General features: G+C 32.3%; 45 protein-coding genes (1 of these 45 running past the window's edge). 26 read left to right on the top strand and 19 right to left on the bottom strand.

Annotation, left to right across the window (positions count from 1 at the left end):
* Nucleotides 1-1,082 carry the start of a multiheme c-type cytochrome gene (locus Q4Q35_RS11565; RefSeq protein WP_303278131.1) on the bottom strand. Its footprint begins 1,153 nt before the window's first position, so only the first 1,082 of its 2,235 coding nucleotides appear in the window; the start codon lies at nt 1,080-1,082; the stop codon falls past the left edge of the window.
* 104 nt (nt 1,083-1,186) lie between these two features.
* Nucleotides 1,187-1,423: a hypothetical protein gene (locus tag Q4Q35_RS11560; RefSeq protein WP_303278313.1), complete on the bottom strand. Its 237-nt coding sequence runs from the start codon at nt 1,421-1,423 to the stop codon at nt 1,187-1,189.
* Between the two features lie 147 nt (nt 1,424-1,570).
* Here Q4Q35_RS11560 and Q4Q35_RS11555 point away from each other — a divergent pair, with 147 nt between their 5' ends.
* The 6 genes from Q4Q35_RS11555 to Q4Q35_RS11530 all read left to right on the top strand — a co-directional run bounded on the left by Q4Q35_RS11555 (nt 1,571) and on the right by Q4Q35_RS11530 (nt 10,905).
* Nucleotides 1,571-3,523, top strand: a complete 1,953-nt coding sequence (locus tag Q4Q35_RS11555; protein ID WP_303278130.1) for a peptidylprolyl isomerase — start codon at nt 1,571-1,573, stop codon at nt 3,521-3,523.
* A 4-nt stretch (nt 3,524-3,527) separates the two neighbouring features.
* Nucleotides 3,528-4,379: a peptidyl-prolyl cis-trans isomerase gene (locus tag Q4Q35_RS11550; RefSeq protein ID WP_303278129.1), complete on the top strand. Its 852-nt coding sequence runs from the start codon at nt 3,528-3,530 to the stop codon at nt 4,377-4,379.
* A gap of 1 nt (nt 4,380) precedes the next feature.
* Nucleotides 4,381-5,796, top strand: a complete 1,416-nt coding sequence (locus tag Q4Q35_RS11545; RefSeq protein WP_367892742.1) for a peptidylprolyl isomerase — start codon at nt 4,381-4,383, stop codon at nt 5,794-5,796.
* 4 nt (nt 5,797-5,800) lie between these two features.
* Nucleotides 5,801-6,754 (top strand): AAA family ATPase, encoded by a 954-nt coding sequence (locus Q4Q35_RS11540; protein WP_303278127.1) that lies wholly within the window; start codon nt 5,801-5,803, stop codon nt 6,752-6,754.
* 11 nt (nt 6,755-6,765) lie between these two features.
* Nucleotides 6,766-7,929: an acyltransferase family protein gene (locus Q4Q35_RS11535; RefSeq protein ID WP_303278126.1), complete on the top strand. Its 1,164-nt coding sequence runs from the start codon at nt 6,766-6,768 to the stop codon at nt 7,927-7,929.
* A gap of 201 nt (nt 7,930-8,130) precedes the next feature.
* A complete protein-coding gene (locus Q4Q35_RS11530; protein WP_303278125.1) occupies nt 8,131-10,905 on the top strand; it encodes a bifunctional aconitate hydratase 2/2-methylisocitrate dehydratase in 2,775 nt (924 codons plus the stop codon).
* A gap of 115 nt (nt 10,906-11,020) precedes the next feature.
* On the opposite strand, the gene Q4Q35_RS11525 is transcribed toward Q4Q35_RS11530, so the two are convergent.
* Entirely contained in the window at nt 11,021-11,233 is a 213-nt protein-coding gene (locus Q4Q35_RS11525) for a hypothetical protein (RefSeq protein WP_303278124.1), read from the bottom strand.
* Nucleotides 11,223-12,062, bottom strand: coding sequence for a class I SAM-dependent methyltransferase (locus tag Q4Q35_RS11520; protein WP_303278123.1), 840 nt, complete (start codon nt 12,060-12,062; stop codon nt 11,223-11,225). Before Q4Q35_RS11520 ends, Q4Q35_RS11525 begins: the two co-directional genes overlap by 11 nt.
* A 342-nt stretch (nt 12,063-12,404) precedes the next feature.
* Between Q4Q35_RS11520 and Q4Q35_RS11515 the strand changes: the two genes are divergently transcribed.
* The 4 genes from Q4Q35_RS11515 (at nt 12,405) to Q4Q35_RS11500 (ending at nt 18,787) form a co-directional block, all read left to right on the top strand.
* Nucleotides 12,405-14,672, top strand: coding sequence for an aconitate hydratase (locus Q4Q35_RS11515; RefSeq protein ID WP_303278122.1), 2,268 nt, complete (start codon nt 12,405-12,407; stop codon nt 14,670-14,672).
* Nucleotides 14,673-14,934: 262 nt separating this feature from the next.
* A complete protein-coding gene (mazG, locus tag Q4Q35_RS11510) occupies nt 14,935-15,708 on the top strand; it encodes a nucleoside triphosphate pyrophosphohydrolase (RefSeq protein WP_303278121.1) in 774 nt (257 codons plus the stop codon).
* Nucleotides 15,709-15,756: 48 nt separating this feature from the next.
* Nucleotides 15,757-17,322, top strand: a complete 1,566-nt coding sequence (locus tag Q4Q35_RS11505) for an NAD(P)/FAD-dependent oxidoreductase (protein ID WP_303278120.1) — start codon at nt 15,757-15,759, stop codon at nt 17,320-17,322.
* Entirely contained in the window at nt 17,291-18,787 is a 1,497-nt protein-coding gene (locus tag Q4Q35_RS11500) for an ArnT family glycosyltransferase (protein WP_367892741.1), read from the top strand. The genes Q4Q35_RS11505 and Q4Q35_RS11500 overlap by 32 nt, the downstream gene beginning before the upstream one ends.
* 101 nt (nt 18,788-18,888) lie before the next feature.
* Here the strand turns inward: Q4Q35_RS11500 and Q4Q35_RS11495 are convergent, their stop codons facing one another.
* The 11 genes from Q4Q35_RS11495 to Q4Q35_RS11445 all read right to left on the bottom strand — a co-directional run bounded on the left by Q4Q35_RS11495 (nt 18,889) and on the right by Q4Q35_RS11445 (nt 33,497).
* Nucleotides 18,889-21,240 (bottom strand): DUF349 domain-containing protein, encoded by a 2,352-nt coding sequence (locus tag Q4Q35_RS11495; RefSeq protein ID WP_303278118.1) that lies wholly within the window; start codon nt 21,238-21,240, stop codon nt 18,889-18,891.
* Nucleotides 21,241-21,349: 109 nt separating this feature from the next.
* Complete coding sequence (locus Q4Q35_RS11490) at nt 21,350-22,087, bottom strand: shikimate dehydrogenase family protein (protein ID WP_303278117.1); 738 nt, start codon at nt 22,085-22,087, stop codon at nt 21,350-21,352.
* A complete protein-coding gene (locus Q4Q35_RS11485; RefSeq protein WP_303278116.1) occupies nt 22,080-23,099 on the bottom strand; it encodes a DUF368 domain-containing protein in 1,020 nt (339 codons plus the stop codon). Before Q4Q35_RS11485 ends, Q4Q35_RS11490 begins: the two co-directional genes overlap by 8 nt.
* Nucleotides 23,099-24,019 (bottom strand): polyprenyl-phosphate transporter, encoded by a 921-nt coding sequence (locus Q4Q35_RS11480; RefSeq protein WP_303278115.1) that lies wholly within the window; start codon nt 24,017-24,019, stop codon nt 23,099-23,101. Before Q4Q35_RS11480 ends, Q4Q35_RS11485 begins: the two co-directional genes overlap by 1 nt.
* 144 nt (nt 24,020-24,163) lie before the next feature.
* Nucleotides 24,164-25,552, bottom strand: coding sequence for a tetratricopeptide repeat protein (locus Q4Q35_RS11475; RefSeq protein WP_303278114.1), 1,389 nt, complete (start codon nt 25,550-25,552; stop codon nt 24,164-24,166).
* Nucleotides 25,553-25,711: 159 nt separating this feature from the next.
* The gene (locus tag Q4Q35_RS11470; protein WP_303278113.1) at nt 25,712-26,893 is read right to left on the bottom strand and encodes an aspartate aminotransferase family protein; all 1,182 of its coding nucleotides are present in this window, start codon (nt 26,891-26,893) and stop codon (nt 25,712-25,714) included.
* Between the two features lie 44 nt (nt 26,894-26,937).
* On the bottom strand, nt 26,938-28,713 hold the full coding sequence (locus tag Q4Q35_RS11465) for an OstA-like protein (protein WP_303278112.1): 1,776 nt from the start codon (nt 28,711-28,713) through the stop codon (nt 26,938-26,940).
* A 143-nt stretch (nt 28,714-28,856) separates the two neighbouring features.
* The gene (locus tag Q4Q35_RS11460) at nt 28,857-30,143 is read right to left on the bottom strand and encodes an adenylosuccinate synthase (RefSeq protein WP_303278111.1); all 1,287 of its coding nucleotides are present in this window, start codon (nt 30,141-30,143) and stop codon (nt 28,857-28,859) included.
* Between the two features lie 11 nt (nt 30,144-30,154).
* Nucleotides 30,155-30,607 (bottom strand): Fur family transcriptional regulator, encoded by a 453-nt coding sequence (locus tag Q4Q35_RS11455; RefSeq protein WP_303278110.1) that lies wholly within the window; start codon nt 30,605-30,607, stop codon nt 30,155-30,157.
* 26 nt (nt 30,608-30,633) lie between these two features.
* On the bottom strand, nt 30,634-32,853 hold the full coding sequence (locus tag Q4Q35_RS11450; RefSeq protein WP_303278109.1) for a RelA/SpoT family protein: 2,220 nt from the start codon (nt 32,851-32,853) through the stop codon (nt 30,634-30,636).
* A 71-nt stretch (nt 32,854-32,924) separates the two neighbouring features.
* Entirely contained in the window at nt 32,925-33,497 is a 573-nt protein-coding gene (locus Q4Q35_RS11445; protein ID WP_303278108.1) for a non-canonical purine NTP diphosphatase, read from the bottom strand.
* Nucleotides 33,498-33,691: 194 nt separating this feature from the next.
* Here Q4Q35_RS11445 and hpf point away from each other — a divergent pair, with 194 nt between their 5' ends.
* The 8 genes from hpf (at nt 33,692) to Q4Q35_RS11405 (ending at nt 43,503) form a co-directional block, all read left to right on the top strand.
* On the top strand, nt 33,692-33,991 hold the full coding sequence (gene hpf, locus Q4Q35_RS11440) for a ribosome hibernation-promoting factor, HPF/YfiA family (protein ID WP_303278107.1): 300 nt from the start codon (nt 33,692-33,694) through the stop codon (nt 33,989-33,991).
* Between the two features lie 28 nt (nt 33,992-34,019).
* Complete coding sequence (locus Q4Q35_RS11435) at nt 34,020-34,379, top strand: MmcQ/YjbR family DNA-binding protein (protein WP_303278106.1); 360 nt, start codon at nt 34,020-34,022, stop codon at nt 34,377-34,379.
* A 216-nt stretch (nt 34,380-34,595) separates the two neighbouring features.
* The gene (locus Q4Q35_RS11430) at nt 34,596-35,111 is read left to right on the top strand and encodes an RNA polymerase sigma-70 factor (protein WP_303278105.1); all 516 of its coding nucleotides are present in this window, start codon (nt 34,596-34,598) and stop codon (nt 35,109-35,111) included.
* Between the two features lie 689 nt (nt 35,112-35,800).
* Nucleotides 35,801-36,361, top strand: coding sequence for a sigma-70 family RNA polymerase sigma factor (locus Q4Q35_RS11425; RefSeq protein WP_303278104.1), 561 nt, complete (start codon nt 35,801-35,803; stop codon nt 36,359-36,361).
* A gap of 80 nt (nt 36,362-36,441) precedes the next feature.
* Nucleotides 36,442-37,632 (top strand): FecR family protein, encoded by a 1,191-nt coding sequence (locus Q4Q35_RS11420; RefSeq protein WP_303278103.1) that lies wholly within the window; start codon nt 36,442-36,444, stop codon nt 37,630-37,632.
* Nucleotides 37,633-37,750: 118 nt separating this feature from the next.
* Nucleotides 37,751-38,212 carry a hypothetical protein gene (locus Q4Q35_RS11415; protein WP_303278102.1) on the top strand — a complete coding sequence of 154 codons (462 nt, stop codon included), beginning with the start codon at nt 37,751-37,753 and terminating at the stop codon, nt 38,210-38,212.
* Between the two features lie 654 nt (nt 38,213-38,866).
* On the top strand, nt 38,867-42,055 hold the full coding sequence (locus tag Q4Q35_RS11410) for a SusC/RagA family TonB-linked outer membrane protein (RefSeq protein ID WP_303278101.1): 3,189 nt from the start codon (nt 38,867-38,869) through the stop codon (nt 42,053-42,055).
* A gap of 20 nt (nt 42,056-42,075) precedes the next feature.
* A complete protein-coding gene (locus tag Q4Q35_RS11405; RefSeq protein ID WP_303278100.1) occupies nt 42,076-43,503 on the top strand; it encodes a RagB/SusD family nutrient uptake outer membrane protein in 1,428 nt (475 codons plus the stop codon).
* Between the two features lie 200 nt (nt 43,504-43,703).
* On the opposite strand, the gene Q4Q35_RS11400 is transcribed toward Q4Q35_RS11405, so the two are convergent.
* The 3 genes from Q4Q35_RS11400 to rlmH form a co-directional block, all read right to left on the bottom strand.
* Entirely contained in the window at nt 43,704-45,293 is a 1,590-nt protein-coding gene (locus Q4Q35_RS11400; RefSeq protein ID WP_367892740.1) for a MauE/DoxX family redox-associated membrane protein, read from the bottom strand.
* Nucleotides 45,294-45,689: 396 nt separating this feature from the next.
* Nucleotides 45,690-45,974, bottom strand: a complete 285-nt coding sequence (locus tag Q4Q35_RS11395; RefSeq protein ID WP_303278098.1) for a DUF6520 family protein — start codon at nt 45,972-45,974, stop codon at nt 45,690-45,692.
* A 480-nt stretch (nt 45,975-46,454) separates the two neighbouring features.
* Nucleotides 46,455-46,928, bottom strand: a complete 474-nt coding sequence (gene rlmH, locus Q4Q35_RS11390; protein WP_303278097.1) for a 23S rRNA (pseudouridine(1915)-N(3))-methyltransferase RlmH — start codon at nt 46,926-46,928, stop codon at nt 46,455-46,457.
* Between the two features lie 129 nt (nt 46,929-47,057).
* On the opposite strand from rlmH, the gene nadC reads away from it, so the two are divergent.
* From nadC to priA, 3 genes are all read left to right on the top strand, one after another.
* A complete protein-coding gene (nadC, locus tag Q4Q35_RS11385) occupies nt 47,058-47,921 on the top strand; it encodes a carboxylating nicotinate-nucleotide diphosphorylase (protein WP_303278096.1) in 864 nt (287 codons plus the stop codon).
* Between the two features lie 70 nt (nt 47,922-47,991).
* A complete protein-coding gene (locus tag Q4Q35_RS11380; RefSeq protein WP_303278095.1) occupies nt 47,992-48,933 on the top strand; it encodes a YihY/virulence factor BrkB family protein in 942 nt (313 codons plus the stop codon).
* Nucleotides 48,934-48,936: 3 nt separating this feature from the next.
* Nucleotides 48,937-51,390 (top strand): replication restart helicase PriA, encoded by a 2,454-nt coding sequence (priA, locus tag Q4Q35_RS11375; protein WP_303278094.1) that lies wholly within the window; start codon nt 48,937-48,939, stop codon nt 51,388-51,390.
* Between the two features lie 40 nt (nt 51,391-51,430).
* Here the strand turns inward: priA and Q4Q35_RS11370 are convergent, their stop codons facing one another.
* Entirely contained in the window at nt 51,431-52,126 is a 696-nt protein-coding gene (locus tag Q4Q35_RS11370; RefSeq protein WP_102754690.1) for a LytR/AlgR family response regulator transcription factor, read from the bottom strand.
* A 211-nt stretch (nt 52,127-52,337) separates the two neighbouring features.
* On the opposite strand from Q4Q35_RS11370, the gene rpsF reads away from it, so the two are divergent.
* The 5 genes from rpsF (at nt 52,338) to Q4Q35_RS11345 (ending at nt 57,342) form a co-directional block, all read left to right on the top strand.
* Nucleotides 52,338-52,676, top strand: coding sequence for a 30S ribosomal protein S6 (gene rpsF, locus Q4Q35_RS11365; protein ID WP_303278093.1), 339 nt, complete (start codon nt 52,338-52,340; stop codon nt 52,674-52,676).
* A gap of 2 nt (nt 52,677-52,678) precedes the next feature.
* Nucleotides 52,679-52,975 carry a 30S ribosomal protein S18 gene (gene rpsR / locus Q4Q35_RS11360; RefSeq protein ID WP_019388303.1) on the top strand — a complete coding sequence of 99 codons (297 nt, stop codon included), beginning with the start codon at nt 52,679-52,681 and terminating at the stop codon, nt 52,973-52,975.
* 13 nt (nt 52,976-52,988) lie between these two features.
* Nucleotides 52,989-53,435 carry a 50S ribosomal protein L9 gene (gene rplI / locus Q4Q35_RS11355; RefSeq protein ID WP_303278092.1) on the top strand — a complete coding sequence of 149 codons (447 nt, stop codon included), beginning with the start codon at nt 52,989-52,991 and terminating at the stop codon, nt 53,433-53,435.
* A gap of 132 nt (nt 53,436-53,567) precedes the next feature.
* The gene (locus Q4Q35_RS11350; RefSeq protein ID WP_303278091.1) at nt 53,568-56,681 is read left to right on the top strand and encodes a TonB-dependent receptor; all 3,114 of its coding nucleotides are present in this window, start codon (nt 53,568-53,570) and stop codon (nt 56,679-56,681) included.
* Nucleotides 56,682-56,874: 193 nt separating this feature from the next.
* The gene (locus Q4Q35_RS11345) at nt 56,875-57,342 is read left to right on the top strand and encodes a DUF6495 family protein (RefSeq protein WP_303278090.1); all 468 of its coding nucleotides are present in this window, start codon (nt 56,875-56,877) and stop codon (nt 57,340-57,342) included.
* Nucleotides 57,343-57,671: the final 329 nt, after the last annotated feature.

Here is a 57,671-nt window from a genome sequence, read left to right as displayed (position 1 = left end):
GCTTGGTGATAATGATGCGACTTACTGTCATATTTAGGTTCATGGCATGATAAACAAAGGTTGTTCCCAGTTTTTTTAAGTTTTAATGAATGGGCATCATGGCAATCGGTACAAGTAACATTGTTTTGATACATTTTACTTTGCATGAAAGACCCATACACGTAATCCTCATCTTTTATTTGACCATCAAGTTCATAAATAGGGTCAATAAGTAGACTAGGATTGTAATGGTCTAAAAAATGCCCTTCGTAATCGAATTTTTTCGTGATTTGCCCTCTTCTGGAATGACACCTTGCACATTTTTCGACGAGGCTTTTTTGAGGTAGTGATTTGCTCATATGCAATTTTGGAGGCACAGCATCTTTATTGTCGTAATTTTTATAAAATGAGACATGATTACTGGCTGGCCCATGGCAGGCTTCACAACTTACATTAATCTCGCTAAAAGTAGTGTTGAAAGTATTCGTTTTTGAATCAAAATTTTTCTCAAGATTTGTGGAATGGCAGTCTGCACAAGCCGTATTCCATCTCATGGCACCTCCCGTCCAGTTTATCCACTCATCATGAGCCAATTCTAAATTAGGTTGTAAATGAAACCACTTATTCTTTTCAGTATCCCATGCAGTTACTAAACATTGGTAAGCACCATCGGGAAATTTAACAATATATTGTTGTAAAGGAGTTACTCCAAAAGTGTATACTATTTTATAATCGCGATAGTCGCCATTTTTATCAGCAGTATTTACATAAAAACTGTTTTCCCGTTTAAAAAAAGTATTTTTAACGCCTTTGTGCTCAAAGGTTTTGTTGTTAAAATCACCTAAAATAGTTGTAGAGTCGGCAATTTTCATAGCCTGTTCATGATGAGAGCCATTCCAGCTGTCATACTCTAATTTATGGCATTCTATACAAGCCTCTTTACCAACAAATTTAGCATGCTCTGTTTTTTGAAGAATATCACTTTTAGGCTGATATTCATTCTTTTTACAAGCATAAACTAAAAAGAATATTATAAGAATGTAATATACTTTTTTTAAATAAAGGTTGTTTTTTTTACAATCGAAGGTTTTTAAAAAACTCATTATGTGTAATTAGAAACGATATATTAAAATTATATTTTTCAATAATACTAAAAGTAAATTTTAATCATAGGGTTTTATTAGATAATATAAGCGAATGTTGTTAATTAGCTGTCGTAAACCTGCCCGCGATGAGGTTTTAAAGCATCTCTAATAGGTTTCATTTTATCTTCATTAACGATTAAAAAAGCTATAGAATGTACATCATTTAAATCTTCGACACCAGTAATAGAAATATTTAGGTTTTCTAATTGAATATATTCTTTTAAATGAATTTCATGATGTTGTGCTATTTTAGAAGCATTGGGCCCATGAAAATCCCAAATAAGTTTTAGCTTACGCATATGCAAGGAGAGTAGTAAATTGTTATTCAAATATAATTTAAAAAACGTAATAATGGGATTTTTTAATCGTTTATAAAACAACTTGTAATATAGGTTTATATTACTATTTTTGTAAACCATTGAATAATTTTCAAATTTTCACTTTTCATGCAATTAAGATATAAATTTACTTTAATATTAATTACATTAATATTAAGTGTTAAAGCACAATCTGTAGAAAAAGATGTTCTTTTTTTCGTTGATAATGATCCTGTTTATATATCAGAGTTTTTAAGAGTTTATAACAAAAACCTCGATTTGGTTCAAGATGAATCTCAGAAAGATGTTGATGAGTATTTAACACTTTTTACCAATTACAAATTAAAATTAAAAGAAGCCAGAGCTTTAGGACTTCATAATAAGTCTACTTACAAAAGAGAGTTGCTTAATTATAGAAAGCAATTAGCAAAAAGTTTTATGACTGATACTAAGGTTACGGAAGCTATGGTTGAAGAAGCTTACGAACGAATTTCTTATGAAGTCAAGGCAAATCATATTTTAGTTAAAGTTGAAGAAAATGCAAGTCCAGAAGATACACTTGTAGCTTATAATAGTATTTTGAAATTTCGAAATAGAGCCTTAAATGAAGGTTTTGAAACAGTTAGGAAAGAAGTACATAACGGGAAATCTGTTTTTGGTGAAGAATTAGGTTATTTTTCTGGTTTTAGAATGGTATATAAATTTGAAAATGCTGCTTTTAATACAGGTGTTGATGAGATATCGAAACCTTTCAGAACGCGTTTTGGGTATCATATAGTACATGTTTTAGATAAACGTAAATCCAGAGGAGAACGTACTGTAGCCCATATTATGATAGTTGAAAAAAAAGGCGATTCTTTAGCAGAAAAACCAAAAGTTAGAATTCAAGACATTTACAAAAAAATAAATCAAGGAGAAGATTTTGAAGCTTTGGCGAAGCAGTTTTCCGACGATCAAAGTTCGGCTTCCAAAGGAGGATTATTAAAATCTTTTTCGGGCGGACAATTGGGCTCGCAGGAATTTGAAGATGTCGCTTTTGGTTTAAATAATATAGATGACGTATCTGAGCCTTTTCAAACTAAATATGGGTGGCACATTGTAAAGCTAATAGGAAAAAAGCCGATACCGACCTATGAAGCTATTAGACCAGAATTAGAAGAGAAAGTAAAACGAGATGATCGATCTAAATTAATTGATGAAGCTTTATATAAATCATTAAAGACTAAATATGGCATTGATGATAAACAACCAGCATTAGATTATTTTGAGTCTATACTTAGTGAAGATTATTTTAAAAGGACATGGCGGTTACCTAATGGATTTACAGAAGATAAACCATTGGTCAAAATTGGTGAAAAACAGTTTTTATATAAAGATTTTGGAAACTATTTATTTGAAGCACAACGTAGAAGAGGGCAAAAAGGATCATTTAAATCTATTGTTTTAAAAAAATATGAAGAGTTTTTACATAGCAATTTAGTTACATACCAAGAAGACAATTTAGAAAATGATAACGAAGAATTTGCTCATATCGTTAATGAGTACAGAGATGGTTTGCTATTATTTGATTTGATGGAAACGACCATTTGGAATGTAGCTAAAACAGATTCTGTAGGTATTCAAGATTTTTACAAAACGCATAAAAATAAATATGTACTACCCCAACGAATAGATGCAGTAGTGGCCTCTTCGTCAAAACAGAAAGTGTTAAAAAAGGTGGCTAAGTTATTAGAAAAAAACATGGCATTAGACCAAATAAAAACACTTGTAAATAGTAATGACAAAGTTGAAGTGATTTTTACTTCGGGTATTATGGACGCCAATCATCAAGCACTTCCTAAATCTTTTCAATTTAAAAAAGGTATTTCAAAAGTTTATAAGCATAATGAAGCTTTTGTAATTGTTCAAACCAAAGAAGTATTGCCGAAAACACCACAAACCCTTGAAGAAGCTAAAGGAATTGTTATAAACGATTACCAGGCTTTTAAAGAAGAAAGTTGGTTAAAAGATTTGGGCAATAAGTATAAAATACAAATCAATCAAGACGCTTTAAATAGTATAAAAACTCAAATTAAAAAGTAAATAGGTGCGCGTTAAAATTATCATATATTTTTTGTTGTTAACGGCTCTCTCTTGCAACTTTTTTAAAAAAACAGATGAGCAAACACCTATTGCCAGAGTAAACGACTCCTATTTGTATTATGATGATATTAAAGATTTGGTGTCTGATGATACATCAAAAGAAGATAGTACGCTTGTTGTACAAAATTTTATAAATCGTTGGGCAACGCAACAGCTATTTGTAGATGGAGCTATGCTTAATTTAAATGAAGAAAAGCAAGAAGCATTTGATAAATTAGTGATTCAGTATAAAAACGATTTATACACAAAAGCATATATAGAAGCTTTAGTTAAGAAGAATATAGATACAATAATTAACACGAAAGAAGCCCAAGATTATTACAATGGTAATAGAGAAGTTTTTAAACTAAACGAAGAGCTTCTTAAATTCCGTTATATACATGTAGATGAGAATATTATCGATTTTGATAATATTAAAGAAAAATTTAAACGTTTTAATAATGAAGATAAAAGGGAGTTAGACTCTATATCTATACAGTTTAAATCCTATTCATTAAACGATTCAATTTGGATAAAATTAAGTCAAATGATTGATAAAATTCCAGTGGTAACTGCCGAAAATAAAAATCAACTGTTAAAAAAATCTAATTTTGTACAACTCAAAGACTCATTAGGAGTATATTTGATGCAAATTAATGATGTTTTATTGAGAAATGATACAGCTCCTCTAGAGTATGTTAAACCTACCATAGATCAAATAGTTATTAATAAAAGAAAACTTGAGCTTATTAGAGAATTAGAAAAAGACATAACAAAAGATGCCATTAAAAATAAACAATTTGAAATTTACAATTAATTTGAAACATATATCAATTTTATACATAGCCTTACTAGTTGTAAATGTTATGTCTGCGCAGGAAATTATTGAGGAAGACGTTAAAAAAGAGGACGTTAAAAAAGTAGATTCAACACTTACTAAAAATGCTAAAAAAGTTGATGGGGTAGCTGCTGTTGTAGGCGATTTCATTATTTTAGATTCAGATATGCCAACACAAAGAGAGCAAATAATAGCATCTGGAGGTTCGCTAGAAGGCGTTACAGACTGTCAATTATTAGGTAAGTTACTGGAGGATAAATTGTATACGCACCATGCCATTCAAGATAGTGTTCAAATATCTAATGCAGAAATTCGGCAACAAGTAGATTACCAAATTCAGCAATTTTTGCAATCAACCAACGGTTCTATGGAAAAGCTTTTGGAAATATATAAAAAAGAAGATGAAGAGAGTTTTAGAGAAGAAATGTTTGAAATAAATAAGAACAATCAATTAGCGGGAAAAATGCAAGCTAAAATTGTTGAAGAAATTGAAGTAACTCCAGAAGAAGTTCGCATATTTTTTGATAAAATACCGGAAGATAAACGACCTATTTTTGGTACCGAACTTAAAGTAGCACAAATTGTTGCAAAGCCAAAAGTATCTGAAGAAGAGAAACAAAAAGTTATTGACCGCTTAAAACAATTCAAGGCAGATGTGGTTGAAAATGGTGCTAGCTTTCGTTCAAAAGTTGTGCTTTACGGACAAGATCCAGGCATGAAAGAGGCCAATTATATATATACACTGAACAGAAAAAAGCCTATGATGGCAAAGGAATTTAGAGAAACTGCCTTTACGCTTCAAGAAGGTGAGGTTTCAGATCCTTTTGAAACAGAATTTGGTTATCACATTATATATTGTCAAAAAATTAGAGGTCAGGAATACGATGTAAGCCACGTTTTGCTATTTCCAAAAGTGTCGAGTGAAGCTATAAAAGAAGCAAAAAGTCGTTTAGAAAAAGTGAGACAAAGTATCGTTAGTGGTGATATTACGTTTGCAGATGCAGCAAGAGAATCAAGTGACGAAAAAGAAACCCGTGGAGACGGTGGGCAACTTATTAATCCACGAACTCAAGATTATAATTTTGATTTGACAAAAATGGGACCAGAACAATATGCCCAAATTCAGAATTTAAAAGATAACGAGGTTAGTCAGGTTTTTACCGAACAAGATCGTAAAGGAAATGTTTCATTCAAGATTATAAAGGTTACAGACAGAATAGATGAGCATAAAGCCAGTTATGCAAGAGACTTTTTGAAAATTAAAGAATTAGCACTTCAAGAAAAACAAATAAAAGCTATTGAAAAATGGCAGGAAGAAAAAATGTTAGATACTTATATAAAAATTAATGGAGATTTTAGAGACTGTGAATTTTCAGGTAATTGGTTAAAAAAATAAATATATGTCTGATGTAGCTGCCATCGAACAATTTGTAAAACAATATAAGGATTTAAAAACTGAAATAGCCAAAGTTATTATTGGGCAAGATACAGTTGTAAATCAAATTTTAATTTCTATTTTTTCAGGAGGTCACTCGTTATTAATAGGTGTTCCAGGCTTAGCAAAAACCCTAATGGTTAACACCATTGCACAAGCATTGGGGTTAGATTTTAAGCGTATTCAATTTACTCCAGATTTAATGCCAAGTGATATATTAGGCAGTGAGATTTTAGACGAAGACCGTCATTTCAAATTTATAAAAGGGCCTATTTTTTCAAATATCATTTTAGCCGACGAAATTAATAGAACACCCCCTAAAACACAAGCAGCTCTTTTAGAAGCTATGCAGGAAAGAGCAGTTACCGTAGCTGGGCATCATTATAAATTAAGTTTACCATATTTTGTTTTAGCAACGCAAAACCCTATTGAGCAAGAAGGAACGTATCCATTACCTGAAGCTCAATTAGACCGATTTATGTTTGCAGTTAATTTAGATTACCCTACTTTTAAGGAAGAAGTAGAAGTTGTTAAAACAACCACAACCGATACACAGGCTAAAGTGAATGCTTTATTTTCGGCACAGCAAATAATCGATTTTCAACATCTCATTCGTCGTATTCCCGTAGCAGACAATGTTATTGAATATGCAGTAACTATGGTAGGTAAAACAAGGCCAAATAGTGATGCAGCCTCAGACTTGGTTAAGACATATATTGATTGGGGAGCTGGACCCAGGGCCTCACAGAATTTAATTTTAGCAGCTAAAACACATGCTGCAATTAATGGCAAATTCTCTCCAGATATTGAAAATGTTCAGGCCGTAGCGAATAGTATTTTAAGACATAGAATTATTAAAAACTATAAAGCAGAGGCAGAAGGTATTTCAGAAGAAGATATTATTAAAAGCCTGTTTTAAATTTTTGTACATTGAATTCATCGATGTATGTAAATAGCAAGCATAGAATTTTTGGATTAGATATTATTAGAGCATTAGCAATTCTATTGGTTTTGTGCTCACATTCTACACTATTACTTTTCCCTAATAAACATAATATATACCTAACGATCGTCCAGTTTTTTGGAACAGTAGGAGTAGATCTTTTCTTTGTTTTAAGTGGTTATTTAATTGGAGGGATTTTGTTAAAACAAATTAATGAAGGGAACGTAAAAATCAATGATTTTTTATATTTCTGGGTACGAAGATGGTTTAGAACCTTGCCAAATTATTTTTTAATTCTCATTTTAAACATACTTCTCTTTTATTTTCTGCACGAAAAAATTATTGAGAACGTCGGTTACTTTTTTGTTTTTTTACAGAATTTTTCAAGTCCACATCCAGATTTTTTTACAGAATCATGGAGTTTGTCTATTGAAGAATATGCTTATATAGTTGGGCCTTTAATATTATTTGTTTTATTATCACTCTTTAAAAATGGCGCTAAAAAACAGTTGTACTTAGCGATGTCTTTGGTCGTAATAATTGTAATAACTTTTTTGCGTATAGATTATCATACCAGCCATGATATCATTTCGCATCATGATTGGAGTCAGCATATAAGAAAGGTCGTTGTTTATAGAATGGATAGTATATATTATGGATTTTTGGCTGCTTATATAGCACAATCGTATAATTTAATCTGGAACCGATATAAAAAATGGTTTCTAATAATGGGAGTATTGTTATTTTTGGTATTACATTGCTGTATTTTCTTATTTAACATGCAACCAGAAAACCATCAGTTATTTTTTAATATTTTTTACTTACCCCTATTATCGATAAGTTTATTGTTGTTTTTTCCTTTTTTTAGTAATTGGAAAAAAGGAGGACTTTTTAAGCATACCATCACTAAGATAAGTGTCTTGTCCTATGCTTTATACCTTATTAATTATTCATTAGTGCTACTTACAATTCAGAATTTTATTAACGTAGAAGATGCATCATTGACGGTTAACTTTTTAATTCTTTTACTGTATTGGTTTTCATCATTTGGATTATCTCATTTACTATTTAAATATTTTGAAATACCAATGACTAACTTAAGAGATTCAAATTTTATCAAAAAAGATTTATTTAAGAAGAATACTTATTAAATTGTCATTTTTTTCCAAAAAATAATGATAAAAAGCAAATCATATTAATTAATAATGCCACAATAATAAATTACTATTGTAAGTGCATGTATTACATGGTTTATTTTTAAAACTTTGCATTAAATTCGTATTTTGCGTCGCTTTTCGAAAAAAATAACATTACTTTTTTCAAGCCACATTAACATTGAAAACATATATTTTATGAACTATAACGATTACATCAAGGAGATCGAAGAAAGAAAAGCTCAGGGACTTCACCCTAAGCCAATTGATGGGGCTGAATTGTTAAGCGAAATTATTTCGCAAATTAAAGATTCAGACAATGAACATAGAGAAGACTCTCTAAAGTTTTTTATTTATAACACCTTACCAGGTACAACAAGTGCTGCAGGGGTTAAGGCTAAGTTTTTAAAAGAAATTATTCTTGGTGAATCTGTTGTTAAAGAAATTACACCTGCTTTTGCATTAGAGCAATTATCACATATGAAAGGAGGCCCTTCAATTGAAGTGCTTCTAGACTTAGTTTTAGGAAGTGATGCAGCTATAGCTGCTGAAGCTACCAAAGTTTTAAAAACTCAAGTGTTCTTATACGAAGCAGATACAGAACGTTTAGAAGCTGCTTATAAAGAAGGAAACCCTATTGCTAAAGAATTATTAGAAAGCTATGCACAAGCAGAATTCTTTACAAAACTTCCTGAAATTGATGAAGAGATTCAAGTCGTAACTTATATTGCTGGTGTAGGTGATATTTCTACTGATTTACTGTCTCCTGGTGCAGATGCACATTCAAGATCAGATCGAGAGTTACACGGTCAGTGTATTTTTGAGCATAACAAAGACATGCAAAAAGAAGTGTTGGCTTTAAAAGAACAGCATCCGGATAAACGTGTGATGTTAATTGCAGAAAAAGGCACCATGGGAGTGGGATCCTCAAGAATGTCGGGTGTAAATAATGTAGCATTATGGACAGGAGTATCATCAAGTCCCTACGTGCCATTTATTAATATTGCGCCAGTAATAGCAGGAACAAACGGTATTTCTCCAATATTTTTAACTACAGTTGGAGTAACCGGAGGTATTGGTATTGACCTTAAAAACTGGGTAAAGCAAAAAGATGCAGAAGGAAATACAATTGTTGATGCAGATGGAGAGCCTGTTTTAAAACAAGAATATTCTGTAGAAACAGGAACTGTTCTAACTATCAATACAAAAACTAAAAAGTTATATAACGGAGATAAAGAATTAAAAGATATTTCAGCAGCTTTAACACCACAAAAAGTGGAGTTTATTAAGGCTGGTGGATCTTATGCAGTTGTTTTCGGTAAAAAACTACAGACATTAGCTGCTAAAATTTTAGGAATTGAGGTGCCTCAAGTATATGCTACATCAAAAGAAATTTCTATTGAAGGGCAAGGTTTAACAGCAGTAGAAAAAATATTCAACAAAAACGCAGTAGGAACGACGCCAGGTAAAACGTTACATGCAGGGTCCGATGTTCGTGTTGAAGTGAACATTGTAGGGTCTCAGGATACTACAGGGTTAATGACGTCTCAAGAGTTAGAAATGATGGCAGCAACAGTTATTTCTCCTATTGTTGACGGTGCTTACCAATCAGGGTGTCATACAGCATCTGTTTGGGATAACAAATCTAAGGCTAACATTCCTAGATTAATGAAGTTTATGAATGACTTCGGATTAATTACAGCTCGTGATCCTAAAGGAGTATATCACGCCATGACGGATGTAATTCATAAAGTATTAAACGATATTACAGTAGGAGATTGGGATATCATTATTGGTGGAGACTCGCACACACGTATGTCAAAAGGAGTTGCTTTTGGAGCAGATTCAGGAACTGTGGCTTTAGCTTTAGCAACTGGAGAAGCAACAATGCCAATTCCCCAGTCAGTTAAAGTAACTTTTAAAGGAGATATGAAAAGCTATATGGACTTCCGTGATGTGGTTCATGCAACACAACAACAAATGCTAAAGCAGTTTGGTGGAGAAAATGTATTTCAAGGAAGAATTATTGAAGTACACATTGGTACTTTGACGTCAGACCAAGCCTTTACATTCACAGACTGGACTGCAGAGATGAAAGCGAAGGCTTCCATCTGTATTTCAGAAGATGAAACTTTAATCGAATCTTTAGAGATTGCAAGAGATCGTATCCAAATCATGATTGATAAAGGTATGGATAACCAAAAGCAGGTACTACAAGGTTTAGTAGATAAAGCTAATACTAGAATTCAAGAGATTAAGACTGGAATAAAACCAGCCTTAAGACCAGATGCTAATGCTGAGTACTACGCAGAAGTTGTCATTGATTTAGATGAGATTGCAGAACCAATGATTGCAGACCCAGATGTAAACAATGAAGATGTTTCAAAACGCTATACACATGATACAATCAGACCATTATCTTATTATGGAGGAACAAAGCAAGTAGACCTTGGATTTGTTGGGTCTTGTATGGTTCATAAAGGAGATATGAAAATTTTAGCTCAAATGTTAAAAAACATTGAGGCACAACAAGGTAAAGTTGAATTTAATGCACCATTAGTAGTTGCGCCACCAACCTATAATATTGTTGATGAGTTAAAAGAAGAAGGAGACTGGGAAGTATTAGAAAAGTATTCAGGATTTGTATTTGACGATAGCGCACCAAAAGGAGCTGCACGTACTAAATACGAAAACATGTTATACTTAGAACGTCCGGGGTGTAACTTATGCATGGGTAATCAAGAAAAAGCAGAACCAGGTGATACTGTAATGGCTACTTCTACGCGTTTGTTCCAAGGAAGAGTGGTAAAAGATTCTGGTGAGAAAAAAGGAGAATCTTTATTATCATCAACACCAGTAGTCGTATTATCTACAATTTTAGGTAGAACACCTACTATGGATGAATATGAAGCAGCTGTAGATGGTATTGTTTTAACCAGATTTAAGCCTTCTCAAAAAGAGTTAGTTTTATAATCTAATCAGATTATTCAAATTATATAGAGCCCGAGTTTTCCAACTCGGGCTTTTCATTTATGATATAAGGGCTAGAAACAAACTCAAAAGTTCAATAAGATTATGTTTAAATGCGTTACCTAATTTTATTTCTCTTTTTGCATTTTTTTGTTAAACTGTAATTAGAAGCTTTATGTTCCATATATTTGATTTTATGCTCCTGTAAAAGTTGAGAAACTATTTTCATAGTTTCGTTTTCATCAAGACCAACTTTTCTTCCAACTTCTATTTCATTGAGTAAACCATTATTTTCAATAAATGCTTTGTAATACCTTTTTTTATTTCCCATAGTTTGGTGATTTTTTTACAACGATCATTATGTGTGGACTAAAAGCTAAAAGTGCATTATCGTTTTCCGTTATTTTTATAAGTTTTAATAAAGTCTCCTTTCTTTTATTATTTAGCATATTAGTAAAGAAATCTTTATCTAACCAAGTTATTCCTTCAACAGCATAAGTGTTTATATATCTTAATTTTTGATTTATAAATTCCTCTTTGAGTTGTTCTGGTTTGTGATAATAAGCTTCTGCTAAGAGCCAAGGAAATTCAATAGGTTGATAATGTGTTCCAGTAGTTAATTCCTCTCTACACATTTCAAAAAAAGCCTTTTTATGAATAAGACCATTTAATAATCCTACTAAGGTTGATGCTGTATAATTAATTGCAAAACCTAAAATAATACCGTTGGCTTTTAGAACACGTTTAGCCTCTTTAATACATAATTCTCGATCTTCTTTTTTTTGAAGATGATACAAAGGACCATGTAAAATTATTAAGTCAGCGAAGTTATTGGGAAACTCTAATTTTTTAGATTCACCTAATTGAGCAGTGAATTTGTTTTTTAATTTAGAAGCTCTTTTTTGAGCTATTTTTATATGCTTTGAAATTGGGTCAATCAAATGAACTTGATGGCCTTTTTTAGCAAGCCATTCAGCATATTTTCCAGTACCGCCGCCAACATCAAGTATTTTTAATGATGGCGTTGGGATATATTTTTCTATAAGAGATTTAATTCTTTCAAACTCAAATATTCCCATACCTTTTTCCAATCTTGTGTCTTCAGATGCGTTATGGTAAAAAAGTTCTATATCTCTACTAATTAATTGTTTACTATTCATTTTTATTGTTGTATAATTAATCACACTATAAAGGGGCAAATACAAGGGATGGTAATAAATTAACCCATTTGTGATAATCTATTTTGTTAAAATTTTATAATAAATGGTACAAATTATCTGTGCATTGAAATAAGAAGAATTCAGTGCGTTTAATACTCATTTTTTTGAGCTTGTCTTTTTAGAAAGACTTAGATAATATGGTAAAAATTAGTATAACAGGTTGTAAAGATAAAAATTGCAATTGAATTGTATTTCAAATAGACTAATTTTTGTTATACAAATTCTCAATCGTGTACTTATTTCGTATCTTGGGAAGCACTTAAGCAAAAAATAATATACTTTATGGCATTTGACATTGATATGATAAAAGGGGTTTACGCGAGAATGAAAGAGCGCGTAGATGCTGCCCGGGAAATTGTTGGAAAACCACTAACACTTTCTGAAAAAATATTGTACAATCACCTTTGGGATAGTACACCTACCAAAGCTTTTGAAAGAGGAAAAGACTATGTAGATTTTGCACCAGACAGAATTGCGTGTCAAGATGCTACAGCGCAAATGGCATTGTTGCAATTTATGCAGGCCGGAAAAAGTAAAGTAGCCGTACCAACTACGGTGCATTGTGATCACTTAATTCAAGCCAAAGAAGGTGCTGCGGTAGATTTAAAACATGCAAATAGCGTAAGTAGTGAGGTATTTAACTTTTTGGAATCTGTTTCTAACAAATATGGTATTGGTTTTTGGAAGCCTGGAGCTGGTATTATTCACCAAGTGGTGTTAGAAAACTATGCATTTCCAGGAGGTATGATGATTGGTACAGATTCACATACGGTAAATGCAGGCGGTTTAGGAATGGTTGCCATAGGCGTTGGTGGTGCAGATGCGGTCGATGTTATGGCAGGTATGGCCTGGGAATTAAAGTTTCCTAAATTAATTGGTGTGAAGTTAACAGGTAAATTATCTGGATGGACGGCACCTAAAGATGTTATTTTAAAAGTTGCTGAAATCCTTACCGTGAAAGGAGGGACAGGTGCTATTGTTGAATATTTTGGGCCAGGAGCAACATCTATGTCTTGCACAGGAAAAGGAACTATTTGTAATATGGGTGCTGAAATTGGAGCAACAACATCAACATTTGGTTATGACGAGTCCATGGAACGTTATTTACGCGCTACAGATAGAGAAGGTATCGCTGATGCAGCAAACCAAGTTAAAGATTATTTAACAGCAGATGCTGAGGTTTATGCAAATCCAGAACAATATTTTGATCAAGTTATCGATATAAATTTATCTGAATTAGGCCCGCTTTTAAACGGACCATTTACTCCAGATTTATCTACTGAAGTTGGATCGGCAATGACTGAAAAAGCAACTGAAAATGAGTGGCCATTAAAAGTAGAGTGGGGTTTAATAGGTTCTTGTACAAACTCTTCTTATGAAGATTTATCACGAGCATCTTCCATTGCACAACAAGCTCTGGATAAAGACTTGAAAATGAAAGCAGAATTAGGTATTAATCCAGGCTCTGAACAGGTTCGTTATACAGCCGAAAGAGATGGTATTCTTAATGTATTTGAAAAATTGGATGCTAAAATTTTCACTAATGCTTGTGGACCTTGTATTGGGCAATGGGCTAGATATAGCGATCCTAAAAATGCTCCTAAAAATAGTATAGTACATTCATTTAACAGAAACTTTGCCAAGCGTGCAGATGGTAATCCCAATACACATGCATTTGTGGCGTCACCAGAATTAACTGCGGCTATTGCCGTTGCAGGTCGTTTAGATTTCAATCCGTTAACAGATAAGTTGATTAATGAAAATGGCCAAGAAGTTATGTTTGATGAACCAACAGGATGGGAATTACCACCTAAAGGTTTTGCGGTAGAAGAATCCGGTTATGTAGAACCAGTAGCAGACGGAAGTGGTGTAGAAGTATCTGTTAGTCCAACATCGGAAAGACTACAATTATTAACACCTTTTGAGCCAATTGGAAGTGAAATTACAGGTGCTAAATTATTAATTAAAGCGTTTGGAAAGTGTACTACAGATCATATTTCTATGGCTGGACCTTGGTTGCGTTTTCGTGGACATTTGGATAATATTTCTAATAATTGTTTAATTGGAGCTGTTAACGCGTTTGGCCAAAAAACAAACTTTGTTAAAAACCAATTAACTGGAGAGTTTGGTGGTGTTCCAGATACAGCAAGAGCTTATAAAGCTGCGGGAGTAAAAACAATAGTTGTGGGAGATCATAATTACGGAGAAGGCTCTTCTCGTGAGCATGCGGCTATGGAACCCAGACATTTAGGTGTTGCTGCGGTTATTGTAAAATCGTTTGCTCGTATTCATGAAACAAACCTTAAAAAGCAAGGGATGTTAGGGTTAACATTTGCTAATGAAGCAGATTACGATTTAATTCAAGAAGACGATACATTTAACTTTACAGATTTAAATGAATTCGCTCCTGGTAAGCAATTAACAGTTGAAGTTGTACATACAGATGGTAGTAAAGACGAAATCAAATTAAACCATACCTATAACGATTCTCAAATTGAGTGGTTTAAAGAAGGTTCTGCATTAAACTTAATAAAGAAAGAAAACGCTTAATTAGTTTTTAGACCTACCAGGTTTTTAAAACCTAGTAGGTCTTTTCAAAAACGTTCAACTTATTTACTGTAATGTTTTATGTTAAGACTCATATACAATGAGTACTGTTTTGACTCTGTTAGCACTTGTTTATATCGAGTGCTATTTTAATTTGTAGCAAAGGCACTTGACAGAGTCGAACATCAACAAAAGGATAGATTTTTGAACATTTAAATTCTTATACAAGATCATCAAAAATACTATTTTTACAAAAACTTCTAAAATGAACACCAAACAAGACCAACTTAGAGCGTTTGATAGATTATTAACCATTATGGATGAGCTTAGAGAGCAATGCCCATGGGATAAAAAACAAACGATGGAAACCTTACGGCATTTAACTATTGAGGAAACGTACGAACTTGGCGATGCCATTTTAGATAACGATTTAGAAGAGATAAAAAAAGAATTAGGTGATGTATTGCTTCATATTGTATTTTACTCTAAAATAGGAAGTGAAACGAACGATTTTGATATAGCAGACGTTTGCAATAGTATTTGCGAAAAATTAATTAACAGACACCCACATATTTATGGCGATGTAAACGTTGAGAATGAAGAGGATGTAAAGCGCAATTGGGAAAACCTTAAACTTAAAGAAGGCAAAAAAAGTGTTTTAGAAGGGGTGCCTAGAAGCTTACCTGCATTGGTGAAAGCCAATAGAATTCAAGAAAAAGTAGCTGGAGTAGGTTTTGACTGGGAGAAACCAGAGCAAGTTTGGGAAAAATTGCAAGAAGAATTACAAGAGTTTCAGCATGAAATAAAAGTTGGCAATCAAGACGCTATGGAGAGCGAATTTGGAGACGTTATGTTTTCTATGGTAAACTATGCCAGATTTTTAAATATAAACCCGGAAAACGCTTTAGAACGCACTAATAAAAAATTTTCTAAACGTTTTCAATACTTGGAAGAAAAAGCAAAGGCAATTAACAAACCTTTAAAAGATATGTCTTTAGCAGAAATGGACGTTTTTTGGGAAGAAGCAAAGAGAATATAAATATTTTATCACTTATAAATTAAAAATGGTTAAAAAGAAAGAGACTTTATGAGCAAATACGCAATAATTATTGGAGCTGGACCAGCAGGTTTAACAGCTGCATATGAGCTTGTAAAACGAACGGATATTAAACCAGTAGTTATCGAAATGTCTGATAAGTTTGGTGGGATATCAAGAACTGAAACTTATAAGGGAAATAAAATTGATATTGGAGGGCACCGATTTTTTTCAAAATCAGATGTGGTCATGAAATGGTGGCAAAATATATTGCCTATTCAAGGGGCTCCTGCTCAAGATGAGATTTATGAGAATGAATCTGTAAGAAGAACTGCAAGATCAAAGTTTTCTTTGAATGGACCAGACCCTGAAAAAACAGATAGGGTTATGTTAATTCGATTCAGGTTATCACGTATTTTCTTTTTAAGAAAATTTTTTGATTACCCCATTAAAATTAATTGGAAAACAATATCTTCATTAGGCTATTATAAAATTTTAAAAATTGGGTGGACATATATTTCGATAAAAATTTTTCCAATTAAGGATATAACTTCATTAGAACAATTTTTCATTAGCAGATTTGGTAAAGAACTCTATGAGACATTTTTTAAAGACTATACTGAAAAGGTTTGGGGAGTACCATGTTCGAAAATCGATTCTAATTGGGGAGCCCAACGTATAAAAAAATTATCTATTTCTAAAGCACTTCTTCATATATTAAAATCTTTTTTTATAAAGAATAAATCTATTAAACAAAAAAGCATTGATACTAGTTTAATTGAAAATTTCATGTATCCTAAATTTGGCCCAGGGCAAATGTGGGAGACTGTGGCTGGGATTATTGAAGATGGAGGAGGTAAGCTAATCATGAATTCTGAAGTGATACAGATAGATATTGATAATAATAGTATTCAAAAAGTTGTTTATTTTGATCGAACTTTAGGAGTTAACAAAACCCAAGAAGGGGATTATTTTTTGTCTACAATGCCTGTAAAACATTTAATTAGGAGTTTTGGAGATAACGCACCTAAAAATGTGAAATCTGTTAGCGAGGGATTAAAATATAGAGATTTTATTACTGTAGGTTTATTATTAAATAAACTAAAATTAGCTGATTATGGTGGAGAAGTATTAGATAATTGGATTTATATTCAAGAAAAAGAAGTGAAAATTGGAAGGTTGCAAATTTTTAATAATTGGTCGCCTTATCTAGTACCAGATAAAAATAAAATATGGATAGGTTTAGAATATTTCTGTAATGTAGGAGATGAGTTATGGAGCAAAAATAATATAGAGTTTATCGACTTTGCGATTAAAGAACTTGAATTAATAAATATCATAGATAGTGATGACGTTATGGATAGTACTATTATAAAAGTGCCAAAAGCTTATCCGGCATATTTTGGTACGTATTCAAAGTTTGAGATTATTAAAAACTTTACAGATAATATCGAAAATTTGTTCTTAATTGGTAGGAATGGTATGCACAAATATAATAACCAAGACCATTCCATGTTAACGGCTATGACAGCTGTTAATAATATTATTAATGGAATAACTTCAAAAGAGAATATTTGGAAAATTAATGTTGAGGAAACATATCATGAAGAAAAGTAAAGTCTACAGTATATTTCTTAACCCTTTTATAGTTAGTGTTTTCCTGCTAACGATTTTAATATTTATAGCACTACACCCATTTTTTGGATTTGATGAATCTTTATGGAGTTATATTGGAAGGATTTGGAATAGAAATGGAATACCTCCTTATATAGGTTCTGTTGAGAATAAGACTCCAGGGGTTTTTATTCTATTTGCTATTTCAGATTATATTTTTAATGGGAGTATCTTGTTTGTTAGAATTATTGGAATATTTGCTATTATAACATCTTCATATTTTATATATCTTTTTTGTAAAAAAGTCCATAGTAAATTATCTGGTATTTTGGCCATGTGTATTTTTAGTTTGGTTATGAGTTGGTCTCTGTTGGATGGTTTTTGTTTTGCCCAAACAGAGACATTTATGCTCTTATTTTCAATAATTGCTTTTTATTTTATAACTCATACTAATAATAAAAGAATGCAAACGAAAATGCTACTTTTAGCTGGTTTATCAATGGGAATGGCTATTTCGTTTAAGCAAATAGCGATTACCACTTTAATAGCTCTTTTCGTTTTTTTTTTAATTTATTCCTCTCAAGGAAAAACCAAAGTCCAAAAGGTAATAGGAGTTATTATTATTAGTACTGGAGTTATTTTATCCTTTTTAGCGATTTATTTGATATTATTAATATTTGGAGTTTCGTTAATCGAATATATAGAAGGAACTTGGTTAATTTTGATTAATAAAGGTTCTAAAGCTCCTAATTTTGAAACGAGAGTAAATAATTTTGCTGACATTTTTATATACTCAAAATTTACTATTTTTTATCTGTTCTTATTTTTGGCATTTTATAAAACGAAGATTTTAAAAAATAAATACTTTATAGGTCTTTTTATTTGGTTAATTATAGATTTTATAGGGGTTAATGCTTCAGGTTATTATTATGGACATCAAATAAAACAACTTCTGATTCCAATTGTTATATTGTCAGGGATAGGTATTGCTGATTTTTTTTATAGGAAGTTTTTTAGTAATGATAAAAATATGCAGATGTTATTTGTTGTCACTGTAATTTCACTATTTTTTCCATATAAACAGTTTAAACATACTGTAAGTCTCATACGCGAAAATCAAGAAATACCTATTTATGAGGAATTAGGAGAATGGATAGAAAAAAGTACTGATGAAAAAGATTATATATATGTTTTGGGGGAAAATGCAAATTTAGTGAAAACATTATATTGTTCAAATCGTTTATCTTCAAGTAGGTATTTTCATTCTATCTTTATAACTAGTGATGTGGAAAGGCAAATTGTATTTAAAGATTTGCAAAATAACCCCCCATTTTATATTCTAAACGAAATAAATTTTCCAATTGTAAAAGAACTATATGGGGAAAATACTTTTCATTTTATAAATGAAAAGTACACATCTTTTTATAAAAAAGATAATTATGAGATTTTAAAAAGAAATACTAAATAAATTAGAATGAGTTTTATAAAATTAAAAGAAGTTATTTCTACTTCACTTTTGGACTAGAACAGGTAACTTTAATTTTATTATTAAGCTAAAACCAAAAAAATCTAATAAAAATCCTTAATTTTCTGAAGCTTGCTTTTCCAAAGTTTTAATGAATCCTTGTGTGTTTTAATGTTTTGGTGTACTTCTTTTACAAGCGGATTGTCATCATCAACATTAGTAAAAAACTGTAAATTATTTTCTAACTGGTTGATTTGACTTTTTACTTCATCAATTCTTTTACGGATATAAGAGCGCTCATTGTCTAAATTTCTATTATCATCATCAGAAGTATTGATATTATCTAGTTTGTTTTCAAACTTTATCATTTCAACTTCATTTTTATCCATTTTCAAACTTGCAAGTAAGCCGTCAATAGTCTTTTGAAATTTACTTTCAATATATCGCTTATCGTTTGGTACTTTTCCAAAACTTCTCCACTGCGTAATTTGTTCTTTTATAGTTGCTAGGTTTTTATCTTTAGCATCATCTTCTAATTTTAAATCTTTAAGGGTATTTAAGAAATCGTTCTTTTTATTAAAAGCATCTATATTTTCCTGATTTGCAGCATTCCTCTTAGCATGTAACTTATCAAAATAAGCATTACAAGCAGATTTAAACTGCTTCCAGATTTTATCACTATCTTTTCTTGGTACGTGGCCAATTTTTTTCCAATCACTTTGGATTTTTTTCATCAATGGCGTAGTAACTTCAAAATCGTCACTATCCTTATTATCTTCAGCTATTTTAATAAGGTCTAGTTTTTGCTGAAGGTTTTTATATTGCTCTTTTTTAAGTCCTTTATAAAAAGCATTTTTTTGCCTGTTAAAAATGCGTACAGATTCTTTAAACTTAGCCCAAGTGCTTTCATTTAGTTTTATAGGAACTTTTCCAGCATTAAAAAACGCATTGCGTAATTCTTCAATGTCTTTAATTTTCTTTTGCCACGAACTATGAGATTTGCTTTCCTGAGTATTTATGGCTTCAATATTGGCTATAATTTCAAGTTTGGTTTCAAGGTTTTTTTCGTAAACTTTATCTATTTCCTGATAATAAACTTGTCGTTTGTCATTAATAATTTTTGTGGCAGCTTTAAAGCGTTCCCAGATCTCTTCTCTGTGTTCTCTAGCTACAGGACCAAGTTCTTCTTTCCACATTTTATGTAGTTCCTGTAGCTCTCTAAATGCACGCATGACATTGTCGTCTTTAGCTAACTCTTCAGCACGATCAATAATCATTAATTTTTTCTCTAAATTATGCTTGAAATCTAAATCGCGTAAGTCTCTATTTAAATGTAGGAAGTCATAAAAAATCTCTACATGGTGGTGATAACTATTCCAGGCATTATTGTACTTATCTCTTGGAATAGGACCTGTATTGCGCCAACGTTCTTGTAATTCTTTAAAGTGTTTGTAAGTTGTATTTATATTCTCTTCAAGGTTAATTAGACCCTTTAATTCTTCAATAATTTCGAGTTTGTCCGCTAAATTTTGCTTTAAGTTTTTTTCTAAACTTTGGTAATGTTCATTTAGCCTTTTTCTATATTCCTTATAAGCTTCTTTAAATCTTTTTTGAATAGGAGAAGAATAATAAAAATCTATTTCGTTACCACCTTCATTTAAAAACTCTTCCTTTTTTTTATCTATAAGAGCTTGAAATTTAGTTTTAAAGGTAGCATTTATATTATCTACGTGGGGCTTTATTGCTTGTATTTTTTCATTCTTTAAAAGCTTTTCTATTTCAATAGCAAGAGCCTCCAAAGACATAGTATCATACTCTTTAACTTCAATAGTATGTCTCTCTTTATTACCTTCATCTTCTGCGTCTTCTGCGTTAGACTCTTCTATTTCATTAATAACTTTGTCAGTTTCAGAAGCTACAACCTTATCATCTGCCTTAGCGTTTTCATCTGCATCAGGGGTCTCAGTGACTTCGTTTGTGACGTCATCAGTTTTATTTGTAACAGCTTCATCTTCTTTATCAGTTTCTGAAGCTACAACCTTATCATCTGCATCAGGGGTCTCAGTGACTTCGTTTACGACGTCATCAGTTTTATCTATAACGGTTTCGTCTTCTTTATCGGTTTCAGAAGCTACAATCTTGTCATCAGGGGTTTTAGTGTCTTCGTTTACAACATCGTCAGTTTTATCTGTAACAGTTTCGTCTTCTTTATTGGTATCAGAAGCTACTACCTTATCATCTGTCTTAACATTTTCGTCTTCATCAGGGGCTTTTGTGTCATCATTTACAACACTATCTGTAGTATTATCTACTTCCTCAGAATTGGTAGCATCTGCTTTTTGATCTTCATTTAATTCCAATGAAGCATCATTCGTTAAGTCACTATTAGATTGACCTAAGGTTGCATCATCTTCATTGTTTTTTTCGATTTTTTGCAGCTTATTAATATCAGACATTTTTAAAAATGTTAAAGTTCATCAAATTACTTTTGACTTTAAAGATACTAACAAGTCTATTATTAACAAAGATTAAGAAAAGGTTTTAACTATTATAGGAGGATTTTTACTACAAATTCCATATGGACCATGCCTTTTCTGCTTGTAATTTTAACATATTTAATCCGTTTATGGTTATAGCATTATTTTGTTTGCCTAGTTTTAAGAATTTTGTCTCTTCGGGATTATATATTAAATCGAATAAAATATGATGATTTGTTATAGATTGATATGGAATATCTGGGCAATCATCAATATTTGGAAAAGTGCCTAATGGCGTACAATTTATAATGATTTGATGATTTTTTATGGCATCTTCAGTCAAAGAATCATAAGTAAACCCAATTCCTTCAGACTTATTTCTTGAAACGTATTGATAAGCTATACCTAGTTTTTTTAAGCTATATGCAATGGCTTTACTTGCGCCTCCGGTTCCTAAAATTAAAGCCTTTTGGTGATGCGGTTTTAAGAAAGGCTCAATAGTTTTTTTAAATCCGTAACAGTCTGTATTGTACCCTATTAGCTTGCCATTTTTAGTGATTTTTATAGTGTTTACTGCACCAATAGCTTTCGCTTTTTTATTTACTTTATTAAGATATGGGATAACAACTTCTTTATAAGGTATAGTAACATTTAATCCCTTTAAATTTGAAGTGTTTTTTATTATAGAAGGAAATAAATTAATGGTTTCAATATCGAAGTTTTCATAAGTTGTATTAGTTATCTTTTCAGTTTCGAACTTTTTTTTAAAATATGCTCTTGAAAAAGAGTATGATATATCTTTGCCTAAAAGGCCTAATTTATTCATATGTTTTTCTGGTTTTTTCTCCATACCATTCTAAGGCTAATACTATAGCAATCCCTAACATTATAAATGCTATGGCATAATAAGTTTCTGTATTTAATTTTGGCATGAAACGACTATAGTTTTCTATTATTTTCTCACCTGTCGAATCTAATATAAAATGACCATCTATAGTCATTTTATATGCTGTTTTTTTCCAGGGCCATACAACACCTAGCGATCCAATAATAAAGCCAATGATGGCAGATATTGTTATGCTTTTGTAATGTTTTAAAATATAACTTAGCAGGTGAGAAAAAGTAACTAAGCCTGTTATAGACCCTAAGGTAAACATTGCTAAAACTTTAAGCATTCTTATACGTTCTGCATTATCAATAAAAGTAAAATTACCTCCTAGAACTTCATAAAAAGTGTCATAAAGTGCATTTACCGAATCTACTAATAATAACACATAATTGCCTAGTAAGATGAGTATAAACGAACCTGAAAACCCTGGAAGTGTCATGCCAGATACGCTTATAATACCACAAAAAAATACAAACAAAAGATTGTCATTTTCTTTTGCAGGATTAAAAAAACTAATACTTAAACCAACTATAATTCCTATAACTAATGAGCAGTAAGTTTTATAATTCCATTCTCTAAAGTCTTTGTTTATATAATAAATAGAACCTATAATCATTCCGAAGAAAATACTCCAAACATAAAGCTCATAATGCTTTATCAAATAATCTAAAACTTTAGAAATGCTAAAATAACTAATAATCATTCCTGAAAAGAGCAAGCTTAAAAAACGACCATTTATGTAATTAAAGAAACTTTTAAAGCGACCGTTAATAAATAATTTAAATGCTTTGCCATTTATCTTTTTGAGCGAATAAATAAATTCTTCATAAAAACCAGCTACAAAAGCAACAACACCACCAGATACACCAGGAACTTTATTGGCAGCTCCCATTCCTAACCCTTTTAGAATAAGGAAAATTTTATCGGTAAGTGTTCTGGTACTTTCCATTACTGTTTTTTTGAACCTATTTTTTCAAGAATAAAAATAGTTAAAAAACCAATAATCATTAATATAATAGCAAATAGAAGTTGGTTTTCACCATCGAAAGAAAAAGGAGAAATACTTTCTTGTAAAACGGGCGTTTTTACGCCTTTAGAGTTTGTATGCCATGTTAAGGTTTCTTTCCATGGCCATACTTTGTTTAGAGAGCCAAAAATAAAACCGGTAAGCAATGCTAATGTAATATTGTGGTAGTGTTTAAAAAGCCATTTTAAAATATGGCTAAAACTAAGTAAACCTATAACAGCACCACAGGTAAAAATGAATAGTTTTTTTATGTCCATATCATGAATGGCATCACTAAGCGTTTTATAAGCTCCTAGTATAATTAATATAAAAGACCCCGAAATACCAGGTAATATCATGGCGCAAATGGCTATGGAGCCAGCCAAAAATAAAAATAGAGAGCTTTCATTTGATGCCAAAGCAGGAAGCCTTGTAATATAAAACGCTATACCGGCACCAATAATTAAAGCTATAATTACAACTATGTTCCATTTAGAAATTTGTTTTCCAACAAAATAGATACTAGCTACTATTAATCCGAAAAAGAAAGACCAAATTAAAATAGGATGATTTTCTAATAAATATTTGGCAAGTTTCATAAATGATACAAAACTTATTATAATGCCTGTTGCTAATGCAAGTAAAAAATTCCCATTTAATTGCTTCCAAAATGCTTTTATGCCTTTACTAAAAAGCGTTTTAAAAAGAGAAATATTTATGTTGCTAATAGATGAAATTAATTCTTCGTAAATACCAGATATAAATGCAATGGTACCACCGGAAACACCAGGAACTGCATCAGCTGCCCCCATAGCTAAACCTTTTAAAGAAATGATTAAATAATCGGTTAAACGTCTTTGCATATTCTAATATTTAAGCTAAAACCAAAGGTATACATTTTAATGAAATATTTATGATTAAAAAGTACTATCAGAAATAAAAATAGTTAACAAAAATGCTATACCCAATATCTTAAAATGGTAACAAAAAACAAATAAAGTGTTAACTTATAAATTTGTTTTAAGCAGCGTTTTTACTAATATTTTGTTAGAGACCTCAGGGAAAAGTTCATCAATTATAAAAGCGTATTCTTCGTTATAACGGATACCATTTTTTAAGTGAAATGAGCCTTTGTCATTTTCGTTTAAAGTAAAGTATAGACCTGCCAACCGATATTCTAACTCTGCGTTTTCCGGATAAAAATCCATGGCTTGTTCAAAATTAAAAATAGCAGCTTCAGGCTCACCAAGTTTTATTAATAAATCACCGCGGGAAAGCCATGTATTGAGTTCATGATTTCCTAATTCTAAAGTTTTTTTGAATCCACGTTCTGCTTCTTCATAAAAATTAAGTCGTTGGTTAATTTGTGAGTACAATTTCCAATAGATGACATTTTCAGGATCTATATTGATTGCCTTGTTTATATAATACAAAGCTTTTTGGTAATTCTTTTTTCTATTATAATACTTTGTTATTGCTATCCATCCTTTATCTAATAAAGGGTCTTCGTGAACAGTTTTATAATAATATTGAACTGCTAAATCATCGTTTTTTAACTTTTCATAACAATTACCTATGCGTAATAAAGCAAATGATGTGGGTTCGTCCAGTTTTAAAGAAATACTGTAATTTTCAATAGCGTCTTCAAAACGTTTTAATTTTTCAAGAACTTTACCTTTTTCAAGATATGCTCCTACAAAAGTATCGTCTGAGATAATCGCAAAATCAAAAGCAGTTAAAGCTTTTATATATTTTTTTAAGCCATAGTATTGTTTTCCTAATTGATGCCATGCTATTTCGCAATATGGATTTTTATCCAGAAACATATTTAAATACGTAATGGCTTCTTCGTTCTGGTTTAGATATTCATAGCAATATATAACATTGTAAAGTGAAGAATAATCTTCTAAATCTTCTTCTAAGCACTTCATGAAATATACTTTAGCATCTTCAAATTGGTCTAAAAATAGATATTCCATACCAATTAAAGAATACAAATCAATAATGTCATCAGTTAATCTTAGTGCTTTTTTTAGCACCTCAATGGCTTGTTGATGGTCATCTTTTTTTGATAATATATTTGCTTTTTGAATGTAGATTTCCTCATTCATAGGGTCTAAGTTATAAAGTTCATTAAGCAAAGTGTCTGCTTCAATTAACTTGTCTTCAAATACATAGACTTCAACTTTAAAAAGTCTTAAACTAATAGAGGTAGTGTGCTGGTCTAAACCTAATTTGATAGCTTTTTTTGCTAAAGCTATTTTACCTTGATTTAGATAGTGGTGAATGATGTTTTCAAATTCATCAGAATCGAAAAACAAAATATTGTTTGTTTTTAACATCGATTCAAATTTTAATAGAGGCAAATTGTTGTTGTCGTTATGACTGAACTCCATAAGCACTTTTGTAAGTTTCTACTTGAATAAATTTAAGCTTCTATTTGTGTTTATTACGATAAATTCAGTAAATGTTTTTAACAAAGTAATCAACAACTGTACTTTATAAGATTTTTTAGACTCTTTTGTTTTGATTTACAGAACGTTGAAGTTGTGTAGTTATTTTTGAATTGTGTTTAAAACCTTAATGATTAGATCGCATCCTTTGGTGATTTCTTCGTTAGAAATGGTTAAAGGAGGTGTAATTCTTACTGCTTTAGGCTCAAAAAGAAGCCAAAAGAGAATTAAGCCTTCTTCTTGGCACTTAAGAATTAATGTATTTGTTACTTTTTCTGAAAAGGTTATAATAGCAAGCATGAGTCCTTTACCTCTAATTTCTTTAATTAATGGGTGGACTAAAAGTTTACGAAATAATGTTTCTTTTTCTAATGCTTGATGCATTAAGTTGCTTTTTGTAATTTCCTGTAGGGTTGCCAAAGCAGATGCGGCAATAACTGGATGACCGCCAAAGGTTGTAATATGTCCCAATTTAGGGTTATCCTGTAGTAAGTCCATTAGTTTTGTAGATGCAGTAAAAGCGCCTATAGGCATACCACCGCCTAAACCTTTGCCGGTAACTAAAATATCTGGAATACAATTGTAATGTTCAAAACCAAAAAGTTTACCTGTTCTGCCAATACCTGGTTGGATCTCGTCTAAAATTAGAAGGGCTCCAACAACATCGCAACGATGTCGTACCTTTTCTAAGTACCCTTCTTTAGGTTCTATAAAACCGGCACCACCTTGTATGGTTTCTAAAATAACACATGCTGTTTTTGTGGTGATGTGTTCTAAATCTATTTCATTATTAAATGTAATGAATTGTACATCGGGCAGTAATGGTCTATAAGCTTGTTTTCTTTCTTCAAACCCCATCACACTCATAGATCCCATAGTATTGCCATGATATGCTTTATGGGCTGCTATGATTTGGCTTCTTCCGGTAGCACGTTTTGCTAGTTTTAAAGCACCTTCAATAGCTTCTGTGCCTGAATTTGTTAAGTATGTTTTTTCCAGAGGGTCTGGTAAGTTTTTAGCTAGTAATTTAGTAAGTTCTACAGCTGGCTTTTGTATATATTCCCCATATACCATAACATGCAAATACTTATCTAATTGTTCTTTAATAGCATTTATAACTTTCGGATGGTTATGTCCTAATGGGCATGCAGATACGCCTGCAACGAAATCCAGATATGCTTTATGACGGGTATCATAAATATAAGAACCATTGGCATGAGAAATTTCCATAGCCAATGGATGGGGGGTTGTTTGCGCTTGATATTTAAAAAAATCAGAGGTCATTATTACAAATATGAAACCCTAGGGTCGCTAAGTTTTCTTAATTCTTATTTTATAGTTTTAGGGGCTGTAAGCTTCTGTTTGCCCTTTATTTGAGTAGGTATATTTCTTGATGCTTTCGAGGGGTTTTTCTCGTCAGTTTTTGCTCGGTTATCGGCTTCTTCAATACGTTTTAGCATGTCTTCATCAAAGAAATTTTCTTGGGGAACATAATCTTCTAATCCTTTTATAACTGGTAGAACTAAAGGTGGATCGTCATTAAATAAATCTTCAACACTCATAGGACGTTCATCTTCACGCCAATCAAAACCTTTTAAGATTTTTTCTTTTTCAGGATATTTAGATTCTGGATGTAATTTACCGTCAACTTGATTTATTCGGTTATACTCTTCAATATCGCCATCGGCAAAAAGCATGGAAATACTTCCAGATTTGGCTTTATCAATTCCTATAAGTTCTTGTTTGTCATTGCGTGTATAAAAAATAGACTCAGCATTTTTAACGATGTCTACTTGCCGTAATTGATTTTCTTCATTAAACAACCCTGTTAACTTCATGCCGTAAATTTGATTATATCCATTTTCACTTATGGTATCTTTGCTTATAATAAAGGCATTATCGAAAACTCTTAGAGAGTCTATTTTTTCTGTTTCGGTATTTGAAATTAAATGAATGGTATCACCAGTCATTTGATTTGCAATATTCCAGATGATAGGTTTACGTTTTGTAGAAAACTTATCGCCAGAAGAAAAACGATCTATATTTATTAATTGAGTAATCCCGGTTTTTTGATTTGAATGTATGGAGTCTGCTTTCCCGCTGAGATCAGATTTAAATATTTTAGCATTATAATAGGCTCTTATAATACGATGTTCTGGTTTACCGGTTACCATGATTTTATCTGCATGCATATAGATAGAATCATTTTCTTGTAAGGTAATTGCTAAGGCACGTTTCGTAATAAATACAGAATCTTTTTCTTTAAATACTTCTGCATAATGACCTTTTATGATGCTGTTATTTATAGTATCGGTGACTTTTATGTTATTGGTGGCTGAAGCAAAACTAATATTGTTGTCAAAATATAAACTGTCACCTTCTATGATACGATTATCGTAATTTATTTTTGCTTTTTTTAGGGCATATCCTATCTTGGTTTCGGTGTCGTAAAACCCTTTTTCGCAATAGGTCTTACTTGTTGGAGTTGTTATTGTAGAAGGTCCGAATAAATAAGCATGACCGGTATCTGAATAAAAATCGAAAAAATTAGAGTTAATAGTCGATTCTTCATTTACCATAACGACATCTTCAACAAATTGATATTTACTAATTTCCATGTAATATCGACCAATTTTACTGGTAATGGTTCCAGACGAATCTTTTACAACAGTTCCACCATTTTTGTAAAATGCTTGTTGTTTGATGCGATCAAAATATAATGTATCGGAAGATATGGTAGAATTCGGATCTTTTAAAACAACATCGCCACTCGCAAAAGCTAAGCCTGATAAACCACTATACTCAACATATTTTGAAGTCATATTTATGGTGTCTCCTTGCTTTACTATAACATTACCATAAGCTTCAATAAAATTTTCTTGACTATAGTGAATAGCTTTATCGCACCACATATTTGCTCCTTTGTGTTCTATGTGTACTTGTTGTGCATCGTCACGTGTTAAAACTTTGGCACCCGGATATTTTTCTTCATCTACATTTAAAAATCCAGAATACTTAATTTCTATTTTCTTTTTTTCTTGTGCTTTAGATATTGAAACAAAGCCAATAAAAAGAATAAAAAGTAAAACTTGTAGTTTGTTCAAAATATAAAAGATTTGTCGCAAAAATAACGATTAAAATGGTGTTTAATTATCTGTTGGGATTTTTTTATGATTTACTGTAAAACAAAAAGAGGTCGTCTAAAAATTACTTTTAAACGACCTCTTATAATATATACTTTATATTTTTAGTGAACTAATTGCTCTCTAAAAATAGTTTGTTTTCTATCTGGTCCTACAGAGACTATGGTAATAGGGATTTCCAATTCTTTTTCTAAAAATTCAATATACTCGTTTAAAGCTTGTGGTAATTGTGACGCTTCAGACATTTCTGTTAAATCTTCCTCCCAACCGTTAAACTCAGTATAAATTGGTTCCACATTTTCCGGTTCTATGTTATAAGGGAAATGTTCAATAACCTCACCTTTATATTTATAAGCGGTACATACTTTTAAAGTTTTAAAACCTGAAAGCACATCGCCTTTCATCATCATTAATTGAGTAACACCATTTACCTGGCATGCGTATTTTAAAGCAATTAAATCCAACCAGCCACAACGTCTTGGCCGCCCTGTAGTGGCGCCAAATTCGTTACCAACACGTGCCATAGTTTTACCGTCTTCATCGAAAAGCTCGGTTGGGAAAGGGCCTGAACCAACACGGGTTGTATAGGCTTTAAAAATACCAAATACATCACCTATTTGATTTGGAGATACACCTAAACCGGTACAAGCACCGGCTGCAGTTGTATTACTTGATGTTACAAAAGGATAGGTTCCAAAATCGATATCTAATAGAGAACCTTGGGCGCCTTCTGCTAAAATGGTTTGTCCGGATTTTTGTGCTTGATAGATGTATTCTTCAGAGTCTATAAATGTTAAAGATTTTAAAACGTCTATAGCCTTAAAAAATTCTATTTCAAGTGCTGCTAAATCATATTCTATATCTACGTTATAAAAAGAAATCATAGATTCGTGCTTATTGGCCAATGCTCTATAACGTTCTTTCCAGTCGCTTAATTCTAAATCGCCCACACGAATACCATTTCTGCCGGTTTTGTCCATGTAAGTTGGGCCAATACCTTTAAGTGTAGAGCCTATTTTTGCTTTTCCTTTAGAGGCTTCGCTTGCTGCGTCTAATAAACGGTGTGTTGGTAAAATAATATGTGCTTTACGAGAAATAACTAAAGATTTTCTGTAATCTACATGTTGTTCTTCTAATTTGTCTAGTTCTCCTTTAAAAATAACTGGGTCTATAACAACACCATTACCTACTAAATTAGTAGCATTATCATGAAATATTCCTGAAGGAATGGTATGCAAAACATGTTTTCTGCCGTTAAAAACCAAAGTATGTCCTGCATTGGGACCTCCTTGAAAACGAGCTATAATATTGTAGTTTGAAGTAAGAACGTCAACAATCTTCCCTTTGCCTTCGTCTCCCCATTGTAGTCCTAGTAGTAAATCTACTGCCATTGTAACATTAATTATTTAGTTGATTTTCTATTTCCGTAAAAATAGAGCGAATGGTTATTAATTTCAATATCGAAAATGTCTTCTATTGTTTTTTTTATAGATTGAATTCTTGGATCACAAAATTCTATAACCTCCCCGGTATCGGTAAGTATAACATGATCATGTTGTCTATCGAAATATGATTTTTCGTAATGTGCCTGGTTTTGTCCAAACTGATGTTTTCTTACCAAACCACATTCTAGAAGTAATTCTATAGTGTTGTATAGTGTTGCACGAGACACACGATATTTCTTGTTTTTCATGTTAAGATATAACGACTCTATATCGAAGTGTTCTGTGCTATTATAAATTTCTTGAAGTATAGCATAGCGCTCGGGCGTTTTTCTGTGTCCGTTACTTTCTAAAAAGCTAGTAAATACGCTTTTAACTATGTCTTGATTTTTTGTATCTGCCTTTGCATTCATAATTTCATTGCAAATTTACACATTTTTTACACTCTGGTAACCTTATCTATACCATTAATTTTTTTAAGTTTTTCCAGAAGCTTTTTTATGATGGTATTGTTTTTTACAACAACATTGATTTTTCCAGAAAATAATCCGTCATCACTTTCAAAACTTAAGCTTTTCATATTTACATGCATATTGCCTGAAATAATAGAGGTAATATCGCTTACTAACCCTATATGGTCGATTCCTGTAATTCTAATTTGAGCCAAAAATTCTTGTTGTGTAGAGTCAATCCATTTGGCTTGCATAATTCTATATGCATAATTAGATTGTAAGCTAAGTGCGTTAGGGCAATTTTTTTTATGAATCTTAATACCTTCGTTAACTGTTAGAAAACCAAAAACTTCATCACCAGGAATTGGGTTACAGCAATTTGATATTTTATAGTCAAGCTTTTCTTCTTCTTTACCAAAAACTAAAGAGTCGTACTTTGCAGTTACCTCTTCTTTTTCTAAGTCTTCTTTGTTAATAGTTGTCTTTCTTGAAATTTTATTTTTAATAAAACTCATTAAGACATTACTTCTCGATGTAGCAAAACTTTTAATCATGGCATTATCGATAGTACCAATACCAACTCTATAAAATAGGTCTAGGCTTGTTTTAAGTTTGAAATAGTTAACTAATTCGTTTGTGGAGCTTTCATTCAGCGTAATTTTTAATTGTTTTAGCTTTCTTCTAAGAATTTCTTTACCATCTTCACCTATGCGTTTTTTATCTTCTTTTAAAGCTGATTTTATTTTGCTTCTGGCTCTGGCTGTAGTTGCGTAGTCTAGCCAGTTTGCATTGGGTTTAGCGCTTTCTGAAGTTAAAATATCTACCTGATCACCACTTTGCAATTGATGACTTAACGGTACTAATTTACCATTTACTTTAGCTCCTCTAGTTCTCATACCAACTTCGGTATGGATATTAAAAGCAAAGTCTAGAGATGTAGCACCTTTTGGTAATGATTTTAATTCTCCGGTAGGAGTAAATACAAATATTTCTTGTGAATATAGATTAAGTTTAAATTGCTCGACAAAGTCTACAGCGTTTATATCGGGATTTTCTAAAGCTTCTTGGAGTTTGTTAATCCAGTTCTCTAAATTATCTTCCTTTTCGTTACCTTGTTTGTATTTATAATGAGCTGCATACCCTTTCTCTGCAATTTCGTTCATGCGCTCACTTCGTATCTGAACTTCTACCCAACGTCCTTTAGGTCCCATAACAGTAATGTGTAAGGCTTCATATCCCGTAGATTTGGGAGAGGAAATCCAGTCGCGAAGGCGTATTGGGTTAGGCCTAAAATGATCTGTTACTACAGAGTATATTTTCCAAGCGAAAAACTTTTCATTAGTTTCATCACTTTTATAAATAATCCTTATTGCAAACTTATCATATACTTCATCAAAAGAGACTCCTTGATTGAGCATTTTTTTTCTAATCGAAAAAATAGACTTTGGTCTCCCTTTTATGGTGTATTCAAAATTTTCTTTATTTAATGAGTTTTTTATAACCTCACTAAATTCTTCTATGTATTTATCTTGCTCTTCTTTACTTTCTTTTATTTTGTCATAAAGGTCGTTGTAAACATCAGGTTCTGTGTATTTTAATCCTAAATCTTCAAGCTCGGTTTTAATGTTGTATAAGCCGATTCTGTGCGCTAACGGAGCATAAATATACAATGTCTCAGAAGCGATTTTTTCCTGTTTATCAGTGCGCATGGACTCCATAGTTTGCATATTATGAAGCCTATCTGCAATTTTTATTATAATTACACGTACATCATCGTTAAGGGTGAGCAGCATTTTACGAAAGTTTTCTGCTTGTAAAGACACATTCATGTCTTTTTCTTTACTTAAAGAAGATATTTTTGTGAGTCCATCTACAATAGTAGCAATGGTTTTTCCAAATAATTTTTCAATATCTTTTATAGTGTAATCCAGGCTATCTTCAACAACGTCGTGGAGTAGGGCAGCAGCAATAGAAGTCGCATCCAACCCAATTTCCTGAGCTACTATTTTTGCTACGGCTAAAGGGTGAAAAATATAGGCTTCTCCAGATTTTCTGCGTTGATCTTTATGGCCGTCTATAGCAACATCAAAAGCTTTTCGTATTAATTTTTTATCATCGTTAGATAGCGTTGTATAACTAACTTTTAATAATTCTTTGTAGGCTTTTGTAATCGCTGCATTTTCTTTTTCTATAGCTTCCTCTGTCATAGACTAAAAATAACATAAAGAATATTAACCACCAACATGTAATTTGGTTTTTTATCCCTCTTTTATTAATACTAAGAATTTAAAAAATGAACTAATTGTTCTATGGCTTTTCCTCGATGACCTATACTGTTTTTTAGGCTTAAATCCATTTCTGCAAATGTTTGTTGGAATCCTTTGGGTTTAAAAATAGGATCGTAGCCAAAACCTTGCTCACCACTTTTTGTTTTGGTTATGTCGCCTTCGCATATACCTGTAAAGGTCTGTTGTTTATTATTTAGTTGTAGTGTGATTACAGTTTTAAACTGTGCATTTCTGTTAGTTTTAGTATGTAATTCGGTTAGTAATTTATCCATATTGTCGTTTGCATTGCGTTGCTCGCCGGCATAGCGGGCAGAATAAACTCCTGGAGCCCCATTTAAAATGGTGACTTCTAATCCGGTGTCATCAGCAAAACAGTCATATCCATAATGTTTTTTTATATATGTTGCCTTCTGTATGCTGTTGCCTTCGATGGTATTTTGAGTTTCTGGAATATCCTCAAGACACCCAATGTCCTTTAAGCTTAATAATGTAATATGCTTAGGAAGTAAAGCCTGCACCTCTTTTATTTTGTTAAGATTGTTGGTAGCGAAAACAAGTTGCATAAGTTAGATGAATTTAAATCAAAAGGAATTCCTTGAGGCTCAGTCTCGAGGTTTCCATTAAATTTTCAAAAATACTATTATATTGATTTATAAGTAGAAATATTTTATGACTTTTTTATGACATTTGTTACTATTAATTATTTAAAAATCGTGTATTTTAGATAATAATTAAAACAATAAAAAGAGATATAATTATGACAGTAAATATTCAATATGTGGGAGTCGATGTAAGTGAAACACTTTCAAATTTTACAGAAGAGAAATTAAAAAAAATATTTAATCGTTATGAGTTTTTAATAAGTGCAACGGTGCATTTTAAGCAAGATGAAAATCAACATGAAATTGGTAAAATTTGTAGTATTGAATTGAGTTTGCCGGGACCTCGAATTTTTGCAACGTCCAATGAACGTAATTTTGAAGTATCTGTAAGAGAGACTATTCATGATTTAGAGCGTCAATTGGAAAAACGCAAGCAAGTTTATAAAACCCATTAATTTAATTGATGTTAAGTATTTATATAAGGTGAATATTGAAGATTATCGATTGTATTGTTTATCTAAGAAAGGAGCAACAGAATCTATTCCATTTCCTAAATTACCTAACATTCTTGTTTTTAAAGTAAAAGGAAAAATGTTTACGGCTACAAATATTGATACATTTAATAGTTTTAGTATTAAATGCGAGCCTGAAACTATAGAAGAACTTCGTATGCAATATGATGCATTGCAAGAGCCATCATATTTTAGTAAAAAACATTGGAGCAGTGTTTTGATGGACGGCTCTATTTCAGATAAAATATTATGCGAATGGCTGGATATTTCTTATCGTTTAGTTGTAGCCAAGCTTACTAAGAAAGAACGATTGGATTTAGAGAATTTGTAACTAATATCAATTTGGGTATAAGGTTTTAATCAAAAAGAATTCTTCACGGTTTTGCCTCTGGAATAATTCGTTTCAAGAAATTCTTTGTTTTTTTAAGAAAAAACTTTAATTATATTAGCGTATTTTCTGAAGATGTATTTTTAATCCCATAAAAACATAGTGACTGTTCTTATTTAAAACGGGTGTTAGCCTAAGAACCTTTTCTAAAATGGATAGATGTATAAAAACAAGGCACACGAGTTAACTATCAAGGAGTTTGAAAATATTTTCAATCGTCTATATGAGTTATTATGTCTTTTTGCTCATAAGTATGTTAATGATCTAAATCTTTCTAAAGACATCGTTCAGGATGTCTTTATAAAAGTATGGGAGGACAAGGGTGTCTTTTGTGATGAAGATAAGATAGAGGGCCTTTTTTATACTGCAGTAAAAAATAAATCACTTGATTTTTTAAGAAGTAAATATGCTAAAGATGTTAAGGCTTATCCTTTGGAGGATTTAGAAACTATGCAAACGGAAAATTACTTTTTATCGGAGGTTATTATAGTAGAAACATCAAATGCTATTGAAAGAGCACTGGAATCACTACCTAGTAAATGGGTTGAAGTTATGAGATTAAGTATTGCCAATTATAAGAACAAGGAAATAGCCGAAGAAATGAACATATCTGTTTATACAGTCAAGGAATATAAGAAAAAGGCCTATCGTAAACTCCGGAAAATTTTAGGTTAACTTAATAATTAAATAATTTTTTTAATCTTTTACCCCCTCTCTTTCTTTTCTTTTACGTTATAGTTATATAAAGTTGTGTGTAATTGCATATAATTTTATACAGACATAATTACGTGCAACCGCTATTCTTTCTTTAATTTATGGAGAGTTCAGACAAAATTAAATCACTTTCGAAGAGGATTGTAGCTTCGTTATTACAAAGTTGAGCCCTATTTTTAGAGAAATTCAATATGCTTGCTTAAAATGATAAAAAATGGATGCTTTTGGTATTACTAATAAAAATAAAAGAGAAATATGTCAAACGAAAATGATTTATAGGTATAGTGTAATGTAATAGCTACATCTATAGTCATCTTGCTTGGCTTAAAATAAAAAGATGTTATCAACACGCTCTAACTTCAGTTGATAACCTTTATTGGAGAATTTTGTGTTTTGATCCAAAAGGACAAAACCTATACTCAATTTGATTGAATATAAAGCCAGCGAACCCCTGTGCTTAGCTTAGTAGAAGTATCTCTCTATGTCTTAGTTTTGAGAATGGTTGGTTTCAAGAAATTCTTTATTATTCTGGAAGAACAGATAATTGTATTATCAAGTTTCTTAAAGATATATTTTAATGCCCCACAGAAACAATGATCGTTCTTATTTAAAATGGATATTTTTCTTAATAACCTTTTTATAGCGAATATATGAATCAAAACAAGGCACAGGAGTTAACTATCAAAGAGTTTGAAAATATTTTCAATCGTTTATATGATCGACTATGTATTTTTGCTTACGGGTATGTTAATGATTTAGACCTCTCTAAAGACATCGTTCAAGAAGTGTTTACAAAAGTATGGGAGGACAAGATTCTCTTTGAAAATAAAGACAGAATTGAAAGATTTTTTTATAAAGCAGTAAAGAATAAGTCCATTGATTTTTTAAGAAGTAAACGTGCTAAAGATGTTAAGCCATACCCTTTAGAGGGTTTAGAAACTTTGCTAATGGAAAGTTATTTTTTATCGGAGGTTATTATGATAGAAACATCAGATGCTTATGAAAGTGAAATAGAATTACCAAATTTTATTGAAAGAGCAGTGAAATTACTACCTAATAAATATGCTGAGACTATTAGATTAAGTATTAAAAATTATACAAACAAAGAAATAGCTAAAGAAATGAACATATCCATTCATACGGTCAAGGATTATAAAAAGGAGTCCTATAAAAAACTCCGAAAAACTTTAAGTTTCTTAAGAGTCAAATAATTTTTTTTAATTTTTTACCCCCTCCTTTTCTTTTTCTTTACGTTATTATAATGTACAATGACTATTAAATTCTTTAATTTATGGATGACTTAGACAAAATTAAATCACTTTCGAAGAAGATTGCTACTTCGTTATTAAAAGGTGAAACTCCCATTGATTTAGAGAAATTTAAAACGCTTACTGAAGATGATAAAAAACGTATAATTTTTGGTATTACTAATAGAAACAAAAGAGAAGAGCGTTTACAACTTAAAAAAGAATTAAATAAGGAAAAAGCTTTGAAAGCGATAATCGGTAAAGAAAAGCAAAAGCTTATCAGGCAAAAAACGTTTAAGTATAGTGCAATAGCTGCATCTGTAGTCATTTTACTTAGCATCACGGTTCTTTTAAATAAAGATGATGGACCGCAAATCAATACATCAATTATAGCAGAAAACAATATCAAAATAGGCACTGACAAAGCAGTTTTAACATTAGAGGACGGTTCTGAAGTGCATTTGGAAAAAGGTCAGGCTTATCAATTAAACAATATTACCAGTAATGGTGAAAAAATAACATATCCTACTGGCCAACAGGGAGGCTATATAGAAACAAAAACAGAAGAGATTGCCTATAATGTATTAACTGTCCCAAGAGGTGGGCAATTTATAATAAACTTATCAGATGGCACTGAAGTCTGGCTAAATTCCGAATCTCAATTAAAATACCCTGTAGCATTTAATAATGGAGAAACCAGACAAGTAGAGCTTGTTTATGGAGAAGCCTATTTTGATGTCTCACCAAGTACCGAACACAAAGGTGCAAAGTTTAAGGTGAGCAATGAATTTCAGGAAGTAGAAGTTTTAGGAACCGAGTTTAACATCAAGGCCTATAAAGATGAGGCAAACATTTATACTACCTTAGTAGAAGGCGAAGTAGCTGTTAGCAGCCAGGGTGAAAAACAATCCCTTAAGCTTAAGCCCGATCAACAATTAAATCTAAATACCCAAAATAATAGCTTAAACATAGTAGCGGTTAGCAATATGTACAAGGAAGTTTCTTGGAGAAAAGGCAAGTTTAGTTTCCGAGACGAAAGCATAAAGGATATTATGAATACCCTTTCCCGTTGGTACGACATGGACGTGATATTTGAAAACAAAAATGTGGAAAACGAGATATACTCAGGATCGTTTAGAAAAAACTCTCCAATAAAAGAGATTATGTCAGCAATTAAACAGGAAAGTAATGTCAATGGCTATTATATAAAAGATAAAACATTAACCATCATGTAGAAGATGTCATGTAAAAGTAATCCGTAGTACTATTTCAAGGAATAGACTAATGGCTTAAATAATAAACTAAACAAAAAATTAAACTGTAAACTAAACTAATACTTAAACCGTCCCAACCATGAAAACACATATATTTCTATTTACATTATCCAATTTTAATGCAAATACCACCAGTAACAGAGATGATATCACAGAAACAACTGATGATATTGTCGTAACTCTGTCAGGTGGATCTGGGCTCGACTTGTTCCCAGTAAGTCCAATAGGAGGTGATGGCTGCCCTAACATCATCTCCGTTGGCTTTAATATTGATGTCATTTCCTTTGTTGTGAAAGCATCTGAAATTGAATTTGATTACTTATCGGTTAATTCTTTCCAAACGAAGCCTGATGCTGATGACCCAGATTCGGTAAGTTATATGTTGAATGTAAAAGATGTATCAGGTTTTAAGCTAATGGAAATATATGATGAGTTTGGACAAATGGTGTTACAAGGTAAGAATAAAAGAGGTGCGGTAAGTCGTTTAGCTAAAGGGATGTATTTTTTCAAGGATTTGCAATTTAGTAGGAAACAGAAATAAAAAAAATAAAGAAGTATAACAGGAGTCTAATAAAAATAATAAATAATCCAGCAGATTAACTGGCTAACGAGAGAGTGAAATTATGTAAAAAACAAATTAAAATAAAGAAGCAATTTCAAAAAGAGAACAAGAATGTTTTTAGGTTTATTAAATTGGAAATTAATAAGCCCAGAACGTCTTTTTCTTTTTTGGGTTAAAGAAACAAGGTCTTTAAACAAACATTGACAAAACCAAACCTACAGTTAATGGGGCGTATAAATGAAAGGAGATAGTAAAAAAGATAAAAGCCATTTAAGTTGAAAGAAGGGTAAATCGGTTATCCGAGATTTAATAAAAACAAGGACTTACCTCATGAAAAGGTATGACTATTTCGTAACATTAAAATTGAACAAATAAAGATGAAAATAAGTATAAGGCATCCTTAAAAATACAGAGATAGAGTAAGAATGTAGTGTACGTCTAACAGTATGAGACTACACTCCTTATTTTTAATACTAACTGCATTACTAACTAAACTAACTAATGTTTTTATTAAATAAAAACACGTTCACAATTTTTATGCGAACATTTAAAATGTTGTTTTGTATCATATTGTTCGGCTTTATATCAAAACATACATACTCTCAAAATGGCCAGGTTGTTATAGATTCAACCATGAAGGTAACTGTTGATAAAGTATTCGATATTATTGATGCACAGACAGATTATTCGTTTTTTCATGAAGGAAATTTGTTTAAGGGTCTTCCCGAAGTAGTACTCAAGAAAGGAACTATTCGTATTAAAAAGTTATTAAGGAAGAGTATTCCTGTGGAGGATTTTGATATTACCATAAATGAGAACAATAGGATTATTGTTAAAAGAAAAACGAGTGGTAACAAGTTCCAAGACCAAGAGCAAATTCTGGTTGGCGTTGTCTCAAATGAGGAAGGTCAGGTTATACCAGATGTCGCCGTTTTAAAAAAAGGTACAAACAAAGGAACTACTACCAATATAAATGGTCGGTATACGATCATAGGAACCCATCCTGAAACTGTTTTGGAATTCTCATCACTAGGATATGAAACACAGGAAATCGTCGTTGGCAATCAAAGTAGCATCAATGTAACCCTTGAAGAGGATATTGATATATTGGATGCTGTAGAAATCGTGGGACATTACTACAAAAGGTCTAAACGAGAGAATCCAGGAAGCGTTTATAAAATAGATGCTAAAACTATAGAAAGACAGCCTGTATCCAATCCGTTGGCAGCTATAAACGGCTATATTCCAGGAGTCAATATTGTTCAAAACACAGGACTTCCCGGTAGTGGTTTTAAGATAGAGATACGTGGTAAGAACTTTATAAATGCAGGTACAGATCCGCTGTTTATTATTGATGGTGTCCGCTATGGTTCTGAATCATTGTCGTCTCCTGACGTTAATCCTGTTTTACTAGACGGAGGTCCGTTAGGTTTGGTTAATTATTTTGATATTGAAAGTATTGAGGTGCTTAAGGATGCAGATGCCACAGCTATTTATGGTTCTCTTGGTGCCAATGGCGTAATACTTATCACAACCAAAAAAGGTAAGGCAGGGAAAACCCAAATTAAAGTTAATGTTACGACTGGGTTTGCTAAGGTGTCACGCTTTATAGAATTATTAAATACGGAACAATATTTAGACATGCGATTAGAAGGACTTACCAATGATGGCTTCACACTCGAAACAACACCTTTATCTATACAAGGTATCATGCCAGATTTGTTTGAATGGGATCAAAATCGTTATACAGATTGGCAGAAAGTACTTATAGGAGGTACGGCTAACCGAAACACAGGCCAGCTATCTTTTTCGGGAGGTAATAAACAAACTCAGTTTATGCTTAGTGGGAACTATCAAAATGAAACAACAGTATTTCCTGGGAACTCAAAATATGAGAAGGCTTCTGTACAAAGTAATATCAATCATCAATCGTCAGATGAGCGTTTTCAGGTAAATATCTTAACGAACTATGTCGTAGAGGATAACCGCCTCCCGCTTGGTGGGCTTACAGACGAAGCTTATAATTTGGCACCGAACGCTCCAGCGCTCCACGATGTTTATGGGGAGTTGAATTGGGATGGATGGGTTCCAGCTTTTATGGATAACCCATTAGGATTGTTAGAAGGGGAGTATCGAGCTAAGAGTAAAAACCTTCTATTGAGTACGGTGATTTCTTATCGCCCTATACCAGCTCTGGAATTTAGAACCAATTTGGGCTATACGGATTATCAAAGAGAGGAATATAAAGCAACCCTACATACCAGATTTAATCCAGTTTTTGAATTTACAAGTATTACGAGATCGTCAATTTTTATTAACAAAGCTTCGCGTCATTCCTGGAATGTAGAACCGCAGATTGAGTGGGAAAAGGATTGGGGCAAAGCGAATCTTAATTTTCTGGTTGGAACCACATTCCAGCGACGTGTAACAAACCAGTTTAGAATATCAGGAGAAGGTTTCCAAAATAATAGTCAAATTCTGGATGTTTTTGCAGCCAATAAAACTTCAGATGGATTAGATCGAGAATCTAAATATAATTACCATGCTATATTTGGAAGGCTAAATTTTAACTGGGCAGGGAAATATATTGTGAATCTCACTGGACGGCGAGATGGCTCCAGCCGATTTGGCCCAGGTAAACAATTTGGTGATTTTGGCGCAGTTGGGGCTGCTTGGCTCTTTTCTGAAGAAACTTTCTTGGAAGACCATAAACTTTTAAGTTATGGGAAGCTACGCTCTAGCTATGGAATAACAGGTAGTGACAATATTGGAAATTATGGCTTTTATAATACCTATGAGACTCCGAAAAATGTAAGCTATGACGGATCGATACTATTACCGGATAAGCTACGCAATCCAACTTTGGGATGGGAAGAAACCAAAAAATTTGAAGTAGGTTTGGAGTTGGGGTTTTTAAAAGATCGTGTGTTATTTACAATGGCATGGTATAGAAATCGCTCTTCAAGTCAGTTGTTAGATGTTCCTTTACCGGGAACAGCAGGTTTTAATTTTGTAAATGCCAACTTTGATGCTACGGTAGAAAACACAGGTTTAGAAATAGACTTTCGGTCTGTAAATATTAGAAATCCTCATTTTAAATGGACGACGGTTTTTAATATTTCGATGCCTAAAAATAAGCTGATAAAGTTTGATGGACTAGAATATTCTTCTTTTGCAAATCAATATGTATTGGGGCAGCCGTTAAATATTCAAAAGCTGTATTATATGACTGGTGTCGATCCAGTAACAGGTGTGTATCAGTTCGAAGATTATAATAACAATGGTGTTATAGACCCCAGTCCTCTTTCAGAAGATCGTCAATGGATCGAGAATACAGCTCCAAAACTTCATGGAGGTATAAATAATATTTTTAACTACAAGAGGTTGAGTTTAGAGCTTTTTTTTCAGTTTAAGAAACAAAGAGGAACCGATGTTTTCTATAATCCAAATCACCCCGGTAGTTTTTTTAATCAACACGCATTGGTATTCAATCGTTGGCAGAAGGAAGGAGACCAAGTTTCGGTACAACGTTATACCATAGGTAATAGCGCCCAAGGTGCAGAGGCGATCACTGCTTATTCCAATTACCGTAGTAGTAATGCTTGGTATACAGATACTTCTTTTATCCGTTTGAGAAATGTTTCTTTAAGCTATGCTATTCCTAAAGTGGGCATTTCTGGACTAGATGCCAGTATATATGTGCAAGGGCAGAACCTTTTCACAATTACAAAATCCCTAAAGGCAGATCCGGAACATTCAGGAGATACGATAACGCTTCCAGTATTGCGGTACTTTACATTTGGGTTGGAACTGAGTTTTTAATATTAAAAAAAATAGACGTCATGAGATTAAAACATAAAAAAATAGTTCCTTATCGATGGTGTTTTACATTGGTTGTTAGACGATACAATCTATTGTGTCTAATTATTTTGGTTGGATGTTTAACAGCTTGTACCGATTTTGTAGAGGTAGATCTACCAAAAAACTTAATATCAGGTGAGTCCATTTATAAAGATGCATCTACAGCAGATTCTGCGGTTCGTGCTGTCTATTATCAAATGAGGGCCAGTGGACTGGTATCTGGTGACGGTATAAATGTTTCTATGGGGCTGTACACCGATGAGTTGGATTATTACCTGCTCGATCGGGGAGAAGCACTGGAGAATTATCAAAATCATACTGTACGGTCAGACGACTTAATTGTAGCAGATTTATGGAACAGTGCCTATGCTCAAATTTACACGGTTAATGAGATCATAACGAATGTTGAGAACTCTTTAGGTTTGACCTTGGAAGATAAGAATCAATTTAAAGGAGAAGCTTTGTTTGTAAGATCATATCTGCACTTATTGCTTGTGGAGCTTTTTGGAGACATTCCTTATGTTACCGAGACGGATTATTTAGTTAATAGAAATGTAAAACGTACACAGAGAGCTTTGGTGTGCAGTTATATTATAAGAGACCTAAATTTAGCTGTAGATTTGTTGCCCGATGAAGACATTAGCGGGGAACGTATACGGCCTTATGTTGCAGTGGCAGAAGCAGTACTTGCCCGTGCCTATTTATATTCCCAGCAATGGGATCTGGCTGAGGAGATGGCCGATAGGGTTATTACTAAGTTTGGAACTTTAGAACCTGATTTGAACAAGGTCTTTTTAAAAGAGGCTTCAGGAACGATTTGGCAGTTTAAGCCGAATGCAGATGGAAATAACACCAGTGAAGGAGAAAGATTTATATTCGTTATCGGGCCTCCATCTAATGTAGCTCTGAGTAATCTTTTGTTTGAGGCATTTGAATCTGATGATCTACGCCAATCCTCCTGGATAAAAGAAGTTAGTAATGCTACAAATACTGAAACTTGGTATCATGCTTTTAAATATAAGGAAAGAGGAAACACGGATAGTTCGGTAGAATATTCGGTGCAGTTACGCTTGGCAGAACAATATTTAATTCGTGCTGAATCTCGAGCACGTCTGGATGACACCTCCGGAGCACAAGCCGATATAAATGCTGTTAGAAACCGAGCGGGTCTGGACAATACAACTGCTGTTACGTTAGATGAATTGCTAGATGCTATTTTACAAGAACGTCGTGTAGAATTGTTTACGGAACAAGGACACCGTTGGTTCGATTTGAAACGTATGGGAAAAGCCGCCGAAATATTAGCGCCAATCAAGCCCAATTGGAAAGATACCCATGTATTATTACCCCTTCCGGATTTGGAATTAACGCTTAATCCAAATTTATTACCACAGAATGAAGGTTACTAAGGGACTGGCTAAAGTTTTAGTAGTTTGGTTATTAAGTTGTTAAGTTATTAAGTTATTAAGTGGGGTGTACTATGTTTGGGAGTTTAGTATTCAGTCTCAGTTAACAGTTTCTGTCTTAGTAATATCTCCTTTACGGCTTAGCGTCTTTACGAGAAAAGTCATAACTGCAATTTCTAGTCTCAGTGATCCGTAAACAATATTTACTGATGATTAATATCAGTTTTGACAAAGGTAGCATCGATTTTGGTTGAAGTGTTATCTACACCCTTTTTTGAATTGGGTAGTAGATTCTTGAACAGATTCGTGTCCAGTTGGTAAGTTACTATGTGATTGCCTATGAGCCCGATAAATTTATCATGAAGTACCCGAAATGATCTTAGCTTGTCTTTTTTAATACCATAAATATAAAAGCTAAATTCGTAAGTGTTATCCACAAGATTATATACGTCAATAATAGAGGCTTTTTTCCATATACTAATAGGCTCATACTTTCCTATTAATTTAGAATTTACAAAAAGATAATCACCGTATGTCGCACTATTTTTGTTTACTATTAATGGGGGCGCAGCCATTTTTGTTTGATTTTTAGAGGCTATAGTTCCCACTTTTATTTGCGCATGGCTTATAGTATCTATGGTCTTTCCAAGGTAATTTAATTGGAGGTTGGTATCGGCAACAATAAATTGGTTACGATAATGGTAGGTGTACACCAATTTTTGTAACTGGTGGTTATATTGTAAGATACCATCGGTATCAAAAATACCGTCAATTTGTTTTTGTAGAAGATTGTGAGAGAGGTCTACCCTCTCTCTCCCAGAAAGATTTATCTTGCCCAAGACATTTTCTCTGGTCTCGCTGCTTAAACTTCTAATAAACAAGCTCACGGAATCTATAGGCTCGACATGTGAGAAATAGGCAGGCTTATTCATAACAGAACGTGCTTTCCAATCAGTCGTACTGCCCCTAAAAACATAAGGCATAACACCGTCCATAAGAAAGAAATGGGGTGGAATTACCCGAAGTTGCATGGATCTGTACGGGAGACTGTCCTGGTCTAAACTCAATTCAATAGTTTCTTTGTTTTGAAGTAACGTATCTAAAGTGACCATATGAAATGGTGAGATACTATTTCCCAAATATACTTTTCCCTGGTCAGCTCCGGCAATATAATACGAATTGTAAGTAAGATCTAATTGTTTGGCTTTTATTGCGGGATGACCGGCAAACCGACGTGTGAAGCTATTGTCTCGGTGAAGTTTATGTTCCGAAAGCAAGAATAATAAGGATACTACTCCTATACCACATACCATGCAAACAGAAAGGATAGTATATGCTTTTTTATGTATTATATGTGAAGTATTGTTGTTCTTCTTTGGGCTTAATATCATAACCCCAATAAGGGCAAGAACGACAAAGATGATATTGAATATTAAATGTTCGGTCCAACTTAATTTTTCCAAAACACCCCCACAGGAACAGGGAATAAAATCACTAAAATTCAAAATGATAAGAATATAGGATGTAAACATGACCATAAGTGTAAAGGCAGCATACAAGGCCAATAACTTAAATCGTGGAATGATTAACATTAACGAAATTGCAATCTCAATAAAAGGAACTCCCCAAGCAACCCAGGCAGTATAAGTAGTGAGCACGGGAGATTGCCCTATTTGAATCTTAAATTGGTCAAAAACCAAAAGTTTACTTACTGCTGCATATACAAACAACAGTATGAGTAACATACAAATAAATTCTAATAAGATATTTTTATACTTACTATAGGTTTTCATAGTATTTGTGATGAAAATGATTTATTAAAGGTATAAAATACAGCTAGGAATTCGTTTTTTAGTGATGATTGATTGTGTAAGAAAGGTTTGCAAAATGCTGTTGAAAGTTGGTTTTTTGATATCATAATGTTTAGATCCATTTTATCAATGAACCTTATCGATTTTTTAGTAACATCATCATGTACTATTATAATACGGTTTTGAGTATTTGTCTATGTTGATATTTAAAGACTTGCAACAATGCAATAAGAGGGAGGCTAAAAAGTAAGTTTAGATGTCATATTGAGCTTGTTGAAATATGTTTAAATTACTGATAATCAATAATTTGCTTAGATAAGCTCAACCTGACAAATAAAAATTATTAAAGACTTTTTAGACACCCTCCATAATAAGACTTTACAATTCTATTCTATATGCCTCCATACATGCTGTATTCCAGGCTCTGGAATACAGGGTGTGGTACATGCCTTGATGGAACATCGTACAATTTGCCCCCCAATTATCAAGTCCACAACCATAGGGTAACGACATTGTCATTAGTTCGCAAAGAGTAGGACCAACTCTCTGTATATATACATCGTCCTGGATGTCATTTGGAGAAGGCTTAAAAGCAAAAGAGGCTACAATGGCCAGCGTAAAAACAAAGGCATGCAAAACTGTTTTTAAAGATTTACGTTTCATAATATTAATATTTAAAAATTATTGACCTACTCGTTTTTACAGGTTTTCGGTCTTACCCCTGACTGTACAGTATCTCTTTATCTCGAATTTGTTATTCGTGAGTGATTCCAGTTCAAGGTGTTCTTTAAGGCTTTAATGATTTTTAAAACAATTTTTGTTTATATTGACCAATCATCTTATTAAATTTATCTTGAGTGCTTTAGCTATTTAGGCTTTTCTTATATTTCGGCACTAAAGTTGAATAACTTGAATTTTGATGTTATAAACTCTTCCTTTAGATATAATGATTTTAATGGTAGAACAATATGGTTAGTATGTCTATAAATGTTTTTGCTCCAAAGGGTTATATTATTTTCTGCTAACATAGAAGAAAAAACTTACCTGAAAAGGATGAAAACTTACCTGAGAGGGATTTTTATGCTTAAAAAGACTGTTTTGGGTAACGAAGGGGGCTAAGTTTTACATTAAGGCTTAATGATATTATCTATGATGATAAGGTTCATTTTTTAAAATGGTAAACCCTCTATATAATTGTTCAATAATAAATAAACGTACCATCTGATGGGAAAATGTCATTTTAGACAATGATATTTTTCCATTTGATTTGTTATAAACATCCTGTGAGAACCCATAAGGACCGCCAATTACAAAAACCAACTGTTTAATACCGGAATTCATGTGCTTCTGTAAGTAACCAGAAAAGCCAATAGAATCTAATTGTTTACCGTTTTCGTCTAATAAAATCAAAACATCGGTTGAATTGAGGTTATTTATAATAAGTTCGCCTTCTTTTTGTTTTTGTTGCGCTTCACTTAAATTTTTAGCGTTTTTAATATCCGGAATAATTTCCAATGAAAATTTAATATAAAACCCTAAGCGCCTTGTATACTCGTTAATAAGCGATTGAAGTTCCTTGTTATCCGTCTTACCAATGGCGAGAAGTTTTATAGTCATAATGGCAAAATTACTATTTAGTATTTATGAAAAATATATTTAACGATGAAAAAAATAAAAATTTCGTAAATGTAAAATTTAATTTAGTAAATCAATTTCTTATTTTTGTTGCAAACCGACTAAATTATTATGATAACACAAGAGCAATTTGATACAGAGGTCAAAATGATAATTTCGAATGCAATAAGAGAAGATGTAGGAGATGGTGATCATAGCTCTTTAGCTTGCATTCCAGAAAATGCCAAGGGCAAAGCAATGATTTTAGTTAAGGATAAAGGCGTTATTGGCGGCGTTAATTTTGCTAAAAAGGTACTTGCTTATGTTGATAAAAACTTAAAATTAGATGTGAGAATTGAAGATGGAACAGAAGTTACTTATGGCGATGTTGTCATGTATATTGAAGGATCTTCACAATCTATTTTAAAAGCCGAGCGAACTGTGCTAAACGCTATGCAGCGTATGAGTGCTATTGCTACTAAAACAAGAATGTTTGTTAATTTATTGAAAGGGACTAACACTAAAATTCTAGATACCCGTAAAACGACACCAGGAATTCGTGTATTGGAAAAATGGGCAGTCGTTATTGGAGGTGGAGAGAATCATAGATTTGCGTTATACGATATGATTATGCTTAAAGATAATCATATTGATTTTGCAGGAGGTATTACAAAAGCTATTGAAATGACAAAGCTATACCTAAGAGAAACTAACAAAGATTTAAAAATAATGGTTGAAGCCAGAAACTTAACCGAGGTGGAAGAGATCTTAAAAAGTGATGGCATTTATAGAATTTTAATTGATAATTTTGATTACGAGGATACCAGAAAGGCTGTAAAACTGATAGGTAATAAATGTCTAATTGAATCTTCTGGTAATATAAATGAGACTACTATTAGGCATTATGCAGAATGCGGTGTAAATTATATTTCTTGTGGCGCTTTAACACATTCTGTGCATAACATGGATTTAAGTTTAAAAGCTATAAAAAAATAGTTTTTATCACACTTAAATTAGTTTAGTTTTTTGTGCTAAACAAGAGATTTCAAACTTTTTAACTAAATTAATGACTAAGCCCATTGAAGACAAACTAGATAAGATTCCGGTAATAAATGTCTTAGTGCGGGTTTTTAAACAAATAAAATTACCAGGTCTAGAAGGTTTATCGTTTTACGATTTACTGGAACTTTATATTATAGGTATTGTAAGAGGAGCGTTAACAACTCGTGCAAGTGCTATCGCCTTTAGTTTTTTTATGGCTTTGTTTCCTTTTTTATTATTTGTATTAATTGTTATTCCATATATACCGATTGATGATTTTAAAATTGATTTTTTAACCTTTTTAGAATCTTTTTTACCACCCAATACGTCCGATTTTTTCTTCGAAAACATATTCGAAAACATTGACCAACCACAACGAGGAGGATTATTGTCATCTGTTTTTGTATTGTCAATAGCATTAATGGCAAATGGTGTGAATGCTGTGTTTTCCGGTTTCGAAAATTCGTATCATGAGCAATTAAACCGTAACTTTTTTAAACAATATTTATATGCATTGGGTATCGCATTAATATTAGCATTTTTGCTTATAGTAACCATAGCCGTTTTAGGATACTTTCAAATATATGTTGTAGAAGAGTTGTTTGGGGTTTTAGAGAGTCAAGGCTATCAGGTTGAAAGTCAAAATGTATTGTGGACAGATATTGCTAAATATGCTTTCTTTATTGTAATGGTGTATCTAACCACAGCAACCTTATATTATTTTGGAACTCAGGAGGGAAAACACTCTAATTTCTTTTCTATAGGAGCATTGTTTACAACATTACTCATTATTTTATCATCTTATCTATTTGGACTTTATATTGAAAATTTTGGACAGTACAATAAGCTTTATGGTTCTATTGGGGCGTTATTAATATTGTTGTTTTATTTGTGGCTTAATGCCAATATTTTATTGCTAGGTTACGAATTAAATGCATCTTTGAATAAACTACGTAAAAGATGTTAGTTTATGCAGTATTTTATAAACGTTATAATTCCCGTACCTCTTAAAAAGCTTTTTACCTATAGTATAAGTGCTTCAGAATCTGATTTCTTAAAACCTGGAATGCGTGTTGCAGTACCTTTTGGTAAGTCGAAAATTTATACAGGTATTGTTTATAAAGTTCATAATGAACCACCAACAGCTTATGAAGCTAAAGATATTCAACAAATTTTAGACGATACTCCTATAGTGAGTGAAAAGCAATTACAATTATGGCAATGGATTGCAAATTATTATATGTGTACATTGGGAGATGTGATGCGTGCCGCTTTGCCTAATGCGTTTATTTTAGAAAGTGAAACGGTTGTTTTAAAAAATAATACTAAAGAGATTGACGAAACGATACTAAAAGATGATGAGTTTTTAGTTTATGAAGCATTGCATCATCAGTCCTCTTTAAAAATTCATGATATTTCTAATATTCTTGATAAAAAGAATGTATTACCAGTTATTAAACGATTAATAGAAAAGGAAGCCATTGCTGTTGAAGAAGAAGTTTATGAAAAATATAAACCTAAATTGGTTCGTTATGTAAAGTTGCATTCCAATTTTTCTTCAGAAGCGACACTTCAAAAGTTATTAGATGATTTAAGCAGAGCACCAAAACAGCGACAAGTTATAATGACCTTATTTTCTATTTCTGCAACTACGAAAAAGCCAGTAAAAGTTTCAGATTTATCTGCAGAGAGTGGCGCATCAACAGCAATCATAAAATCATTGATTGATAAAGGTATTCTTGAAGAATATTATATACAAACAGACCGTGTTCAATATTCCGGTGAAGAAAAAGAAACCACTAAAAACCTTAATAACTATCAAGAAACAGCTCTTAAAGAAATAAAGGCATCTTTTAGTAAGCATGTCGTTACATTACTTCATGGAGTAACTTCTTCTGGAAAAACAGAAGTGTACGTCAAGTTAATTGAGGAGACTTTAAATAATGGAAAACAAGTACTTTATTTGTTGCCAGAAATAGCCCTAACGGCACAATTGATTACACGATTACAGACCTATTTTGGCGAACAAGTAGCTGTTTTTCATTCTAAATATTCATCGCACGAACGGGTTGAGGTTTGGAACCATGTTTTAAACAATTCCACAAAGGCGAAAATAGTTTTAGGGGCGCGCTCATCTATATTTTTACCGTTTAATAATTTAGGGCTTATAGTTGTTGATGAGGAGCATGAACAATCTTTTAAACAGTTTGACCCAGCACCACGTTACCATGCGCGAGATACGGCAGTAGTATTAGCAAATATGCATCATGCAAAAATACTTTTAGGTTCTGCCACACCAAGTTTAGAAAGCTATTTTAATGCAAAGCAAAACAAGTATGGTTTTGTCGAAATAACAAAACGTTACAATGATGTCTTGATGCCGGACATAGAGCTGGTTGATATTAAAGATAAGTTCAAGAAGAAGCGCATGAAAGGGCATTTTAGTGATAGGCTTATCGAAGAAATGACAGAGACTTTAAAAGAAGGTCATCAAATTATATTATTTCAAAACCGACGTGGATTTTCACCTATAGTGGAGTGTAATACCTGTGGAAATTCGCCTCAATGTCCAAATTGCGATGTAAGTTTAACCTATCATCAATATAGAAATCAATTGCGTTGTCATTATTGTGGTTATAACTCGGCGATGATAAAAGAGTGTATGGCTTGTGGAAGTGCAGAATTGGATAATAAGGGGTTTGGTACCGAACAAATAGAAGGAGAAGTGAAATTGTTATTTCCGGATTACAAGGTAGCAAGAATGGATTTAGATACTACGAGGGGAAAATACGGGTATGAAAAAATAATAACAGCTTTAGAGCAACAGGAAATAGATATATTAGTTGGAACCCAAATGCTAACTAAAGGCTTAGATTTTAGGAATGTAAAGTTAGTAGGTATTATGAATGCCGATAATATGCTTAATTTTCCCGACTTTAGGGCACATGAGCGTAGTTTTCAACTCATGTTACAGGTTTCAGGTAGGGCTGGACGTACAGATGAAAGAGGTAAGGTGTTAATACAAACTTACAATCCGTATCATAACATTTTACAACAAGTTTCCACAAATAATTATATAGATATGTTTAACGAACAAATGAACGATCGTTATAATTATAAATACCCACCTATTTATAAGCAAATAAAGATTACATTAAAACATAAAGATTATAGTAGGGTAGATGCCGCTTCAGTTTGGTTGGCAAAGTCTTTAAAGCAAGTTTTTAAAGACTATGTTTTAGGACCAGAATCACCCCCTATTTCTAGAATAAGAAACCAGTATCATAAAAATATTTTGATAAAAATTCCTAAACAGCAATCATTATTAAAAACAAAAGAAGCTATCATAAAAATAAATAATAGCTTCTCAAATATAAAAGATTTTCGGTCGGTAAAAATAATTTTAAATGTCGATAACTTTTAATTTGGTTAGGTTGTGGTTAAATTTGGTTAGTTAGTTAAATCTAAATATTATTTAATGCATCAACTAACTGAGTCTTTTTGTTTCTACTTAACGGAATTTCATAAGCACCAACTTCAACATTTTTACTGTTAAATCTATCAATTTTATCAAGATTAACAATATATGATTTGTGGATTCTTAAAAACTTTCCTTCAGGTAATTCTGCTTCGAAAGACTTCATTGTAGATAACACTACCAAGCTGGTTTCCTCTGTAACAAGTTTTACATAATCACCAAGAGCTTCAATCCATTTAATATCTTTAATGTAAACTTTACGTTTTTTAAGGTTACTCTTTACAAAAATATGCTCACCTTCTTCTTCATTAAAGTCTAAAGTCAATCTATGTTGCTCTAAAGCTTTATCTACTGAAGTATTAAAACGTTCTCTTGTAATTGGTTTATGTAAGTAATCGGTAGCATCGTAATTAAATGCTTTAAAAGCATACTCAGTTTTACCGGTTACAAAAATAATTTGAGGTTTGTTGTTTAATACGTCTAAAAGTTCGAATCCATTTAGCACTGGCATTTCAATGTCTAAAAAAATTAAATCTACTTGATGCGTATTTAAACCGTTTTTAGTTTCTAAGGCACTACTGTACTCTGCAATTAAATTAAGTGAAGGATGATTTTCTACTAATTTAACTATTGAGAGACGTTGTATCGCCGAATCGTCTACTACTACACAATTTAATGTCATAACATTTTATATTATTTCGGTTAAGATATCGACAATAGTACGAAAAATTCGGCTAAAAACCAAAAATCATCGTTAAAGCGTTTATTTTAACATTATTTTAACATTTTAAAACCCCCAATGCCAAGCTCAAATTATTATTGTTTTTATTATTGTTTTATATGTATATATTAACTATTTTTGCACCCAATTTTTAATAATAAAATAGATTTTTATGAATCATTATGAAACTGTTTTCATCTTAAATCCCGTTTTATCTGAAGATCAGATAAAGGAAACAGTAAAGAAATATGAAGATTTTCTTGTTTCTAACGGCGCTAAGATGATAGCTAAAGAAGATTGGGGGCTTAAAAAATTAGCTTACCCAATACAAAACAAGAAAAGTGGTTTCTATCACTTATTTGAGTACACTGTACCTGGTGAAGTAATTAATGCTTTAGAAGTAGAGTTTAGACGTGATGAACGTTTTATGCGTTACTTAACCGTATCCTTAGATAAACATGCAATATCTTGGGCAGAGAGAAGAAGAGTTAAACTTAAAGAAAAAGCTTAATTATGTCATCGATAGAACAACAATCAAAAGGAAAAAAAGACGGAGAAATTAGATATTTAACACCGTTAAATATTGAAACAAATAAACAAAAGAAATACTGTCGTTTCAAAAAATCTGGTATTAAATACATAGATTATAAAGATCCAGATTTCTTATTAAAGTTTGTAAACGAGCAAGGTAAAATTTTACCAAGACGTTTAACTGGAACTTCGTTAAAGTATCAAAGAAAAGTATCTGTAGCTGTAAAAAGAGCGCGTCACTTAGCTTTAATGCCATACGTAGCAGATTTATTAAAATAAAATACCAATAACAATGGAACTTATATTAAAACAAGACGTTGAAAATTTAGGATTTAAAGACGATGTTGTAACAGTTAAGAACGGTTATGGTAGAAACTTTTTAATTCCTCAAGGACAAGCTATACTTGCTACTTCTTCTGCTAAAAAAGTATTGGCAGAAAATTTAAAGCAAAGAGCTTTTAAAGAAAAGAAAATAGTTGACGATGCTAATAAAATAGCTGAAGCTTTAAAAGCTTTAGAAATTAAAATACCCGCTAAAGTAGGTGCAGGTGATAAACTATTTGGTTCTGTGAATAACATTAACATAGCTGAAGCTCTAGAAAAAGAAGGACAGTCTATCGATAAGAAATTTATAACAGTTACTACTGTTAAACGTACAGGGAAATACAATGCTGTTATACGTTTGCACAGAGAGGTTTCTGTTGATTTACCTTTTGAAGTTATTGCACAAGCAAACTAAAATGTATTAACAATTAGTTAATAAAACATTATAGATATACTAAAGCCATTCGTAAGAATGGCTTTTTTTTTGTTTATTTTTACTACGAAGCGCTATGCGTGCATAGTATTAGACTAACTTAAATTAAATTAAATGAAAAAAACAAATGTTGCCATTTTTTTCTTGTTTTTTGGGTTTCTTGCATTTTCGCAGGTTACAACATCAAACATTAAAGGCCTTATTTTAGATGAAAACTCCGTACCCCTTCCGGGTGCGAATGTATTAGCTATCCATACACCAACAGGTACTAAATATGGAGCAGCTACAAACTTTGATGGAAGATTTAACCTTTTAAATTTAAGAGTAGGAGGACCTTACTCAATTACTATTAGTTTTATTGGCTATCAAGAACAATCTTTTAATGATGTGTTTTTAACATTAGGAAAAACAACAAATTTAGATGTCACATTGGTATCAGATAGTGAGCAATTGGATGCAGTAGTAATTCAAGGAACAGGAGGTACAGGAACTTTTGGGAGCGATCGTACGGGTGCAGAAACCAGTGTGGGCAGACGTGAATTAACACGTTTACCAACTATTTCAAGATCAGCATCAGATTTTACAAGGTTAGAGCCTACAGCAAGTGGAAATTCTTTTGGAGGTAGAAATGATCAATTCAATAATTTTTCTTTAGATGGTGCTATTTTTAACAATCCCTTTGGGTTGGATGCAGCTACACCGGGAGGTCAAACAGATGCACAACCCATATCGTTAGATGCCATAGACCAAATACAAGTATCTACAGCACCGTATGATGTAACACAATCTGGTTTTACTGGAGCATCTGTTAATGCCGTAACTAAAAGTGGTACTAACGATTTTCATGGAACCGTTTATGGTTTTTATAGAGATGAAAGTTTAACCGGAGGAAAAATTAAAGGAGATGATGTTGTAAAACCAAAGTTAGAACAAACTCAATATGGTGTTAGTATAGGCGGGCCTATTGTTAAAAATAAGCTATTCTTTTTTGTTAATTTTGAGAAAGATGATCGTACCGATTTAGGAACGAATGGTTGGGCACCAAATACAGGGTCTGGAGCCATTAATGAATCAAGAGTTTTAGAAAGTGATTTAATAGCAGTGAGAGATGCTTTATTGGCTGTTGGTTACGATCCCGGGACTTATGAAGGGTTTACCCATGCTTCAGAATCGACTAAAGGTATTTTTAAATTAGATTGGAATATTAATGATAACAACCGATTGGCTGTTATTTATAACTGGTTAGATGCCTCAAAAGAAAAACCGGCACACCCTACAGCCATTGGTTTTAGAGGGCCAAATGCTTCTACATTACAGTTTCAAAATTCAGGTTATCAAATAAATAACAAACTAAAATCTATACAAGTAGAGTTAAATTCTACATTGTCTGATAAAGTAACTAATAAATTTCAATTTGGATATACGCATTTTGATGATTTTAGAAACCCGTTTTCAACTCCGGCACCATCCATTAACATATTTAAAGATGGATCGCCTTATATTATAGCCGGGCATGAACCATTTTCAGTTCATAACAGATTAGACCAAAAAGTAACACAACTTACTAATAATTTAAACTTTTTTAATGGAGCTCATACATATACAATAGGGTTCTCTTTTGAAAAGTTTCAATTTGATAACTCATTTAATTTAACAGCTTATGGTTTTGATCTTTTTGGAAATGTAGATATTAATGATTTTGATGCTACAAGCTATGATTTTGCAGGGCCTCAAGCTACTTTTGATGCTAATAATGCGCTGCCGGATGGAGAAGGATGGGCTTTAGCAGAAACCAATGTAGGGCAACTGGCATTTTATGTACAAGATGAATGGTCTATTACAGATAAGTTTAAGTTAACTTATGGTGTACGTTTTGATAAACCTTTATTTTTCGATTCTGCCGAAAAAGCACAAAACGTAATTGATAGAGGTTTTGTGTTACCAGATATACCATATTATAACCCAAATACAGGAGAAAATGTTTTAATTGATAACACACAAATGCCAAATAATGATTGGCTAATTTCTCCGAGAGTTGGTTTTAACTACGATGTTAATGGAGACGATACTTTTCAACTTCGTGGTGGTTCAGGATTGTTTACCGGTCGTTTTCCTTTTGTATGGTTAGGAAACCAAATTACGGCCCCAGATGTATTCTTTCTAGAGGCCGTAGATCCTGATTATAAGTTTCCTCAGGTTTGGAGAACGAATATAGGGGCTGATAAAAGGTTAGAAAACGGATTGATTTTAACCGCTGATCTATCTTATACAAAAGATTTAAATGGGCCTCATGTACAAAATTGGGCGTTATTACCTCCTTCGGGAACTTTAAATGGTGTAGATAACCGACCTATTTATACAGATGCAGATTATGGTGGTGCTATTGCAGACTTTGGATTAGGTGCAGGACCTTATGTTTTTACGAATTCTGATAAAGGTCGTATATGGAATGCTTCTATTAAAGGACAAAAGACATTCGATAACGGTTTATACACCATGCTAGCCTATAGTTATTTAAATGCAAAAGATGTAAATTCAATAGAAGCAGAAATAACAAGTGATGCCTTTAATGGAAATCCTATTGTTGGAAATGTTAATGATGATGTTTTGGGGTATTCCAAATATGGAAATACACACCGCTTTATTGGTGTTGCCAGTAAAAAGTGGGATTATGGCGGTGATACCTGGTCTACAACATTATCAACATTTTTTGAGTATGCACAGGGAGGTAGATTTAATTATACTTATGGTGGAGATATTAATGGAGACGGATCTGGTACGAATGATTTAATTTATATTCCGACTGCTACCGAAATTGGACAGATGCAGTTCTCCGGTACAGGCCAAGATACTGCTTTAGAAAATTATATTTCTCAAGATGATTATTTAAGTGGTAGACGTGGGCAATATGCAGAACGTTATGGTGCTTTGGCTCCTTGGAGAGGGAAATGGGATCTTAAGTTTTTACAAGATTTTAGATTTAAAGTTTCTGGCGATAAAACCAATACCATCCAGTTTAGTATTGATATCTTAAATATTGGTAATCTTTTAAGTTCCGATTGGGGATTAATTCAGCAACCCAACAACATTCAACCTATTGGGGTGAGTGTTGATGGAACTGGAACTCCAACCTATACTTTTAATACCGATCAAACAGAGACTTTTGGTTATGATTCCAGTTTAGCTTCCAGATGGCAAATGCAATTTGGTTTGCGTTATATTTTCTAAAAAAATAACATATATATTCTTAAATTTGCGCTCTTTCTCGATAACTATTGGAAAAGAGCGCATTTTTTTAGTGAGATACAATTTTGTAAAGTCGATGAGGCGTATACAAAATGGTAAATCTAACTAACCCAGCTGAAAAGTGGGATCACAATTAATATTTAAAAGTTTACTTTGTAATTGATTTTTAATTTATATGAAATACTCAAGACTTACTAAAGAACAATTTGAAGAATTACACCAGGAGTTTATTAACTTTTTGGCAACACAATCTATTACTGCCGATGAATGGGCTAATTTAAAAGCTAATAAACCAGAGTTAGCAGAAACAGAGTTGGATGTGTTTAGTGATTTAATTTGGGAAGGTGTTTTAAACAAAGCAGAGTATTTAGAGCATATCTCACCGCAGCATATGTATTTATTTCGTTTAGGCGAAGAAAAAATGCATGCTATAGTAATCAATTTGAAAAATGATGTAGACATAACGACAAAAGAAGGTTATAATTGGTTACGTGAAAATTTAATGGATGAAAATGTTGAGTTTTTACAGGCAGATAAAGATTATACAGACGATAAAAACTTAGATAAATTTAAAATGATAGAGCAAGGTGCTGCTATTACTAAAGGTGATTTGTATAAGTATTTTGATAAGTTGATAAACTGATAGTTATTGTGGGTGGCAGGATGTCCGCCACAGCCCCTTATATTTTAACAATCAAAAAGTTACGCTTTATGGTATTGACTTGGTAACCGATTAGGTAACATATTTGATAAGAGCTTTTGTTGTATTTTGCCTATCTCAGACGTTCAAATATAATATTTTAGTTATTATTTAAGGCAATTAATACTATTTTTAATCGAAAAGAATTCCTCGAGGCTCTGCCTCGGGGTTTCCGTTGAAATTGTCATTCCCGTGAAAACGGGAATCTAAATACAGAATTTCGGTTTTTGACCTTTTTAGGTCAAAATGAAACCAGCGAAATACCTCTATGT

Origin of the sequence: Flavivirga aquimarina (genome assembly GCF_030540835.1) — a bacterium.
In the GTDB taxonomy this organism is placed as follows: Bacteria; Bacteroidota; Bacteroidia; order Flavobacteriales; family Flavobacteriaceae; genus Flavivirga; species Flavivirga aquimarina.
Note: the sequence above shows the minus strand (reverse complement) of the source record. Positions and strands in the feature narration are given on the sequence as shown.

What these genes read in the sequence shown, in the direction of transcription:
- rplI (WP_303278092.1), top strand. Translation starts at nt 52,989, where the DNA reads ATGGAACTTATATTAAAACAAGACGTTGAAAATTTAGGATTTAAAGAC.
- nadC (WP_303278096.1), top strand. Translation starts at nt 47,058, where the DNA reads ATGATAACACAAGAGCAATTTGATACAGAGGTCAAAATGATAATTTCG.
- Q4Q35_RS11350 (WP_303278091.1), top strand. Translation starts at nt 53,568, where the DNA reads ATGAAAAAAACAAATGTTGCCATTTTTTTCTTGTTTTTTGGGTTTCTT.
- Q4Q35_RS11505 (WP_303278120.1), top strand. Translation starts at nt 15,757, where the DNA reads ATGAGCAAATACGCAATAATTATTGGAGCTGGACCAGCAGGTTTAACA.
- Q4Q35_RS11490 (WP_303278117.1), bottom strand. Translation starts at nt 22,087, where the DNA reads ATGAATAAATTAGGCCTTTTAGGCAAAGATATATCATACTCTTTTTCA.
- Q4Q35_RS11555 (WP_303278130.1), top strand. Translation starts at nt 1,571, where the DNA reads ATGCAATTAAGATATAAATTTACTTTAATATTAATTACATTAATATTA.
- Q4Q35_RS11430 (WP_303278105.1), top strand. Translation starts at nt 34,596, where the DNA reads ATGTATAAAAACAAGGCACACGAGTTAACTATCAAGGAGTTTGAAAAT.
- mazG (WP_303278121.1), top strand. Translation starts at nt 14,935, where the DNA reads ATGAACACCAAACAAGACCAACTTAGAGCGTTTGATAGATTATTAACC.
- Q4Q35_RS11500 (WP_367892741.1), top strand. Translation starts at nt 17,291, where the DNA reads ATGTTGAGGAAACATATCATGAAGAAAAGTAAAGTCTACAGTATATTT.
- Q4Q35_RS11370 (WP_102754690.1), bottom strand. Translation starts at nt 52,126, where the DNA reads ATGACATTAAATTGTGTAGTAGTAGACGATTCGGCGATACAACGTCTC.
- Q4Q35_RS11450 (WP_303278109.1), bottom strand. Translation starts at nt 32,853, where the DNA reads ATGACAGAGGAAGCTATAGAAAAAGAAAATGCAGCGATTACAAAAGCC.
- Q4Q35_RS11445 (WP_303278108.1), bottom strand. Translation starts at nt 33,497, where the DNA reads ATGCAACTTGTTTTCGCTACCAACAATCTTAACAAAATAAAAGAGGTG.
- Q4Q35_RS11410 (WP_303278101.1), top strand. Translation starts at nt 38,867, where the DNA reads ATGAAGGTAACTGTTGATAAAGTATTCGATATTATTGATGCACAGACA.
- Q4Q35_RS11405 (WP_303278100.1), top strand. Translation starts at nt 42,076, where the DNA reads ATGAGATTAAAACATAAAAAAATAGTTCCTTATCGATGGTGTTTTACA.
- rpsR (WP_019388303.1), top strand. Translation starts at nt 52,679, where the DNA reads ATGTCATCGATAGAACAACAATCAAAAGGAAAAAAAGACGGAGAAATT.
- Q4Q35_RS11515 (WP_303278122.1), top strand. Translation starts at nt 12,405, where the DNA reads ATGGCATTTGACATTGATATGATAAAAGGGGTTTACGCGAGAATGAAA.
- Q4Q35_RS11400 (WP_367892740.1), bottom strand. Translation starts at nt 45,293, where the DNA reads ATGAAAACCTATAGTAAGTATAAAAATATCTTATTAGAATTTATTTGT.
- Q4Q35_RS11525 (WP_303278124.1), bottom strand. Translation starts at nt 11,233, where the DNA reads ATGGGAAATAAAAAAAGGTATTACAAAGCATTTATTGAAAATAATGGT.
- Q4Q35_RS11475 (WP_303278114.1), bottom strand. Translation starts at nt 25,552, where the DNA reads ATGGAGTTCAGTCATAACGACAACAACAATTTGCCTCTATTAAAATTT.
- Q4Q35_RS11495 (WP_303278118.1), bottom strand. Translation starts at nt 21,240, where the DNA reads ATGTCTGATATTAATAAGCTGCAAAAAATCGAAAAAAACAATGAAGAT.
- rpsF (WP_303278093.1), top strand. Translation starts at nt 52,338, where the DNA reads ATGAATCATTATGAAACTGTTTTCATCTTAAATCCCGTTTTATCTGAA.
- Q4Q35_RS11455 (WP_303278110.1), bottom strand. Translation starts at nt 30,607, where the DNA reads ATGAATGCAAAGGCAGATACAAAAAATCAAGACATAGTTAAAAGCGTA.
- Q4Q35_RS11520 (WP_303278123.1), bottom strand. Translation starts at nt 12,062, where the DNA reads ATGAATAGTAAACAATTAATTAGTAGAGATATAGAACTTTTTTACCAT.
- Q4Q35_RS11395 (WP_303278098.1), bottom strand. Translation starts at nt 45,974, where the DNA reads ATGAAACGTAAATCTTTAAAAACAGTTTTGCATGCCTTTGTTTTTACG.
- Q4Q35_RS11485 (WP_303278116.1), bottom strand. Translation starts at nt 23,099, where the DNA reads ATGGAAAGTACCAGAACACTTACCGATAAAATTTTCCTTATTCTAAAA.
- rlmH (WP_303278097.1), bottom strand. Translation starts at nt 46,928, where the DNA reads ATGACTATAAAACTTCTCGCCATTGGTAAGACGGATAACAAGGAACTT.
- Q4Q35_RS11380 (WP_303278095.1), top strand. Translation starts at nt 47,992, where the DNA reads ATGACTAAGCCCATTGAAGACAAACTAGATAAGATTCCGGTAATAAAT.
- Q4Q35_RS11420 (WP_303278103.1), top strand. Translation starts at nt 36,442, where the DNA reads ATGGATGACTTAGACAAAATTAAATCACTTTCGAAGAAGATTGCTACT.
- Q4Q35_RS11530 (WP_303278125.1), top strand. Translation starts at nt 8,131, where the DNA reads ATGAACTATAACGATTACATCAAGGAGATCGAAGAAAGAAAAGCTCAG.
- hpf (WP_303278107.1), top strand. Translation starts at nt 33,692, where the DNA reads ATGACAGTAAATATTCAATATGTGGGAGTCGATGTAAGTGAAACACTT.
- Q4Q35_RS11415 (WP_303278102.1), top strand. Translation starts at nt 37,751, where the DNA reads ATGAAAACACATATATTTCTATTTACATTATCCAATTTTAATGCAAAT.
- priA (WP_303278094.1), top strand. Translation starts at nt 48,937, where the DNA reads ATGCAGTATTTTATAAACGTTATAATTCCCGTACCTCTTAAAAAGCTT.
- Q4Q35_RS11480 (WP_303278115.1), bottom strand. Translation starts at nt 24,019, where the DNA reads ATGCAAAGACGTTTAACCGATTATTTAATCATTTCTTTAAAAGGTTTA.
- Q4Q35_RS11425 (WP_303278104.1), top strand. Translation starts at nt 35,801, where the DNA reads ATGAATCAAAACAAGGCACAGGAGTTAACTATCAAAGAGTTTGAAAAT.
- Q4Q35_RS11540 (WP_303278127.1), top strand. Translation starts at nt 5,801, where the DNA reads ATGTCTGATGTAGCTGCCATCGAACAATTTGTAAAACAATATAAGGAT.
- Q4Q35_RS11345 (WP_303278090.1), top strand. Translation starts at nt 56,875, where the DNA reads ATGAAATACTCAAGACTTACTAAAGAACAATTTGAAGAATTACACCAG.
- Q4Q35_RS11460 (WP_303278111.1), bottom strand. Translation starts at nt 30,143, where the DNA reads ATGGCAGTAGATTTACTACTAGGACTACAATGGGGAGACGAAGGCAAA.
- Q4Q35_RS11470 (WP_303278113.1), bottom strand. Translation starts at nt 26,893, where the DNA reads ATGACCTCTGATTTTTTTAAATATCAAGCGCAAACAACCCCCCATCCA.
- Q4Q35_RS11560 (WP_303278313.1), bottom strand. Translation starts at nt 1,423, where the DNA reads ATGCGTAAGCTAAAACTTATTTGGGATTTTCATGGGCCCAATGCTTCT.